The sequence below is a fragment of the Amycolatopsis lexingtonensis genome (assembly GCF_014873755.1).
Lineage (GTDB): Bacteria > Actinomycetota > Actinomycetes > Mycobacteriales > Pseudonocardiaceae > Amycolatopsis > Amycolatopsis lexingtonensis.
Map to the genome: position 1 here is coordinate 7282062 of NZ_JADBEG010000001.1, position 55005 is coordinate 7337066.

Sequence of the window (55005 nt, forward strand, 5' to 3'; positions counted from 1 at the left end):
TCCAGATGCCGTCGCTGATCGGCATGACGCTCGAAGACGCGCAGGCGAAGCTGGAGAGCATGGGCTGGACCCAGACCCTCCGGCAGCAGTCCGACAAGACCAGCAAGCAGCCGGAAGGCACGATCACCAAGCAGAGCGTGCCGCCGGGTACGCAGATCAGCAAGGATCAGAACATCACCGTCGGCGTCGCGGAGAACGGCGGTTTCCCGTTCCCGACCGGGACGACGACCACCCCCGGCGGCGGCTGACGAATTGACGACGAAGGCCCGCACGGTTCGCCGTGCGGGCCTTTTTCGTCGTTCAGGCTTTGTCGAGGAATCCCCGGACGGCGCCGAGCACCTGTTCGGCGTCGCTCGCCGGGCCGCAGTCGAGTTCGAGTTCCTCGGCCGCGCCCGAGCGTTTGACCTTCAGGGAAACGCGGGCTTCGCGGCAGCGCCGCAGCCACGCGAAGAGCGAGCTGCAGAAGACGCCGGCGGAGTTGCTCGTCACGCCGACCACGACGGCGTCGAAGAGCTGGACGCGGCCACGGAGTTCGTCTTCGCCGCGCAGCCAGGCGGCGAGCTCGGGGAGCTCGCCGTCGGAGTCTGGCACGGTGATCGCGACGATCCCAGCCGTCACCCGTTCTCCCTTCACCCGGAACCGGAGAGGCCCCGAACCTTAGTCGGCCACCTGGTCCGGCCGGAAGTCCGGGCCGGGAATTGAATTCTGCAATTTGCCATCAAGAGCGGCGGCGGACGAGAGCCGAGACGGCGAAGAAGCTGACGGCCAGCAGCGCCACCGACGTCCCGAGCGCGAGCGCCAGCGGGCCGGCGACCGGTTCTTCGTCGGTCAGCGCGTGCAGCAGCGGGTGGACCAGCGGGATCTTCGCCAGCAGCACGACGGTCAGCGTGATGACGGCGGCGAGCACCGTCCAGCCGATCCGGGACACCAGCAGCCGCGAGCACGGGAGGGCGATCGCGATGCCCAGCAGCGCGCACGCGAGGTGGGCGAGCAGCCCGATGCCCAGCGCCGACGGCTGGACCTTGAACGACTTGAGCGCCGACCACACCTCGGTGATCACCATGAGGACCAGCGAACAGGCCAGCACCGCGAAGATCGCGCCGGTGATCAGCCGCCGCCACCGGCGGGCGTGGCTGAGGGTCACCAGGCGCTGGACCGGGTCCTCGATGTCGAGCAGGGCGATCGTCAGCCAGCACGACACGACCAGCAGGCCGCCGGCGCTCACGCCGAACAGCGGCAGCGGCGGCGAGTTCGGGTCGGCGTAGAGGATCACGCAGAGCGCGAGGTAGGCCAGCAGCGCGGGCAGGTACCGCTGCGAATGGCCGAGCAGCACGAAGTAGTAGCGGGTCATGGCGAGCACGGCGCCACCTCCCGCACCGACCAGCCGTCCTTCAGGGCCCGCAGCAGCACCGCGTCCACCGAGGCGATTTCGACCGTGAGCACCACCTGGGCGCCTTCGACGACCGCGTGCCGCACGCCGGGTTCATCGGCCCAGCCGGTGCCGCCGCCGCGCAGGACGATGCGGGTGGTCGGCTCCGCGCTTTCCGCCGTGAGCCTGCCGTCGTCGATGAGGTGGACGACGTCGGCGTGGTCGTGCACGACCTGCGGGCGGTGGTCGGTGAACACGACGCTCGCCCCGCGCGCCCGCGTCTCGGCGACGAGCTCGCCGAGGATCGCGTGCGTGCCGACGTCGAGCCCGGACCACGGCTCGTCGAGGATCAGCAGGTCAGGGCGCACCATGACGGCCTGCGCGAGCCCGACCTTCTGCGCGTTGCCCTTGGACAGCGTGCGCAGCGGCGCGGCCGGGCCGCCGACCAGCGCCAGCCGCTCCAGCAGCGGGTCGATCATCGAGAGGTCGGTGAGCCCGTGGATGCGCGCCATGTGCCGCAGGTACGCCCGCGCGCCCATGCGCTGGCCGGCCGGGAAGCGGTCCGGCAGGTAGCCGATCCGCGGGGTGCCGGTGAGCGACCCGGTGGTCGGCTGCGAGACGCCGGCCATGATCCGCAGCAGCGTCGACTTGCCGGAGCCGTTGCTGCCGAGGACGCCGACGACGTGCCCGGGCTCGACGGTCAGGTCGACGTCGCGGAGGACGAAGTCACCACGCCCGTACCGCTTGCCGACCCCCGCGAGCCGGATCACGCAACAGCGGCCTTCTGGAGCGCCTTGGTCGCGCGCTCGAGCTCGTCCACCCGGGCCGGGTCGACGGGGTGACCGGCGGCGGCCAGCCAGTTCGCCAGCATCCGGTGGCCGCCCTCGGTGAGCACGGACTCCGGGTGGAACTGGACGCCTTCCAGCGGCAGCTCGCGGTGGCGCATGCCCATCACGATGCCGGACTCGGTGCGCCCGGTGACCTCGAAGACGTCTTCGGCGATCGTCTCGGGCAGCACGGTCAGGGAGTGGTACCGGGTGGCGGTGAACTCCTCAGGGAGGTCCTTGAGGATGCCGGCCCCGGCGTGCCGCACCTGGCTCGTCTTGCCGTGGAGCAGCTCCGGCGCGCGGTCGACGGTGGCGCCGTAGACGACGCCGAGCGCCTGGTGGCCGAGGCAGACGCCGAGCATCGGCGTGCGCGTCTCGGCGCACTTGCGGATGACGTCCATGCTCTGACCAGCGCGTTCGGGCGTCCCGGGGCCGGGCGACACCAACACGGCGTCGAACTCGGGCACGCGGTCGAGGTCCACGACGTCGTTGCGCCAGACCGTGCAGTCGGCGCCGAGCTGGGCCAGGTACTGGACCAGGTTGTAGACGAAGCTGTCGTAGTTGTCGACGACGAGGACGCGCATGGCGCCGAGCTTACCGGCTCCCGGGGACCGCCCTCCACGCGTTAGATTCCGCCGAGGGAAAAGGCCTGGAACCCGAGATTGGGGTTCTCGGTCTGCGGATTCACGATCTTGCTGATCCCGGTGCAATTGCCGTTCGACCAGAACCGGGCCGGGTAGTCGCTGCCGTTCCCGGCGGACTCGCCGACTCCCGCGCCCTTCTCCGCGAAGGACAGGCAGTCGCCGGACGCGATCGGCGTCCAGGCATCGGCACCACGGGTGAAGTTGATGCCGTGGTACCAGCAAACGATGTTCGACCCGCAGTGCGGCGTCGTCCGCGTGGCCGCGCCGGCGACCCCGGGAACCACCACCCCGGCGGCCACGGCGAAAACGAAGAAGACACGACTGATACGTCGGAAAAGCATTGCCACCACACCACTTTCGACTCGTCGAAAGGAGGCGTTCCTCCCCTGTTTCGAAGCTAACAAAAAGTCGATCATGACCTCAACACCCGATCGGGCACTGCTCCGGCCCGCGTCCTCCCACCAGGTGGACCGTACGCCAGATCACATTTCTACTTAGGTGACCCTAACTTACGGTGGAGGTGTGAGCCGAACTCTTCGCGTAGCCGTGGTGGGCGCCGGTCCCGCCGGGATCTACGCCGCCGACATCCTGGACAAGTCCGACGCCGAGGTGCAGATCGACCTGTTCGAGCGCATGCCGGCGCCGTTCGGGCTGATCCGGTACGGCGTCGCGCCCGACCACCCGCGCATCAAGGGCATCGTGACCGCGCTGGAGAAGGTGCTGTCGAAGCCGAACATCCGACTGCTGGGCAACATCGACTACGGCACCGACATCAAGCTCGACGAGCTGCGCGAGTTCTACGACGCGGTGATCTTCTCGACCGGCGCGTCCGCCGACCGCGCGCTCGACATCCCGGGCGCCGGCCTCGACGGCAGCTACGGCGCCGCCGACTTCGTGTCCTGGTACGACGGCCACCCGGACGTGCCGCGCAGCTGGCCGCTGACCGCGTCTTCGGTCGCCGTGCTCGGGGTCGGGAACGTCGCTCTCGACGTCGCGCGCGTCCTGGCGAAGACGGCGGACGAGCTGCTCGGCACGGACATCCCGGACAACGTCTACCAGGGGCTAAAGGCCAGCCCGGTGACCGACGTGCACGTGTTCGGCCGCCGCGGGCCGGCGCAGGCGAAGTTCACGCCGCTGGAGCTGCGGGAGCTCGACCACTCGCCGAACGTCGAGGTCATCGTCTACCCCGAGGACATCGAGTTCGACGAGGGCAGCATCGCGGCGCTGCGGACGTCGAAGCAGATCGACATGGTCGTGAAGACGCTGCAGGAGTGGGCGATCCGCGAGCCCGGCACCCGGCCGCGGCGGCTCCACCTGCACTTCTTCCACTCCCCCGCGGAGATCGTCGGGACCGACGGCCGCGTCACCGGGCTGCGCACGGAACGCACCGAGCTGACCGGCGACGGGAACGTGCGCGGTACCGGCGAGTTCCACGACTGGGACGTCCAGGCGGTCTACCGCGCGGTCGGCTACCTGTCCTCGCACCTGCCGGAGATCCCGTTCGACCACGCGGCCGGGGTCGTCCCGAACCAGGCCGGCCGGGTGCTGGACCTCGACGAGAACCAGCTGCCGGGCGTGTACGTGACGGGCTGGATCAAGCGCGGCCCGGTCGGCCTGATCGGCCACACGAAGGGCGACGCGGCGGAGACCGTCGCGAGCCTGCTGGCGGACGCGGACACGTTGACGGCGCCGAAGTTCTCCTCGCCGGACGCGATCCTGGACTTCCTGGCCACGCGCGGCATCCCGTTCACGACGTGGGAGGGCTGGGGCCGCCTGGACGCGCACGAGAAGTCGCTCGGTTCGGCCGCGGGCCGGGAGCGGATCAAGGTGGTCGAACGCGAAGAGATGACGCGGGTTTCGCGCGGCTAAGCGTCCGCGCCGAGGTAGGCGAGCACGGCCAGCACGCGGCGATTCGTGTCGTCCGAAGCCGAAATCCCGAGCTTCGCGAAGATGTTCGCCGTGTGCTTGCCGACCGCCCCTTCGCTGAAGTGCAGCTTTGAGGCGATCGCCGCGTTCGAACAGCCTTCCGCCATCAGGCCCAGCACCTCGCGCTCGCGGGGCGTCAACGCGGCCAGCGGGTCGGAAGCGTTGCCCGCCACCAGTTTCGCGATCACCTCGGGGTCCATCACCGTGCCGCCGCCGGCGACCCGGCGCACCGCGTCGATGAACTGGTCCGCGTTGAACACGCGGTCCTTCAACAGGTAGCCGATCGCGCCCGTGCCGTCGGCCAGCAGCTCGCGCGCGTACAGCTGCTCGACGTGCTGGGACAGCACGAGGATCGGCAGCCCCGGCACCTCCCGGCGGGCGGCCAATGCGGCCTGCAGGCCCTCGTCGGTGTTCGTCGGCGGCATCCGGACGTCCACAATGGACACGTCCGGGCGGTGTTCCCGCAACGCGGCCGCCAGTTCCGGGCCGCTGCCGACCGCCGCGACGACGTCGAAGCCGTGCGCCGCCAGCAAGTGCGTCAGACCGTCTCGGAGGAGGTACTGGTCTTCGGCGACAACGGTTCTGGGTCGATCTGACACGGGAGCTCCACGGTCGCCCTGGTCGGCCCGCCGATCGGGCTGGTCAGCGTCAACCTACCGTCGAAGGCGCCCAGCCTGCGCTCGATTCCGCGGAGTCCCGACCCGAGGGCCGGGTTGGCGCCGCCCGGGCCTTCGTCGGTCACCACCAGCGTCAGCAGGTCGTCGGCGGCGGAAACCTCGATCGCCGCCCGCTTCGCGCCGTGCTTGGCCGCGTTGCCGAGCAGCTCCGACACGGTGAAGTACGCGCACGCCTCCACCGGTTCTTCGAGCCGGCCCGGCAGCGAGCCGGTGACCTGGACCTTGAGCGGGCTGTCCAGGGCCAGCGCGCGCACGGCGTCCAGCAGCCCGCGCTCGGACAGCACCGGCGGGTGGATGCCGCGGATCAGCACCCGCAGCTCGGTCAGCGCCTCCGACGACGCCGCGCGCAGCTCCGCCGCGAGCCGTTTCGCCGCGGCCGGGTCGGTGTCCACCAGTGCTTCGACCGCGCCGAGCTTCATGCCCATCGCGACCAGCCGGGACTGGATGCCGTCGTGCAGGTCGCGCTCGATGCGCCGCAGCTCCGCCGCCTGCGCGACCGTGACGTCGGTGCGCGTCTGCTTGAGCCGCTCGACGCGCCGGGCGAGCCGGGACGACTCGGTCGGCCCGAGCCACACCTTGGCGAAGCGGGCCTGCTGCCGGGCGAGCCACGGGGTCGGGACCAGGCCGGCGACGATCATCCCCAGCGCCAAGGGGGTTTGCGCGAGCGCGCCCAGGTGCGTCGACACCTCGGGCAGGACCAGCCAGCGGACCGGCGAGAACACGAACGGCCGCCAGATCCACAGCGTCCCGAGGCCGACCAGGCCCCAGCCGAGCAACGCGACCGTCGGCAACGTCAGCGCCAGCGACACGAGCGGGATCAGGCCGCCGCCGGCGAGGTCGCGCCAGGTGGCGCGGTCGCCCAGGATCCACCGCCGCCGGGCGTGCTGCACCGGCCAGAACGGCTCCTCGTACAGCTGCTTGCCGACCTGGTAGAGCCCGTCCGGCCGGGGTACCGGCAGCCCGGGCGGCGGCAGGTACGGGCGGGCGATCCGCACGCCGGTCCAGTTCCCGGCCTCGCGGCGCAGCGTGTCGGGGATGGTCCGGCACCACAGCACGACCGGCGCCGCCACCGGCTGCGCGACGGCGATGACGACCAGCTGCCACGCCGAGAACACCAACTGCACCAGGGAAAGCACGAGGATGCCGATCTGGTGCCCGAGCGATTCCAGGTGCCGTTGCAGCCAGTTCCCCCGGCGCTCGACGACCGGGCGGGGGCCGAGCCACCAGCGCGTCCAGTGGCCGTAGCCGCGCAGCACGGACGGCCCGCCGAACAGCACCGCGACCGGAAGCAGCAGCGTGACGAGCGGGTTCACCAGCTGCCACGCGAACTCGCGCTCGGCCGCCGGGTCCTCCAGCGCCCAGGTGAGCCGGTGCTGCCAGCGGATCCAGAACGCCCGCTTGTAGAGCGTGTTGCCGTCGCGGTACCAGCCGTCGCGCTCGCGCACCGGCTCCGGCGGTTCGGGCTGGTACGGCGCTTCGACCTCGACGCCGCACCAGCGCGCGGCGAGGGCACGGGCCGTCGTCGAGCGGCCGCGAGCCCATTCGACCGCGGGGCCGAGGAAGAACACCAGCCCGACGCACAGCAGCGCGAACGCGATCAGCTCGACCAGCACGTCGAACCAGCTCAGCAGTGACCGCGCCGCCAGCGCCAGCGCCCGGCCGAGTGCCCGCGAGTACGTCATCCCGGCACCTCCTTGCCCCGGAATCTTCGCCGGACCACCGGCGCGGGCGCACTGCCCGGAGCCCCACGAAAGGGGTGGGCCCAGCCCCACCCCCGCTTCAGCAAAACGCTACCTGAGCTGGGGTTTCAGCGTCATTCCGCGCGCGGCCGCCGGTTCGTAGTTTCAGTGCCATGCCACTCATCGAAGTCACCGACCTCCGCAAGCGCTACGGCTCCCGGGTCGCGGTCGACGGCGTTTCGTTCACCGTCGAGCGCGGCGAAATCTTCGGCATCCTCGGCACGAACGGCGCCGGGAAGACCACCACCGTCGAATGCATCCAGGGCCTGCGCCGGGCCGACGGCGGCACGCTGTCCGTGCTCGGCCTCGACCCGGCGGCCGACCGGGCGGCGCTGACCCGCCGCATCGGCGTCCAGCTGCAGGAAAGCCGGCTGCCCGCGAAACTGCGGGTGCGCGAGGCGCTGGAGCTGTTCGCCTCCTTCTACCCGGACCCGGCGGACATCGACGTCCTGCTCGACCAGCTCGACCTCCGCGACCAGGCCCGCCACCCGTTCGGGAAGCTCTCCGGCGGCCAGAAGCAGCGCGTGTCGATCGCGCTGGCCCTGGTGGGGCGCCCCGAACTGGCGATCCTCGACGAGCTGACGACCGGGCTCGACCCGCACGCCCGCCGCGAAACCTGGCGGCTCGTCGAAGGCGTGCGCGCCGGCGGTGTCACGGTCCTGCTCGTCACCCACTTCATGGACGAAGCCGAGCGGCTCTGCGACCGCGTCGCGATCTTCGACGCCGGGCGCGTGGTCGCCACCGGCACGCCGGCCGAACTCCGCCGATCCGTCAACGCGTCCACTTTGGACGACGCCTTCGTCTCGCTGACCGGGAGCGCACTGTGAACACCTTCGCCAAGATCACCGCCACCGAAACGAAACTCTTCCTCCGCTCGCCCTTCATGGCGATCGCCGGCGTCCTGCTGCCGGCCGCGATCCTGCTCGCCGTCGGGGCCATCCCCGGCATGACGGAACCCAGCCCGGCCGCCGGCGGGTTCCGGTTCATCGACGCCTGGGTGCCGTCGGTGGTCGTCATCAGCCTGGCGATGCTGGCGCTGCAGTCGATCCCGGGCGCCGTCGCGGCCTACCGCGAGCAGGGCGTGCTGCGGCGGCTGGCCACCACCCCGGTGCACCCGGTGAACCTGCTGGGCGCGCAGCTGGCGATCCACGTCGTCGTGGCGCTGGCGGGCATCGGCCTGACCCTGGGCGTGGCCCACGCGGCCTACGACGTCCCGCTGCCGAAGCACCCGCTGTCGTTCCTGCTGACGCTGCTGCTCGGCACGGTCTCGATGTTCGCGTTCGGCCTGCTGGCGGCCGCGGTCGCCCGGACGGCCAAGAGCGCGGGCGGGTTCGCGCTGATCGCGTTCCTGCCGACGATGTTCTTCGGCGGGGTCTACCTGCCGAGGCCGCTGCTGCCGGAGGTCCTGCGGCGGATCGGCGACTACGTCCCGCCGGGCACGCAGCCGCTGCAGGACGCGTGGGTCGGCGCCGGCGTGCAGCCGCTGCAGCTGGTCGTGCTCGCCGCCTTCGCGGCGATCGGGACGGCACTGGCGGCGAAGCTCTTTCGCTGGGAGTGACCGGGGCTTCCGCCATATTGGTGATGATCATCGTTTTCTCTTGTGGCGGGGCCACCCGGCCGGTAGCCAAGAGGGTGGCCCTGCTCAAACTGGAGGTTCGATGTCCCTGGACGTGTCACCCGCGCTGCTGGAGAAGGCCGAGCGCGGGGAGGTCACCGACGCCGAGTTCGTCACCTGCGTCAAGGAATCCCTGCCGTACGCCTGGGAGGTCATCACCGGCGTCATCGCCGACGCCGAGGGCGCCGCGGACGGCTTCGCCGACAACGAGACGCCGCCGCCGAGCGAGGCCGCCCGCGGGCAGCTGCTGCGGGCACTGGCCTCGGACGCGATCCGCGGCGGCCTCGAGCGGCACTTCGGCGTCAAGCTCGCGTTCCAGAACTGCCACCGGGTCGCCGTCTTCAAGACGTCCGAAGTGGACGGTGACCGCTACCGCGCGTTCGTCTCGCCGCGCGGCCAGCTGCTCAACCAGAGCCCGGAACTGCGGGACTGCTAGCCCGCAGCGCGGGCAGCACCTCGGTGCCGATCCGCGCGATGTTCGCGTACGTGCCCTCCGGCGTACCCGACGCTTCCACGAGCATCAGCACGTGGGAGACGCCGGTGCGCCGGAGGCTCGTTTCCAGGGTCCGGACGCAGTGGTCCGCGTCGCCGACCGGGTGGATCGCGCAAAGCCGTTCGGTGTACTCCCCCGGATCGCGCGCCGGCCCCGGCCGCCCGTCCACCGTGACGTGCGCGCCGAGCCCGTCCTTCAGCCACGCGGGCAGCGCTTTTCGGACGACGCCGGCGTCCCCCACCTGGCAGAGCACGGTCGAGACGTGGGCCGCCGGCTTCCCGTAGGCCGCGACGGTGGCCGCCTTCTCCTCGTCGTCCGCGTGCAGGCCGAGCAGCAGCGGCAGGTCCCGCTCCGCGGCCTGGCGCACCGCGTCCGACTTCGGCCCGCCGCACGCGACGACGACGTCCGGCCGCCGTTCCGGCGCCGGGACCAGCGGCACCTCCCGGAAGGCGAAGTGCCTCCCGTCGGCGTGCGCCCGGCCGGTGGTGGCCCGCAGGAAGACGTCGAGGGTCTCCTCGAAGCCGGTTTCGTAGCGATCCAGCCCGGTGCCGAAGACCTCCAGGTCCTGCCAGGGGCCACCGCGCCCGACGCCGAGCCGCAGCCGTCCGTCGGACACGGCGTCGAGCATCGCCCACTGCTCGGCGAGCGCGACCGGGTGCGTGGTCGAGAGGACGCTGACGGCGGTCCCGACGCCGATCCGCGACGTCCGCCCGAGCACGTGCGCGGCGAGCGTGATGGCCGAGGGGCAGACGCCGTAGGGCAGGAAGTGGTGTTCGGCGAACCAGACGTCGTCGAAGCCGGCTTCTTCGGCCAGCTCGGCGGCGCGGACCGACCGGCGGAGGACGTCGCCGTCCGACTGGCCGGGGAAGCGGCCGCTGACCAGGAAGACCCCGAACCTCAAGAGCCGAGCGCCTTCAGTTGACCGCGACCTCGTTGAACCACAGCCGCGGCTCCAGCCACGGGAACACCACGAACATCAGCAGCGCGACCACCCCGAGCACGAGGACCACCGCGATCGTCAGCTTCACCGCGAACGGGCCGGGGAACTTCCGCCACAGCCAGGCGTACATCAGGCCTCCCCGATCTTCGAAAGCAGGTCGCCGTAGTCCTTGACCTGGTTCTTCGGCACCTGCTGGGTCAGCACCGAGGTGATGATGAGCCGCTCGCGGGCGGAGAACTGCGGGTGGCAGGTCGTGAGCGTGAGCAGCGCCGCCTGCTGGGCCTTCGGGAGCGTGTCGGCGTCCTTGTACGGGACCGGGTTCACCGCCGTGCCCTGGCTGGGCAGGACGACCTTGCGGCCGAACGTCTCGCTGTACGCGCCGCCGTCTTCGGCGTTCGGGTCGCGCAGGGTCGAGACGCCCTTGCACTTCGGGTCGGCGCCCTTGGTGCCCGCCCAGTTCTCGACCTCGTCGTCGTAGGGCAGCACCTTGTAGATGTAGAAGTCGGTCGAGGTTTCGATCACGATCTGGTCACAAGAGGAGAGGTTGTCCAGGTCGTTGAACGGGGCACCCTTGCCGACGCGGTGGCCGGCCACGGCGAAGTTGCCGGGCTCGCCGGGCAGCGACGTGCCCTTGTAGTGGCCCGGGCCGACTTCCAGGGCGGCCTCGTCGGTGCCCTCCTGGATGGTGAAGTTGTAGTCGACGCCGAACGTCGGGATGTGGATGCGGGCGAACGCCTTGCCGTCGATCAGCTCGGGGTGCAGCGTCCGGTCGTGCGCCCACTCGCCGTCGAGCTGGTCGCTCGCCTCGGACTGCTTGCCCGCCGAGAACAGGTCGGTCACGTAGAGCTCGTAGACCATGAACAGCAGCACGACCAGGCCCAGCGTGATCAGGATTTCGCCGGCGGTCCGGATCGCGACGCCGCCCTTGCCCAGCGGGGCCGGGGCGGGCTTCTCCTTGGTCGCGGCGCCGCCCTTCCCGACCGGGGCGAACACGACGGTCTCCTCGTTCGCGCCCGGCGGCGGCGGACTGGCGTAGCGGCGGGGCGCCGGCGAGCGCCGGGGCGGCTGGCCCTGTGCGCCGCGCTGGGGCGGCCGGGGCGGCACCTGGCCGCGAGGGGGCGTGGCGGGGCGGCGCGGCGGTACCGGCCGCTGCCCTGGGTGTCTGCGCCGGTCGTCATCCGGTCCTTCGCGCATCTCCACGCAAGCTCCTCTCAAGCCGCGCCGAACCCTGGGTGACGCCGTTGTCACGGTGCGGGAAAATCCGACCACTCCGGCCGCTGCTTTCCTGCGGTCGTTTACGTTAACGTGTGCACGTGGCGCTGGTTGCGCACCCTCAGCGGGACATCGCCACCAGACGAGCCCGAAGAGCACCGCGAGGAACACACGATGCCCAAGTCCAAGGTCCGCAAGAAGACCGCTTACACCCCGCCCGCCGACCGGCGCACACCGGTGAAGGTGCGGGCGGCCGGCCCCACCGGCCTCGCCTGGAAGATCCCCATGTTCGGGCTGATGCTCGTGGGCCTGGTCTGGCTGCTGGTGAACTACATCGCCGGGGACAAGATCTCCTGGATGGCCGATCTGGGCAACTGGAACTTCGCCGGCGGATTCGCCCTGATGATCGCGGGTCTGCTCATGACCATGCGCTGGCGCTGATTATTACTCCGATTGGCGGCTTGACGCCGAATTACACCGGTGTGACTCATCCCCAGTGTGGATAACCCCTGTGGATAACTACCCCACCTCTTGGGCGCCACGCCGGGCCGTTGTGGTATCGGCCTGGGCGGTCACGGCGTTGCTGCTGGTCGCCGTGGTGACCGACGCGCTGCTCGGCGACCGCGGCGGCCTGGTGCTGTTCGCGCTGGCGGCGGTGGCCGTCGGCGCGTTCGCCGGCCACGCCACGCTCGTCCGGCCGCGGCTGGCCGCCGACGCCGAGGGCCTGGTGGCCCGCACGCTGGGCGGCACGCACCGGCTGCCGTGGGCGCAGACCCGCACGCGGCTGCGCACCACCCGCCGGATGGGCCGCGACGGCGTCACCCTCGAGGTCGAGCACGACGAGCAGCTGTACGTCTTCGGGTGGCTGGACCTCGGCGAGGACCCGCGGGACGTCCTGGACGTCCTCAGCACGCTGCGGGCGCGCGGCTAGCCGCAGCTGTAGAGCTGGACCCCGCGGTACTGGACGAACCCGCAGGTCTCGGGCCCGTACTGGCCGCCTTGGAAGGCCAGCAGGCCGACGATGGCCAGCACGATGATCGCCAGCCCGATCGCCTGCCAGCGCAGCTGGTTCGCCTCCGGGGCGTAGAGCAGGGCGACCGTGACCAGTGCCCCGGTCACCAGGCCGCCGACGTGCGCGTAGATCGAGATGCCCGGGATGCCGAAGGTGATGAAGGCGTTGAGGGCGAGGGTGATGATCAGCCCGGTCGGGTTCAGCCGGAGCTTGAGCACGATCACCGCGTAGGCGCCCATCAGGCCGAACAGCGCGCCGGATGCGCCGGCGGTCGACTTCTGCGGGTCGTCGAACAGCAGCACGGCCGCGGACGCGCCGAGCATGGAGATGAAGTAGAGCGCCAGGTAGCGGCCCCGGCCGCAGACCTGCTCCAGCGACCGGCCCATCATCCACAGCGAGAACATGTTCACCGCGACGTGGATCGGGCCGTAGTGGAGGAAACCGCTGCTGAAGACCCGCCACCACTCGCCGTTGCCGAGGGTCGCGTCGCCGTAGAGCTTGCCGTACTGGAACAGCGACGAGAAGTCGTTGTCGTTGAGGCTCTGCGCCTGGAAGGCCGTGAAGAGGAAGACCAGGACGTTCACCGCGAGGATGACCTGGGTGACGAGCACGGACTGCGAGAGGCGCGCGCCGAAGACCGTCCGCTGGCCGAAGCCGGCTTCCTGGTAGTCGCGGTGCTGACGGCGCTGCTGCCGGCCCCCGCTGTGCACGCAGTCGGTGCACTGGAAGCCGACGGGGGCTTCGCGGAGGCAATCCGGACATGCCGGACGCCCGCACCGGGAACAGCTCAGTCCGGTCGGGCGGTTCGGGTGCCACCAGCACCCGGGGAGCGCGGCTTGTTCGGCGGCGGGGTTCGGCGGTTGGTTCACGATGGAACCAACCTACCGAAACCTCGCTGCACGGGCCGTCAGTGCTCGATGGTGACCTTTTCGATCACGACGTCGGTCAGCGGGCGGTCCGCCGGGCCGGTGGCGGTGCGCGCGATCGCGTCGACGACGTTGCGCGACTCCTGGTCGGCCACCTCGCCGAAGATCGTGTGGCGGAAGTTCAGGTGGGCCGTCGGCGCGACGGTGATGAAGAACTGCGAGCCGTTGGTGCCGGGCCCGGCGTTCGCCATGGCCAGCAGGTACGGCTTGCTGAACTGCAGCTCCGGGTGGAACTCGTCGCCGAACTTGTAGCCGGGGCCGCCGCGGCCGGTGCCGGTCGGGTCGCCGCCCTGCAGCATGAAGCCGTCGATGACCCGGTGGAAGATCGAACCGTCGTAGAAGGGGCCGGAGTTCGTGCCCGCCGCGTTGGGCTGGGTGTACTCCTTGGTGCCTTCCGCGAGCCCGACGAAGTTCGCGACCGTCTTCGGCGCGTGGTCGGGGAGCAGGTTCAGGTGGATGTCACCCTGGTTGGTGTGCAGCGTAGCTTTCACGAGGTTCATCGTGCCATCTGCGGCGGGCGGCGGGAAAAAGGGGCACGATAGGTTACGGGTAACAGAGCAGTGTCAAAACGAATGATGAGGTGAAGCCCATGTCCCGGGCGACAGCCCAGGCCGTCGAGACCGCCGACAAACTCGTCACCGAGGGTGTCAAGCAGGGGCGGCGCGCGCAGAAGAAGCTCGCGAAGAAGACGGAACTGACCCGCAAGGAGCTCAAGAAGAGCTCGAAGGCCGCTCGCGAGGAGGCGCTCGCGCGCCTGTCCGAGCTGCGCAAGCCGGGTCGCAAGGCGAAGAAGGCCGCCATCAAGGCCGCGAAGGCGGCCGGCGAGTCGAAGCGCCGCGGCAAGAAGGACTTCAAGGCGGCGAAGAAGGACTTCTACGCCGCTCTGACCGAGGCCAAGTCGGCCGCGAAGGGCACCCGCAGCCGTCGCAAGTGGCCGTGGCTGCTCGGCCTGGTCGTGGTCGGTGCCGGCGCCGCCTACGCCCTCCGCTCGAAGCAGGAGCCGCCGGTCGCGCCCGCGCCGCCGAAGGCCACCCCGCCCGCGCCGAAGCCCGCCGAAGCGGCGAAGCCGACCCCGCAGGCGAACGGCAAGGCGCCCTCGCCGGCGCCCGCCGAAAAGAAGAACTGAACGAGACGCGAAGAGGCCCCCGGGGGTGCACCGGGGGCCTCTTCAGTCTTGCGCGGAACCAGCTCAGACGGCAGCGGCGTGCTTGTCGATCAGCTGGCCGAGACGCGGCAGCGCCTCCTCGACGTTCTTCTTGCCGTTCGGGCGCAGCTTGCCGTAGACCTTCTTGATGCTGTCGCGGCTGCTCTTCTCCGCGCGCGAGTCGGTGACGCTCAGCAGCGCGTCGGAGGCCTCGTCCGAGCGGCTGGACAGGTAGGCACCGAAGTCGTTGCCACCCTTGGCGCGGTAGTCGCCGTAGAACGGCTCGAGCGCGGAGGCGAAGTCCGGCAGCAGCGTGTCGACGGCCGAGGGGATGATGCCCGGCTTGATCTTCTTGACCGCGGCGAAGCCGGTCTTCACGACGGCACCCGAAACGCCGCCCTTGTCCGAGACCTCGGCGTCCACGAGGGTCTCGAAGTCGGAGACGACAGCCGGGCGACGGCTGGAGTCGAGCAGGATTTCCTTGAGGGTGTCAGCCACGAATCTTGTCCTTTGTCGTTGCAGAGTTGGTGCCCCGCCCCGGGGTGGGGATCCCCGGTGGCTGCGGTGCGCGAGTCCACGAAGCCTGCGCGTGACGCACAGGGTAATACAAGATCAACATCACTCACCCGTGTGGAGCCCGCTACCTAGAGCTTCAGCGCAGCGATAGCCTTCTTGACCACTGTGCGTGCCTTCACGCTTTGCTTCTGGTTGGTGGTCGCGATGACCGCCGCGGAGCCCTTGGCGACAGCGTAGACAGCACCGTCGTCGGTGGACAAATAGCCGCCCTTCCAGCCGGAAGGGTCGCTCGCCGGGTTCGACGAGTCCACTGGCGCCGCCTGGTTGACCAGCGCCGTCGCCGTCTTCGCGTCCCCGACGTACACCCGGACGGTGAGCTGGACCTTCCCGTCCGGGCGATAGAAGAAGCACGCCGGGTGAGGCTGGTCGGCGGACACGCGCACCTTCGAGACGTGCTGGCCGTTCGACTCGGCCACGAATTCGCTGCCGAGGTACGGGCAGTCCTCGGTCGCGCCCGGCTGCGGTTCGGGCGGCAGGCCGGAGCCGGCCGCGGAGGCGGCGGACGGCGTGCTGGGCGCCGCGGTGCCGGACACGATGGTGGGGCCGCAGCCGGCCAGCAGGACCACGGCGGGCGCGAGAAGTACGAGTCGTCGCATAGCGCGCACAGTCAACCATGAGGCGTGTGTGAAACCCGCTGGCTGACGTCGCCGTGAGACGATGGCCGCGAGGTCGGTCCAGATCAGGGAGGTCCCGGCGTGCTCACCCCCGAGCAGTACCTCGGCGCGGTGGCCGAGCGCATCCAGCGCTCGGGCGGCCGGCTGAACTCCGTGCAGATCGGGCCCGCGACCGCCGTCGTCGGCCTGTTCACCGAATCGGTGATGCTCTCGACGATGAACTACTGCGTCATCGCCGCCGCCGTGCCCGAGGTCAGCGCCGCGGCGCTGTACGACTTCACCGGCCGCGCCACGCAGCACGCGCGCGCCAACCTGATCGGCACCATGGGCTGGACGGCGGCCTCGGTCGTCATCGCCGGGCTCGTCGGCCAGCGCGTCTACCCGGACGCCGCGCAGGCCGCGTCCGCGAAGTCGGGCAACCAGTTCGGTGGCGAGACGCGGATGGTCGCGGTCGACCTCTCGGCCGGGCAGATGTTCGCGTTCGTCGGCGGGAAGTTCTGGGGCGCCGCGGTGCAGGGCTCGGTCAACGCCAAGCTGACGTACTGCTTCCCACAACCCGCCGAGGTCTACCAGTACGTCCAGTGGCAGCAGGCGCAGCAACAGCAACCGCCCGCCCAACAGCCGCCGCCAGGCTGGCAGCAGCAGCCCCCGATGCCGCAGGTCCCGCCGCCACCGGCGGCCGGCCCGGCCGGTCCGCAGCCGCCCGTCTACCCGCCGCCGGGGCACCACCCCCAGCAGGGGCCGTACGGTTACTGACATGGTGCGGTTGCGCGGCTGGCCCTCGTTCCCCGAAGAACTCCCCGTGTTCACGCCGGAAACGGCGCCGGCGGACCCGCAGGCGCTGTTCCTGGAGTGGCTGACCGAAGCCGGGGAACACGTGCTCGCGCCGCACGCCGTCACACTGTCCACAGTGGACGCCGACGGTGCGCCCGACGCCCGCGTCGTGATCCTCAAGGACGTCGGGCCGGCCGGCTGGGCGGTCGCGACCAGCTCGGAAAGCCCGAAGGGCCTGCAGCTGCGCAAGGATCCCCGTGCCGCGCTGACGTTCTTCTGGCCCGGCCGCGGCCGTCAGGTCCGGCTGCGCGGACCGGTTTCCCCGGCGGCGCCCGAAGTGTCGGCGGAGGACTTCCTGGCCCGGCCGCCGGCTTCGCGCGTCGAAGCGTTCATCGGGCGCCAGTCGCAGGTGCTGGCGGACCCGGCCGACCTCGACGCGGCGGCCGCGGAAGCGGAACGCTGGGTGGCGGAAAACCCGGCCACCGCACCCGAAACGTGGACGCGGTACCTCGTGGACCCGGACGTCGTCGAGTTCTGGCAGGCCAGCCACGACCGGCGGCACGTGCGGCTGCGCTACCGCAAGACCGACGGCGCCTGGGTCCGCGAACGCCTCTGGCCCTGAGAAGCCCTGATCGGGGGTATCCCGCACGCGGGCGGCTGTGCGCATGATGCACCCATGCGCTCGAAGATCCTGACCGCCGGGCTGGTCCTGGCGCTGACCGCCGCACTCGGGGGTGTGGCCTCGGCCGACGCGCGTCCTGGGGGACGACCGAAGCTGACGGATCCGCACCCGTGCCCGGGCCAACCGGGCTTCACCTGCTCGACCTTGACCGTGCCGCTCGACCACACCGGACGGCTGCCGGGCACGCTCGACCTCGCCGTGGCGACCGCCGACAACGCCGACGCGCCCAAAGGCGTGCTGCTCTTCTTGACCGGCGGGCCCGGGCAGGGCGGCGTCGGCGCCATCAAGCGGATCGCGAAGCAACGGCTGCCGGAAGTCTCGAAGGACTACCGGTTCGTCATGCTCGACCAGCGCGGCACCGGCCCGTCGGGCGCGCTGAAGTGCCCGGGGCTGCAGGAGCAGATGGGCAGCTCGGACATCGCGACGCCGACGGCGGACGCGGTGCGGGAGTGCGCGCGGATCCTCGGCCCGACGGCCCCGCTGTATTCGACCGACCAGACGGTCGCGGACTTCGACCAGCTGCGCCGCGCGCTGGACGTGCCGAAGCTGGTCGTCGACGGCGTCTCGTACGGCTCGTTCACGGCGGCGCGGTACGCGCTCGCGCACCCGGCGAACGTCAGCAAGGTCGTCCTCGATTCGGTGCTGCCGCACCACGCGACCGCGTCGGCGTCGCTCTACCTGACGGGCCTGACGGCCGAAGCCCGGGTGCTGCGCGCGGCGTGCGCGGTGGCCCCGGCCTGCGGCTACGACCCGGCCGACGACCTGGCGTGGGTGGTCCGCCACCGCGGCACGGCCGACGGCGTGCGGATCTTCGACCTGATCGTCACCTATGAGTTCGTCGACCCGACCTACCGCAACGCGGAGGCGGGCGACCTCATCGGCGCCCTCCACGAAGCCCGCGGCGGCGCGTCGGCGCACCTGGACGGCTTGCTGGAGGCCTACAAGTCCGGCGGCGACGACCCGGCGTCCTTCAGCTCCGGCCTCCACGCGGCGACGCTGTGCGCGGACCAGCGCTTCCCGTGGGGCTCGGCGGCGACGCCGGAGCCGCTTCGGCAACCGCTGCTGTCGCTGGCCGCCCGGACGTTGCCGCCGAGCGCGACCTGGCCGTACACCACGGAGGTCGCCACGCGGCAGGGATTCATCCAGAGCTGCCTCCCGTGGCCGGCCGAACGCCCCGGCTCGAACCCGGCAGGCAAGCTGCCGAACATCCCGGTGCTGCTGCTCAACGGCGACCGCGACCTGTCGACGCCGCTGGAGTGGGCGAAGGAGGAAGCGACCCAGGCCCCGAGCGGCCGGCTGGTGATCGTGCCGGGCGAGTCCCACTCGATCCAGAACCGGGAGCGCGGGCACGCGGGCCGGGACGCGGTGATCAACTTTCTTCGCTGAGGGCAGCGAAAACGGCGTCTCGCACCTCGGCGTCCGATGGTGTCCCTCGTCCGCGTTCGGCCGCGAGCTCGGCGAGGGACACCATCGTGACGTCGGCGAGGCCGCAGGCGACGAAGTGCCGGAAGGCGCTCATGTCCGGGTCGACGTTGAGCGCGAAGCCGTGGCTGGTGACGCCCCGCCGGATCCGCATGCCGATCGAAGCGACCTTCCGGTGGTCCGGCGTCCACACCCCGGCGAGACTCGACTCCCCCTTCGGCGTTTCCCGCCGGACCGCGGGAAAGCCGAGGTTCGCCAGCGCGGCCACCAGACCGGTTTCCAGCCACCGCACGATGTCGACGGGCCCCCGCGCCTTGACGTCGACGACGAGGTAACCGACGAGCTGCCCGGGCCCGTGGTACGTGGCGAACCCCCCACGATCGACCTGGACGACGGGAAGATCGGCCGGCAGGTCTTCGGGCTTGGTGCGCGGCCCGTAGGTGACGATCGGCGGATGGCTGAGCAGGAAGAGCCGGTCTTCGGCCAGGCCTTGCTGGCGCTGCGCGACCCAGGTGCTCATGTCGGCGAGTGCCTGCTGGTAGCCGACCTCACCGAGGTCGACCCGCTTGATGGGCCATCCCACGAAATCCAGGCTACGCCCAGGTGACCGGCAGTTCGTGGACGCCGTAGATGTTCATGTCCGTCCGCAGCTTCACCTCCCCGGCCGGCACGGCGAGCTCGAGCGTCGGGAACCGCCGCAGCAGGGCCTCGAAGCCGGCGCGCATCTCGATGCGGGCCAGTTGCTGGCCGAGGCACTGGTGTACGCCGTGGCCGAACGACAGCAGGCCGCGGGCGTTGCGGTGGACGTCCAGGGTGTCCGGGTTTTCGAAGCGGCGGGGGTCGTGGTTGGCGGCCAGCAGCGAGACCACGACCGTCGAGCCCTTGGTGATCGTTTCGCCGCCCAGCTCCAGGTCTTCGGTGGCGTAGCGGAAGAAGATGTCGGCCACGGACAGGTAGCGCAGGAGTTCCTCGACCGCGCCCGGCAGCAGGTCCGGGTTCGCGCGCACTTCGGCGGCCTGCTCCGGGTGCTCCAGGAGCGCGAAGGTGCCCAGCGACAGCATGTTCGCGGTCGTCTCGTGGCCGGCGAGCAGCAGCAGGAACGCGGCGCCGGTCAGCTCTTCGACCGTCAGGTCCTCGTGGCGGGCCAGGTCGGACAGGATGTCGTCACCGGGCTCGGCGCGCTTGCTCGTGACGAGTTCCGTCAAGTACGTGTTCAGCGCGACGTACGCGCCCATCTTCGTCTCGAGCGGCTGGTCGCGGACCATGAACTGCGCCGAGTCGGCCTGGAAGCTCTCGCGGTCCGCGTACGGCACGCCGAGCAGTTCGCAGATGACCAGCGACGGCACCGGGAGCGCGAACTCCTTGACCAGGTCGATCGGCGGGGTCAGCCCGGCCAGGTGGTCCAGCTGCCGCTCGACGATCTCGACGATGTGGTCCTCCAGCGTCTTCATCCGCTTGACGGTGAAGGCGCCGGTCAGCTTGCGCCGCAGCCGGCCGTGGTCCGGCGGGTCCATGGCGATGAACATGCCCGGGAGCTGCGGCGACGGCTCGGTGGCGGCGGGCATGCCCGTCTCGTAGGGCACGTGGACGACGTCGAGGTCCAGCCGGGAGCTGAACCGGGTGTCGGCCATCATCTGCCGGACCTCTTCGTAGCCGGTGACCAGCCAGCCCTCGTGGCCGTCGGGGAACACGAGGGGGCTGACGGGGCGCGCGTCGCGCAGCCGGCTGATCTCGCTCGGCGGGTCGAAGGGGCCCGCGTCGCGCTCCATGGGCAGGCCGTGCGGGACGTCGACCAGGTTGCTCATCGGATTTCCTTTCGTGGTGGCTGCCGCCACGATGACCGGGCCGGCTGACACGGGCCTGACACCGCTCGGACACCGGCGGCCGTGGCAAGATCTGCCTGGTGCAGATCGGGATGCTGGGTCCATTCGAGGTCCGCGCGGACGACGGCGCGCCGGCCGACGTGCCGGGCGCCCGGTTGCGCGGCCTGCTGGCCGCCCTCGCGCTCGACCCGGGACACGTCGTCCCGAAAGCGACGCTGGTCGACTGGATCTGGGGTGAACAGCCGCCGGCCGACGCCGCGAACGCGTTGCAGCGCCTGGTTTCCCGGCTGCGGAAGGCGCTGCCGGACGGGTCCGTCGACGGGCAGCCGACCGGCTACCGGCTGCTGATCGGTCCCGACGACGTCGACGCCGTGCGGTTCGAACGCCTCGCCGCCGATCCGAACCGGCTCCGGGAAGCTCTCGAGCTGTGGCGCGGTCCGGCCCTGCAGGACGTCGACCTGCCGGAAAGCGCGGCGCTCGAAGCCGCGGCGACCCGCCTCGAAGCCCTGCGACTGACGGCCATGGAGGAGTACTTCGACGCGGAGCTCAACCTCGGGAACGGCGCGAAGGTGGTCGCCGAGCTGACCGATCTGGTCGCCGCGAACCCGATGCGCGAACGGCTGGTCGCCGCGTTGATGCGGGCCCTCGTCGCGAGCGGCCGCGACACCGAGGCACTGCTCGTGTACCAGCGCACGAAGGACGCGCTCGCCGATTCACTCGGCGTCGACCCCTCACCGGAACTCTCGGCCCTGCACGTCGCGCTGCTGCGGGGCGAGCTGGCGCGGCCGGAGGCGGACCGGAAGACCAACCTGCGGGCCGAGCTGACCAGCTACGTCGGCAAGGACGCCGACGTCACCGCGGTCGGCGAGCTCATTTCCGAGCACCGGCTCACCACCGTGATCGGCCCGGGCGGGTCCGGGAAGACCCGGCTGGCCACGGAAACCGCGCGGCAGCTGCTGAGCGACCTGCCGGACGGCGCCTGGGTGGTGGAGCTGGCGGCCATCGGCGCCGACGGCGACGTCGCGCAAGCCACGCTCGGCGCGCTCAAGCTGCGGGACGCGCTGCTCGGCGAGGCACCGGACGCGGAGCCGACGGACCGGGTCATCGCCGCGCTCCGCGAGCGGTCGATGCTGCTGGTGCTGGACAACTGCGAGCACGTCATCGAGTCCGCGGCGGCGTTCGCCCACCGCGTCCTCGGGGAGTGCCGGCGGCTGCGGATCCTCGCGACGAGCCGGGAGCCGCTCGGCATCACCGGCGAGGCGTTGTGGCAGCTCGCGCCGCTGATGCTGCCCGGCCCCGACGCCGACCCGGCGGAGATCGAGGCCGCCCCGGCCGTCCGGCTGCTGCGCGACCGGGCCGGCGCGGTGCGCAAGGAGCTCGCGACCGACGACGCCGCTTTGCCGACGCTGGCCCGCGTCTGCCGGGCGCTCGACGGGATGCCGCTGGCGATCGAACTCGCCGCCGCGCGGCTGCGCACCATGTCCCTCGACCAGCTCGCCCACCGGCTCGACGACCGCTTCCGCCTGCTGACCGGCGGCAGCCGCACCGCGCTGCCCCGGCACCGGACGCTGCGCGCGGTCATCGACTGGAGCTGGGAGCTGCTGACCGACGCCGAGCGCGTCGTGCTGCGGCGGCTCTCGGTGTTCGCCGGCGGGGCGAGCCTGGAAGCGGCCGAGCGAGTCTGCGGCGGCGACGTCGTCGAGGAGTGGGAAGTCCTCGAGCTGCTGACCGCGCTGACCGAGAAGTCCCTGGTGGTGGCCGGCGAGCGCGATGGCGTGCAGCGGTACCGGATGCTCGGCACGATCAAGGAGTACGCCGAGCAGCGGCTCGCGGAAGCGGGCGAGACGGAATCGGCGCGTCACGCGCACCTGGCCTACTTCACCGAACTCACCGAAACCGCCAAGCCGCACCTGCGCGAAGCCGACCAGCTGGCGTGGCTGGCGAAACTCGAGGCCGAGCACGAGAACATCGCCGCGGCGATGCGTGGTGCGCTCGCGGCGGCCGAAGCCGAAGCCGCGATGCGCCTGGCCGCCGGCGCCGCCTGGTACTGGTGGCTCGGCGGGCACCGCGCGGAGGGCAACGAGCTGGTCCTGGCGGCCACGGCCGTACCCGGCGAGGTGCCGGACGTCCTTCGCGGCGTCGTCTATTCGTTCGTCGTCCAGTTCGTGACGTCCGGGCAGCAGAGCGACGAATCCCAGGCGGTGGACTGGATCCGGAAGGCCTACGAAATCAGCCTGCGGCACCCGGACGGCGACATCGAGCTGCGGTTCGCTCCCGCGCTGGAACGCCTGCTGCACGGGCCGGACGCGGCGCTGACCGCGTTCGAACCGCTGCTCGCCGACGAAGACCCGTGGGCCCGCGCGGTGGCCCGGCTGCAGCTCGGCAAGATGCGGATCCAGCTCGGCCACGGTGATCGCGAGGCGGACGAGCACCTCGAGACGGCGCTCGCCGAGTTCCGCGCGATCGGCGAACGCTGGGGCATGTCGTTCGCGCTGACCGAGCTGGCTGATCGCATCGCCGCGCGCGGCGAGTTCGCCGGCGCGTGCGCGCACTACGAGGAAGCCGTCGTGGTGGTCACCGAGGTCGGGGCCACCGAGGACGTCGTGCGGATGCGGATGCGGCAGGCCCAGCTGTACTGGCTGCTCGGCGAGGCGGACGCGAGCGCGACCGCGCTGGCCGCCGCGCAACGCGCCGCGGAACGGGTCGCCTGGCCGAACGCGCTGGCCGAGCTGGCGCTGTCGAAGGCGGAGCTCGCGCGCTGGCGCGGTGACTTCGAGCAGGCCCGCCGCCAGCTCGAAGTCGCGACCACGATGCTGGGCGACGACGCCGGGCTGCCGACCGTCCGCGCGGTGACCGGGGACCTGCTCGGCTACCTGGCTTCGGACATCGGCGAGTCCCGCGAGCACCGGGCCGAGGCCTTCCGCGCGGCGTCCGAGACCGGGCACCCGCTGATGATCGCCCGGGTCATCGTGGGGATCGCGGACCTCGCGCTGCGCGGCGAAGAGCCCGCGCAGGCCGCCCGCCTGCTCGCGGCGAGCGCTGCCCTGCACGGGCTGCCGGACCGGTCCCACCCGGACGTGGCCCGGATCGAAGCGGAAACCCGGCGTCGCCTCGGTGACGAGGGGTTCACCGAGGCGACGCGGGAGGGGACGGCGGCGAGCTGGGACGAGCTGGCCGGCGTCACGCTCGCTTCGTGAACTTCGCCCGCGCCCAGACGTAACCGATCACGGCGATCCCGGCGCACCAGGCGATCGCGGCGATCGCGTAGCCGGTGGAGGGCGTGCCGGTCAGCAGCCCGCGCACGGTTTCGATGATCGGCGTGAACGGCTGGTATTCGGCGAATTCGCGGAGACCGGGACCCATTTTGTCGGCGGGCACGATCGCGCTGCTGAAGAACGGCAGCATCACCAGCGGGACGGCGGCCATTCCCGCCGTTTCCGGCGTTTTCGCGGCCAGTCCCAGCGCGACGGTGAACCAGCCGGCCGCGAAACCGAGCAGCACGATCATGCCGACCACGCCGAGCCAGTCGAGGAAACTCGCGGACGGGCTGAACCCGAGCAGGAAAGCCACGCCGACGAGAGCCGCGATGGCGATCAGGTTGGTGAGCACGCTCGCGACGACGTGGCCGGTGAGCACCGCGCCGCGCGAGACGTCCATGACCTTGAAGCGGTTGATGATTCCCTTCGTCATGTCGGAGTTCACCGACGTCGCCGTGGCGCCGAGGCCGTAGCAGATGGCCAGCAGCATCAGGCCCGGCGTGGCGTAGTCGACGTAATCGACGCCGACGTCGAAAGCGTCGCCGAGCATGTACACGAACATCAGCATGATCACGATCGGCATCAGGACGGCGTTGAAGACCGACGTCGGATTCCGGGCGATGTGCTTGAAATTGCGGCGAAGCATGACTGTGGCGTGGGTGCTCATCGGGAAACAACCTCCGTGGCGTGGCCGGTGAGGGCGAGGAAGACGTCGTCGAGATCGGGGGTGTGGACGGAAAACTCTTCGGCGGTGAGCGCGTATTCGTCGAGCCGGTCGAGCAGGGCGCGCAACGATTTCGAGCTCCCGTCGCCGGGAACGCGCAAAGTCAGTGCTTCGTCGTCGCGGGTGGCGTCGGTGAGGACGCGCGCGGCGGCGTCGAGCTCGGCGGCGGTGGCGAACCGGAGCCGGACGTGGGTACCGGGCAGCCGGCGCTTGAGCTCGTCGGCGGTCCCCTCCGCGACGAACCGGCCCTGGTCGAGCACCGCGATCCGGTCGGCGAGCTGATCGGCTTCCTCGAGGTACTGCGTGGTGAGGAAGATGGTGACGCCGTCGGCGACGAGGTCCCGGATGATCGCCCACATCGTCCGGCGGCTGCGCGGGTCCAGGCCCGTCGTCGGCTCGTCGAGGAAGATGATCCGCGGGTTGCCGACGAGCGTCATCGCCAGATCGAGCTTCCGGCGCATGCCCCCGGAGTACGTCGACGCCGGCTTGCCCGCCGATTCCGTGAGCTGGAAGCGGTCGAGCAGGTCGGCGACGACCCGCTTGCCGTCCTTGACGCCGCTGAGATCCACCATCAGCTGGAGGTTCTCTTCGCCGGTGAGCAGCTCGTCGACGGCCGCGAACTGGCCGGTGACCCCGATCGCGGACCGGACCTTCTTGGTCTCGGCCGCGATGTCGTGGCCGGCGACGCTGATCGTGCCGCCGTCGGCCTTGAGCAGCGTGGTCAGGACGTTGACCATCGTGGTCTTCCCGGCGCCGTTCGGGCCGAGGAGGGAGAAGATCGTCCCCGCGGGGACCTGCAGGTCGATGCCGTCGAGCACGACCTTGTCCTGGTAGGCCTTCCGTAGCCCGGAAGCCGTGATCGCCATTTCTGTCATGGGAGCACTGTGTTCGGCCGGCCTGACACCGACCTGACCTCACCCTGACACGGGCGCTGTCACGTCAGTCCTGTGGCGTGAGCAGCACGATCGGGATCACGCGGTCGGTCTTGCCCGCGTATTCGTCGTACAGCGGGAAGATGCCCGCCATCATCGGCCAGAGCGTCTCGCGTTCGGCTGCGGACGCGACCCGCGCGCGGGCGGTGAACCGGCGGGTGCCGGCCTGGACGCCGACATTTGGATTCGCCTGAAGGTTCTTGAACCACGCGGGATCGTCGTCGGAACCGGCCTTCGAAGCGACGACCACGAAGTCGTCCCCGGAGGTGCCGTAGATCAGACAACAACGTCGCGGGGTCCCGGTCCGGCGTCCGGTCGTGGCGAGGATCAGCGTGCGGAGACCGTTCGACTCGTGTCCCTCGGTTCCCCCGGAGTCCAGGTATGTGCGGGTTTGCTCGGCGACCCAATCCCAAGCCGAGTCGGTGGCGCGGTCGAGGTCATCGGCGACGGCCATGACAGTTCCCTTCAGCTGAGTTCTTCGACGAGCCCGACGATCACGCCCGCGGGACCACGGACGTAGGCGTACCGGCAGTAGTCCTGGTACCGCGCGACTTCGCCGACGAGTTCACCGCCGTGGCCGCGCAGGCGTTCGAGGACGTCGTCGACGTCGTCGATGACGAAGGTGATGCGCGGGATGCCCGGAACGTTCACGGGAGCCCACGGCGCGTTCTTCGTGGTGGTCGGCGTTCGGAAGGTCGAGAGCTCGACTCGGCCGTGCCCGTCCGGCGTCCGCAGGAAGGCGATGTCCGTTTTGACGCCGTCGAGCCCGATGAGCTTGTCGGCCCAGTCCCCCTCGACCGTGGTCTCGCCTTCGAGCTCCATGCCGAGTTCGACGAAGAACGCGACGGCGGCCGCGAGGTCCTCGACCACGTAACCGGTGTGGTCCAGCCGGTGGATCGCCATGATTGCCTCCCGTGTCACGCGGCCTCCGTGGCCGCTCGTACTCCTGGGACGGAGCCGGCTTCGGGTTCTCGACAATTTCCGGTACGACAAAGGCCAGGTCTTCGGACCTGGCCTTTGTCGTCGTGCTGTGGAGCTGAGGGGAATCGAACCCCTGACCCCCGCCTTGCAAAGGCGGTGCTCTACCAATTGAGCTACAGCCCCGGACGCGGACGGCGCACCGCCCGCGGAAAACCTCAGTTGTGGGAAGCGCCCGCCGGCTTGGCCGGGGTCGTGCCGTTGTTCGAGGGGACCGGCGCGGTCGCCTCACGCCAGAGGTCGGCTTCGGCCTTGGCCGCCTTGTTGCGCTTCACGACGAACAGGACGCCGCCCGCGATGACCGCGAGTGCCAGCAGCTTCTTCACCGAAGCCCCCTTCTCAGCTTGCTTCCCTTACCCCGCGATGTTACTGCACCGCCCGCGAAGTGATGTCGGGTGCCGGTGGTTCCACGTGGAACCACCGGTAATCGACGTCACACGTCCGGGGAAATACGGGGCCCGGGTGTCCTGTTGTACCCACTGGTCGGTGCGCCCACCGTGTCCCCCGGGCCTCAACCACTGCCTTCGCGGAGTTCCGTTCGGCTGGAGCCGCGATGCGCCTCATCGCCGAGAGGCGACCGTGGTGCGCATCGACCGTGATTGCTCAGCCCTGCCGGTCTTCTCTTCCCGGCAGGGCTGACCTGTATCCGGGACATCTCAGGGTCGAGCCCTGATGTCGTCACCTTCCGCCAAAGACACCCTCGGAAGGGAAAGTCGTCAACGGAAGGAGTTCCCGGATGCGTGCCGCCTTGATCGCCGGTGCCGCCGCCCTGCTCGTCGCGACCGCCGCGTGCAGTTCCCCGACCCCGCCGGCCGCCCCCGCACCACACTCGGTCGACCAGGCCCAGGCGGCCCGGATCGCCACCGGCAAGTACGGCGGGCGATCGCTGGGCGTGGAGCAGGACACCGCGCGGGGACAGCCGAGCTGGGAAGTCGAGATCGCGGACAGCGCCCAGGGCCGCATCGAGGTCGACGTCGCCCAGCGGACCGGCGCCGTGCTGACGATGGAGCGGGACTGATCACACACCCGGTTCAGGAGCAGCACCCCTCGGGCTGGGTCGCCTTGTCGACCTGGCCGGTCTCGGCGTCGGGCGTGCAACACGTGGCCGGGGCGGTGAGGGCGGCACTGTCGGAGCCGAAGGTCTGCGAGTCGGCCTTGACCGTGTAGACCTCCCACGGCTCCTGGCCGGGGCCGTGCACCCACACCTTGTCCTGCACGGCGTAGCAGCAGGTGGTGTTGTCCTCGGTCAGCGTTTCCAGACCCTCGCCGGTGAGGCGCTTGCCGGCCTCGCTGACCTGGTCGATCGACTCGACCTCGACGCCGAGGTGGTCCATGACGGTCGCCTGGCCGGGCTCGCCCTCCAGGAGCACGAGCTTGAGCGCGGGCTCGGCGATGGCGAAGTTCGCGTACCCCGGACGGAGCTTGGCCGGCTCGGTGCCGAAGAGCTTCGAGTAGAAGTCGATCGAGCCTTCGAGGTCCCCGACCCGCAGTGCGAGCTGTACCCGTGACATCCCGTCCTCCTTGAATAGACGTTCATCGAAACAGTGACGAGGCTCAGATTGCCCCCTGAATAGATGGATGTCAAGATAGACACATGCCGAAACAGCTGCCGATCGTCGCGCTGGACGCCTGCTGCTCCCCGCTCTCCCGCGAACCGCTGAACGAGGGCCAGGCCGTCGAACTGTCGAAGCTGTTCAAGGCGATGGCCGACCCGGTCCGCCTGCGGCTGCTGTCGCTGATCGCCTCCCACGGCGGCGGCGAGGCGTGCGTGTGCGACCTGACCGACGCGTTCGACCTGACCGGCCCGACCATCTCCCACCACCTGAAGGTGCTGCGCGAGTCCGGCCTGATCACCGGCGAACGGCGTGGGACCTGGGTCTACTACCGCGTCCACCCCGAGGTGCTGGCCCGCCTGTCGGCCGTGCTCGTCCCTGGTGACAGTCCCGTTCCGGGGTGATCCCTCGCGCCGGCTCTCTTTATCGTCTATCGTCGATTAACGATGAAGGGAAGTGCTGTGCTGGACCGTGCTACCGCTGAGACCTACGCCGGTTGGTTCCGGGCGCTGGCCGACCCGACCCGGGTGCAGATCCTCAACCTGCTGGCCCCGACCGGCGCCCCGATGACGGTCGGGCAGATCGTCGACCAGGTCGACGTCGGCCAGTCCACCGTGTCCGCCCACCTGAAGATCCTCACCGAAGCCCGGTTCGTGCTCGCCGAAGCACGCGGCACGTCCCGGCTCTACCAGGTCAACGAGCGCTGCGTGTCGTGCTTCCCGACCGCCGCCGACGTGGTGATGGGCCGCGGAGTCCTGCCGTTCACGGCCGTCACCTGCGAGACCACCCGATGAACCCCGACGCCGTTCGCGAGCGCTATGCCGCCGCTGCCCGCCGGGCGCTGGACGGCGAGGGAACCGGTCTTCTAGCCGGCGAAGGAGACGCCGAACGGCTCGGCGCCGTCCACTACACGGGCGAAGAAATCCCGGCCGAGGTGTCGGCGGCCAGCCTGGGATGCGGGAACCCCCTGGCCGTCGCCGACCTGCACCCCGGGGAAACGGTGCTCGACCTCGGTTCCGGCGGCGGCCTCGACGTCCTGCTCTCGGCCCGCCGCGTCGGCCCCACCGGCCGCGCCATCGGCCTGGACATGACCGACGAAATGCTCGCCCTCGCCCGCCGCCACGCCGAGCAGGCCGACGTGGGCAACGTCGAGTTCGTCAAAGGCACGATCGAGGACATCCCGCTGCCGGCCGCTTCGGTCGATGTGGTCATTTCCAACTGCGTCATCGCGTTATCGCCGGACAAGCCGGCCGTGTTCGCCGAAATCGCCCGCGTCCTGCGCCCCGGCGGCCGCCTCGGCATCACCGACATCCTCGCCGACGACACCCTCACCGACGCCGAACGCACGGACGCGGTCGAATGCCTCAGTGGCGCGCTCACGGCCTCGCGCTACCGGGCTCTCCTCCGCGACGCCGGGCTGGCCGGAATCGACATCCGCGTCACCCACGAAGTCGGCGACAAACTGCACTCGGCGATCATCCGCGCCGACCGCCCGGCGCCGGTCCGCATCGACACGATGACGTCCGACCACGGTGGAGAGGTGTTGACGATCTACCAAGCCGGGCTCGACGGCGGGCACGCCAGCTTCGAAACCACGGCGCCCGACTGGGCCACCTGGGACGCCACCCATCTCCCCGACCACCGCCTGGTGGCCCTGGATCCCGCCGGACGCGTACTCGGCTGGACCGCGGTCTCCGCCGTTTCTTCTCGGTGCGTGTATGCCGGTGTCGTCGAGCACAGCGTTTACGTCCACCCGAACGCTCAGGGCCGGGGTATCGGCCGCGCATTGCTGAGGGCGCTTGTCGCCTCGACCGAGGCGGCCGGGATCTGGACGATTCAGAGCGGCATCTTCCCCGAGAACACCGCGAGCAGGGCACTTCACCGTGGCGCCGGCTTCCGCGAAGTAGGTACCCGCGAACGAATCGGCCGGCATCACGGCCAGTGGCGCGACGTCGTGATGATCGAACGGCGAACGCAGCGCCTGCGATCTTGAAGGCCAAGTCGTCACCGGCGTTCGTCAGTCCCAGTAGTTGAAAAGTGCTTCGCCGAGGTTGCCAGGCCGCCAGTACTTCATGTCGTCCGACCGGACGTCAGGCCAGTCCGCGGGATCGAATGGGCCGTTCAGCTCGGACGGGGGGAGCACCTCAAACCCAGGCAGCTCCGCCAGGACAGCCATCAGCGCAGGAACGTCTACAAACGTCAGCGGGCCTGAATCGCGAACGTCGTCGACGAACTGGATGGTTCGGGGCTCTGCGACGGCCAGTATCGCCGAGTCGCGGGTGCAGACTACGGCGACCGTTCGATCGCGATAAGTGATGAGCGCCTGGTGGAAGTTGGGTGTCACGTCATCGGCGAGGCGGAACTCGACCACCTCACCGCCGACACGGCGGGCAGCTGTGTGACAGGCAAGCCGGAAGTTGCGGATGTCCGTCATCCAGCGAAGATATCCGCTTCCCCCACGCAGGCAGCAAAAAGCCCGGCTCACGAGACGCGAACCGGGCTTGACCTGCGTGGGCCTACCAGGACTTGAACCTGGGACCTCTTCGTTATCAGCGAAGCGCTCTAACCGCCTGAGCTATAGGCCCTTGAACGAGGAGAACTTTACAGGACCCCCGGAGGGGTCCTGCAACCGGGTCACTCCCGTTCCGACAGCGTGACTTCGAGGCCACCCGCCAGGTCCGCGGACACGTTGTAGATGAACGCGCTGACCGTCGCCAGCGCGGACACCAAGACGATGTTGATCGCGCCGAGGATGGCCGCGATGCCGAAGACGCGGCCCGCGCTGATCAGGGGTTCCGACGACGCGTTCGCGCCTTCGCCGCCGACCAGGGACGAGTACGTGCCGTTCAGCTTGTCCCAGACGCCCATGCCGTCGAGGACCGTGTACAGGACGCCGACCGCGACCAGCCAGACGAAGAACATCGCCACGCCCAGGACCAGGGACAGCTTCAGGACCGACCACGGGTCGAACCGCTTGACCTGCAGCGATGCCCTACGCGGGCCGCGACCTGGTCGCCTCAGTGCGCTGGGGCGGGCTCGCTGGGTCGACGCCGAGGGCACCGCCTGCTCGCCGCCCGGTGGGGTGTCGCCGCTGCCGCCGAAGAGGCGGGGGGCGGCGCTTCCGGTCACCACCGGGCGCTGGTCCGGGGAGACCGGCTGGGTCTCTCCGGCCGGCGGCTCCGTGGCCAGCTTGACCGTCGCTTCGGCGTCGCCTTCCTTGTCGACCCGCTGCCAGGGCGGGCTGGCCGGCGTTCCGTTCGAACCCGCTGCCTCGGGATTCTCGGATGGTGTCACGAAGAGTCAGTCCTTACCCGTGCCGTGGGGCCGCCGTCGGAGAGCAAACTTACTGCTCCGGCGTGGCCGTCGTTTCCTCACCCGCGTCAGGTGCTTCCGGAGCCGGCGCGTCCTCGGGGGTGTCACCGTTGGCGACGTCCGAGGGCTCGTCCGCGTTGCGTGCGACGGCGAGAAGAGTGGTTCCTTCGCCGAGATTCATCAGCCGGACCCCCTTCGTCTGCCGTCCTGCCTTGCGCACGTCGCCCGCCGGTGTGCGGATCACGCCGCCGCTCGAGGTGATCGCGTAGAGCTCGTCCTCGGCGTCGACGATGAGCGCTCCCACCAGCCTGCCACGTTTGCGGTCGTGCTGAATGGTGAGCACGCCCTTGCCGCCGCGGCCCTGGACCGGGTAGTCCTCGATCGGCGTGCGCTTGGAGTACCCGCCGTCGGTCGCGACCAGCAGGAACTTGCCTTCCTTGACGACGCTGATGCCGAGCAGCTCGTCGCCGTCGTTGAAGCGCATCCCCATCACGCCGGACGTCGGGCGGCCCATCGGGCGCAGCGCCTCGTCGGTCGCGTGGAAGCGGATCGACTGGCCCTCGGCCGACACCAGCAGCAGGTCGTCCTCGGCCGCCGCGAGCACCGCGCCGACCAGCTCGTCGCCTTCGCGCAGGTTGATGGCGATGAGGCCGCCGGAGCGGTTGGAGTCGAAGTCGGTGAGCTTGGTCTTCTTGACCAGGCCGCGCTTGGTCGCGAGCACCAGGTAGGGCGCGACTTCGTAGTTCTTGATCTGGATGACCTGGGCGATCTGCTCGTCCGGCTGGAACGCCATGAGGTTCGCCACGTGCTGGCCGCGCGCGTTGCGGTTGGCCTCGGGCAGCTCGTAGGTCTTGGTCCGGTAGACGCGGCCCTTGTTCGTGAAGAACAGGATCCAGTCGTGCGTCGAGCAGACGAAGAAGTGCTGGACGATGTCGTCCTGCTTCAGCGTCGCGCCCTGCACGCCCTTGCCGCCGCGCTTCTGCGAGCGGTACAGATCGGTTTTCGTCCGCTTGGCGTACCCCGTGCGGGTGATGGTGACGACGACGTCCTCGACCGCGATGAGCTCTTCGTCGGTGACGTCGCCGCCGAAGCCGACGATCTGGGTGCGCCGGTCGTCGCCGTACTTCTCGACGATCGCCATCAGCTCGTCGCGGATCAGCGCGCGCTGCCGCTCCGGCTTCTCGAGGATGTCCTTGAGGTCGGCGATCTCGAGCTCGATCTCGGCCAGCTGGTCGATGATCCGCTGGCGCTCCAGGGCGGCGAGGCGCCGCAGCTGCATGTCGAGGATCGCGGTGGCCTGGATCTCGTCGACGTCCAGCAGCTCCATCAGGGCCGGCCGGGCTTCGTCCGCCGAGGGCGACCGCCGGATGAGGGCGATGACCTCGTCGAGCATGTCCAGCGCCTTGACGTACCCACGCAGGATGTGGGCCCGCTCCTCGGCCTTCTTCAGGCGGAACTTGGTCCGCCGGACGATGACCTCGACCTGGTGCTTCACGTAGTGCCGGATGATCTGGTCGAGCCGCAGCGTGCGCGGCACGCCGTCGACCAGCGCCAGCATGTTGACGCCGAAGTTCTGCTGCAGCTGGGTGTGCTTGAACAGGTTGTTCAGCACGACCTTCGCGACCGCGTCCCGCTTGATCGTGACGACGATCCGCATGCCGGAGCGGCTGTTGGACTCGTCGGCGATGTCGGCGATGCCGGTGAGCTTGCCGTCGCGGACCAGGTTCGCGATGTTCTCGACCAGGTTGTCCGGGTTGACCTGGTACGGCAGCTCCGACACGACCAGGATCGTGCGGCCCTTCGCGTCTTCCTCGACCTCGACGACCGCGCGCATCCGGATCGAGCCGCGGCCCGTGCGGTAGGCGTCTTCGATGCCGGACGTGCCGAGGATCATCGCCTTGGTCGGGAAGTCCGGGCCCTTGATGCGGACCAGCAGCGCGGCCAGCAGCTCGTCGTCGGTCGCCTCGGGGTTCTCCAGCGCCCAGACGACGCCCTCGGAGACCTCGCGCAGGTTGTGCGGCGGGATGTTGGTCGCCATCCCGACCGCGATCCCGGAACCGCCGTTGACCAGCAGGTTCGGGAACCGCGACGGCAGGACGTCGGGCTCCTGCGTGCGGCCGTCGTAGTTGTCGGAGAAGTCGACGGTGTCTTCTTCGATGTCGGCCAGCATCTGCATGGCCAGCGGCGCGAGCCGGGACTCCGTGTACCGCATGGCGGCCGCGGGGTCGTTGCCCGACGAGCCGAAGTTGCCCTGGCCGTCGATCAGCGGGTAGCGCAGCGACCACGGCTGGGCGAGCCGCACCAGCGCGTCGTAGATCGCCGAGTCGCCGTGCGGGTGGTAGTTGCCCATGACGTCGCCGACGACGCGGGAGCACTTGTTGTACCCGCGGTCCGGCCGGAAGCCGGAGTCGAACATCGAGTACAGGATCCGGCGGGCGACCGGCTTGAGGCCGTCGCGGACGTCGGGCAGCGCGCGCGACACGATCACGCTCATCGCGTAGTCGATGTAGGAGCGCTGCATCTCCTGCTGGATGTCGACCGGTTCGATCCGGTCGTTTTCCGGAGCCGGCGGCAGGGTTTCCGTCATGGGGTCCTTCTCGGGTGCGGGTGGTCCAGGCGGGACAAGAGCGGGGGACGCCTACACGTCCAGGAAGCGCACGTCCTTCGCGTTGCGCGTGATGAACGAGCGGCGGGCCTCGACGTCCTCGCCCATCAGGACCGAGAAGAGGTCGTCGGCCTGGGCGGCGTCGTCCATCGTGACCCGGCCCAGCAGGCGGTTCGCCGGGTCCATCGTGGTCTCCCACAGCTCTTCGGCGTTCATCTCGCCGAGACCCTTGTAGCGCTGGATCGCGTCGTCCTTCGGCAGCTTCTTGCCGGCCTCGACACCCGCCTTGATGACGGCGTCGCGCTCGCGGTCGGAGTAGGCGTACTCCGGCTCCGTCCGCGGCCACTTGATCTTGTACAGCGGCGGCCGCGACAGGAAGACGTGGCCGTGCTCGATCAGCGGGGTCATGAACCGGAACAGCAGGGTGAGCAGCAGCGTGGTGATGTGCTGGCCGTCGACGTCGGCGTCGGCCATCAGCACGATCTTGTGGTAGCGCAGCTTCGAGAGGTCGAACTCGTCGTGGATGCCGGTGCCCAGCGCGGTGATCAGCGACTGGACCTCGGTGTTCTTGAGGACGCGGTCGATGCGGGCCTTCTCGACGTTGATGATCTTGCCGCGGATCGGCAGGATCGCCTGGTACATCGAGTCCCGGCCCTCCTTGGCCGAGCCGCCGGCCGAGTCACCCTCGACGATGTAGAGCTCGCACTCCTCCGGCTTGGTGGAGCGGCAGTCCTTCAGCTTTCCCGGCAGGCCGCCGATGTCGAGCGCGCCCTTGCGGCGGACCAGGTCGCGCGCCTTGCGGGCGGCCATCCGGGCCTGCGCCGAGGAGATCGACTTGTTGATGATCGTCTTCGCCTCGGTGGGGTTGCGCTCGAACCAGTCGGCCAGCCACTCGTTCGACTGCTGCTGCACGAACGTCTTGGCCTCGCTGTTGCCCAGCTTGGTCTTGGTCTGGCCTTCGAACTGCGGCTCGCCCAGCTTGATGGAGACGATGGCGGCGAGACCCTCGCGCACGTCGTCACCGGTCAGGTTGGCGTCCTTCTCCTTGAGCAGCTTCTTGTCGCGCGCGTACGCGTTGACGACGCGGGTCAGCGCGGCGCGGAAGCCCTCTTCGTGGGTGCCGCCCTCGTGCGTGTTGATGGTGTTGGCGAACGTGTAGACCGACGGCGTGAACCCGGTGTTCCACTGCATCGCGACCTCGACCTCGAGGCCGGTGCCCTTCGCGTCGAAGGAGATCACGCTGGGGTGGATCGGGTCCTTGCTGCCGTTGATGTGCTTGACGAAGTCCTCGAGCCCGCCCGGGTAGCAGTAGACCTTCTCCTTGACGCGGGCGACCTTGCCCTCCGCGTCTTCCTCGGTCTCCTCGTCGGCGACGCGCTCGTCGCGCAGGGACAGCGTCAGCCCCTTGTTGAGGAACGCCATCTCCTGGAGCCGGCGCGAGATCGTCTCGAAGTTGTACGTCGTGGTCTCGAAGATGTCGCCGTCGGCCCAGAACGTCATCGTCGTGCCGGTCTCGGTCGCCGGGCCGAGGTCCTCGAGCGGCCCCGGGATCTGGTCGGTGTACAGCTGGCGCCAGCTGCGGCCGCCGTACTTGACCTCGGCGAGCAGCTTCGTCGAGAGCGCGTTCACCACGGAGATGCCGACGCCGTGCAGACCGCCGGACACCGCGTAGGAGTCGCTGTCGAACTTGCCGCCCGCGTGCAGCTGGGTGAGCACGACCTCGATGGTCGGCTTGTTCTCCTTGGGGTGCATGTCGACCGGGATGCCGCGGCCGTCGTCGACGACGCGCACCCCGCCGTCGGCGAGGAGAGTAACCTCGACCTTGGTGGCGTACCCGGCCATCGCCTCGTCCACGGAGTTGTCGACGACCTCCTGGACGAGGTGGTGCAGGCCGCGTTCACCGGTGGAACCGATGTACATGCCGGGGCGCTTGCGGACCGCTTCGAGGCCTTCGAGCACCGTGATCGACGACGCGTTGTACTCGTGCTTGTTCTCGGTCACCGGCGTTGTTTCTCCTCGTCTCGCCCGAGCGGACGCTCGCTCCCTCTCAGTGTACTTGGCCGCGTCCGCTGACATGCGGCAAGGACACCCCTGAACGCGTCACAGACGAACGAAATCGGTTCGAGCCGAGTCTTGACGTATCTCGGGAGGTCTGGATGCGTTCTCGGGGCATTCAACCGAGCAACGCGCAACCCGGGTCAGCCGTACGTGTCACGCGGGCCGCGCCCCGGCACGTGCCGGGGCCCTTTCCGCCAGCTCGGGGCGGTCGGACCCTGGATCCGCATCCGCTTGACGACGCCGTTGCCGACGCCCGCGGCGATCTTGTGCAGCAGTTTTCCCTGCAGCAGCCGGAGCTGGGTGGCCCACGCCGTGGAGCTCGCGCGCACGGTGAGTTCGCCGTCCTTCAGCGCGACCGGCTGGGCGTGTTCGGCGACGTCTTCGCCGACCAGGCGCCCCCACTGGGCGAAGACGCGGGCGGTCGTGACACTCTCGTTCCAGCCCCGGTCGGTGACCAGCCGGGAGACGAGCCGGCCGAGCGGCTGCGGGTCGCGCGGGTCCGCTCCCGGCCCTGACCAGCGGCGACGCCGGGGGTTCTGCCCGCTACCGCCACCGACGGTGCGCCGCCGGTAGCCCGGTGAGGTGCCCCGCTCCTTGGCCTTCGCCTTGGCCGCTTCGAGCGCGGCGTGGGCGAGGTCGCGTCCGGTCGGGGGTGCCTCGTTCGGCCCAGCACCGCCGTCACGCTCAGTGCCAGCCGGCGGCTTGGTGCCGCTTTCGGGCGTTTTACGCCACCTATCTGGCCGTACGGTCACGGGCAGCGATAACTCATTCACCGTGTTATCCACACTGTCCACAGGTTTGTCCCCAGATCGGGTGCGGTTTGTGCGGCCCGTCACACCGGGTGGTCTCTCGTCGTGCTCAGCCACGCGTGATCTCGCCATCCGCCACCACGAACCGGCCGCCGGCCAGCTCGCTGGGCACGTCTTCGTCGACCGCGGCGGTCACCAGCACCTGCTCGGCGCTCGCCGCCACTTCGGCCAGCCGGGCCCGGCGCTTGCGGTCCAGCTCGGCGAACACGTCGTCGAGCAGCAGCACCGGTTCGCCCGCCTCCCCGCGCAGCAGCTCGTAACTGCCGAGCCGGAGAGCCAGCGCGAACGACCACGACTCGCCGTGGCTCGCGTAGCCCTTGGCCGGCGCCTCGCCCAGGATCAGCTCCAGCTCGTCCCGGTGCGGGCCGACCAAGCTGATCCCGCGCTCGAGTTCGGCCTTCCGGGCTTCACCGAGCGCCTTGAGTAAGACGTCCTTGAGGACGTCGGGTTGCGCGCGTTCCCCGTCCGGTACGCCGTACGTCTCCGGCAGGGCGGCACCCAGCGACGACCGGTACGCGATCTTCGCCGGCCGGGAGTCGGGCGCCACCCCCATGTACGCCGCGGCCGCGTGCGGCCCGAGGTCCGCGACGAGGTTCAGGCGCGCGGCCAGCAGCTCCGCGCCCGCCACCGAAAGGTGGTCGTCCCAGACTTCCAGCGTCGACAGCGCGTACGGGTCTTCGCGGCCCGTACGTCGTTTACCCGCCGTCTTCAGCAAGGCGTTGCGCTGCTTCAACACCTTCTCGTAGTCCGCGCGGACCCCGGCGTACCGCGGCGCCCGCAGCACGAGCAGCTCGTCGAGGAACCGGCGTCGCTCGCCCGGGTCGCCCCGCACGAGCGCCAAGTCCTCCGGCGAGAACAGCACCGTGCGCAGGATCCCGAGCACGTCTCGCGGCCGGCCGACCGCGCCGCGGTTGACCCGGGCGCGGTTCGCGCGGCCCGCCGTGATCTCGAGCTCGACGGTCAGCTCGCGGTCGTCGTTGACCACCGCGACCCGCACCAGCGCGCGCTCGCAGCCGTGCCGGATCAGCGGCGCGTCCGTCGCGACGCGGTGCGAGCCCAGCGTCGCGACGTACCCGATCGCCTCGAGCAGGTTGGTCTTGCCGCGACCGTTCTGGCCGACCAGCACGGTCGGCCCCGGGTCGAGCGCGAGATCGGCCTGCGGCCAGGAGCGGAAGTCGGTGACCTGCAGGTGACGCAGATGCACCCGGAACTCCTTATCCGCCGACCTTCTTCACGGCGTGCCCGCCGAACTGGTTGCGCAGCGCGGCGACCGCGCGCATCGCGGCCGAGTGCTCCTGGCGCGAAGCGAACCGCGCGAAGAGCGCGGCCGAGATGACCGGCGCCGGCACCGCGTTGTTGATCGCCTCTTCGAGCGTCCACCGGCCTTCGCCGGAATCCTCGACGTAGCCTTCGAGGTCGTCCAGCTCCGGGTCCTCGTCGAGCGCGCGCACGAGCAGGTCGAGCAGCCAGGACCGGACGACCGTGCCGCGCTGCCAGCCCTTGATCACCGCGGGCACGTCGTTGACGACCTTCGCGGCCTCGAGCAGCTCGAAACCTTCGGCGAAGGCCTGCATCATGCCGTACTCGATGCCGTTGTGGATCATCTTCGCGTAGTGGCCCGCGCCGACGTCGCCGGCGTGCGAGAAGCCTTCTTCGCGCGGGCCTTCCGGTCGCAGCGCGTCGAAGATCGGCATCGCGCGCTCGACGTCGGCGGCCGTGCCGCCGACCATCAGGCCGTAGCCGTTGTCCTTGCCCCACACGCCACCGGACACGCCGCAGTCGACGTAGCCGATTTCCTTCGCAGCCAGGAGATCGGCGTTCAGCTTGTCGTCGGTGTACTTCGAGTTGCCGCCGTCGATCACCATGTCGCCGGCGGACAGCAGGTTGCCGAGCTCGGTGACGGTCTGCCGGGTCGGCTCGCCGGCCGGCACCATGATCCACACGATCCGCGGGCCGTCCAGTTTGGACACCAGGTCCTCGAGCGACGTCGTGTCGGAGACGTCCGGGTTGCGGTCGTAGCCGACCACCTCGTGACCGGCCGCGCGCAGCCGCTCACGCATGTTGAAGCCCATCTTGCCCAGGCCGATCAGACCGAGCTGAACCATGAGATCCCCTTACGTGCTAACGAAAAGTGCGGGTCAGCCCGGCAGGCGGACCGGCATCAGGAGGTAGAGGTAGCCGGGGACGACGTTGCCCTCGGCGTCGGCGGGCTTGATCAGCGCGGGGCGGTTCGGCGTGGTGAACGTCAGCTCCGCCCGGTCGCTGTGGAGCGCGCCGAGGCCGTCGACGAGGTAACCCGGGTTGAACGCGATGGTCACCGGCTCACCTTCGTACTCGACCTGGAGCTCCTCTTCGGCGCTTCCTTCGTCGTCGCCGCCCGCGGACAACCGCAGCGAGTTGTCCCCGAACTCCAGTCGTACCTGAGTCCCCCGCTCCGCCACCAGCGAAACGCGCTTGATGGACTCGGTGAGAGCGGACACGTCGATGACCGCGCGTGAAGTGTGCGACGCGGGCAGCAACTGGCGGTACGGCGGGAATTCCGCGTCGAGCAGGCGGGTCGTCGTGTAGCGCCCGGAACCGGACAGGCCGAGCAGGCCTTCGCCGCTGGCGAGGGCGAGGCGGATGGTGGCGCCGCTAGCGCCGAGCGTCTTGGCCGCTTCGGCGAGGGTGCGAGCCGGGACGAGCACCGCGGCGTCGGCCAGGCCTTCGGCGGGCTGCCAGGTGAACTCGCGCATGGCGAGCCGGAAGCGGTCGGTCGCGACGAGGGTCAGCGAGCTGCCGGAGATCTCGAGCCGCATGCCGGTCAGCATCGGCAGGGTGTCGTCCTTGCCCGCGGCGACGACGACCTGGGTGACGGCCTGGCCGAACGCGTCGCCGGCGAGCTCGCCCGCGAAGGCGGGCTGGGACGGCAGCTGCGGGTAGTCCTCGACCGGCATGGTCGGCAAGGAGAAGCGCGCGCTGCCGCACGTGATGGTGGCGCGGGCGCCGTCGACGGAGATCTCGACCGGCTGCGCGGGCAGCGCCTTGGTGATGTCGGCGAGGAGGCGGCCGGAGACCAGCAGGCGGCCGCCGTCGGCGATGGTCGCCGGGACACCCACCGTCGCGGAAACCTCGTAGTCGAAGCCCGAGACGGTCAGCGCGTCGGTGTCGCCGTCCGGACCGGCGTCGAGGAGGACACCGCCGAGAACCGGCACGGGAGGCCGGGAGGGGAGGCTTCTGGCCACCCACGCGACGGCGTCGGCGAGCCCGTCACGCTCGACGCGGATCTTCATGCGCGCATCCTTTCGACGACCGAGCCGCGGTGGCTCGGGCCAGGCCTCTTCTCGCGGGACAGTGACCGGCTGCCCCCTCCGGCCGGTCCGCCCTCCGCGTGAGCGGCCGGAGCGCGGACCAGGTGCAGGCGTCCACGTTAGGCCGTCGCGGCGGCCGACGTCACCTCGGCCTCCCCTTGACTTTGTCGACTTGACGACACGTTCTCGCGGCTGTCCCCAACTTCGTCCATCGCCTGTTTTTGTTTTGTTCTCTCTTAGAAAAGATCTAAGGGCAGTAGCAGTAGTAGGCGTTGTGGATTGTGTGGATCGAGCTCGTTCGCGCAGGTCGGACGGCTCGCGGGCATGTGGGTAACCGTGGTGGCAGTCCTGTGGGTAGATCGGGGCGTCGGTGGATGGTTTCGGGCGGGCGCCGATTCGTCCACAGCCATCCCCAGTTGTCCCCACGGTTGTCCCCAGGTGTGGGGCGATCCGTCCCCAGGTTCTGAGGACGCCCGGAGAGGTCCGGTTCGCCCTTCCGGGTGATCGGCTCCTCCTGTGCACAGAATGTGGGCAACCTGTGGAATCAGCGTGGACAAAGGTGTGGATGCGCTGTGGATCACCTGTGGGCGGGGTGTGGACGAAATCCGCGTCGTCGCTGATGGGAGATCCGTTGGCACTGTGGGCAAACTGCCCACACCATGGGGAAACCCGCTTGTGTACAAAGAAGTTTCACGAATTTCGCGCGGGCACGCCGAAGACGACTTCGGGGCGTCCACTGTGTGCGGACGCCCCGAAGTCGTTGCGGAGTAAGGGAGAAGTGCTACTGGCGGGCGCGCTGCTTGATGCGCGACGTCAGCTCCTGCACCTGGTCGTAGATGCGCCGGCGCTCGGCCATCTCCTTGCGGATCTTCTTGTCCGCGTGCATGACGGTCGTGTGGTCGCGGCCGCCGAACGTCTGCCCGATCTTCGGCAGCGACATGTCGGTCAGCTCGCGGCAGAGGTACATCGCGATCTGGCGGGCCGTGGCGAGCGCCTTCGTCTTGCCGGGGCCGCACAGGTCGTCGAGCGTCACGTCGAAGAACTCGGCCGTGACGCCCATGATGGTCGGCGCGGTGATCTCCGGCGCGTGCGAGTCCGGGATCAGGTCCCGCAGCACGATCTCCGCGAGCCCGACGTCGACCGGCTGCTGGTTCAGCGACGCGAACGCCGTGACGCGGATGAGCGCGCCTTCGAGCTCCCGGATGTTCGCCTCGACGCGCGAAGCGATGAACTCCAGGACCTCGCCGGGCACCGCCAGCCTGTCCTGCGCCGCCTTCTTCCGGAGGATCGCGATGCGCGTCTCGAGCTCGGGCGGCTGGATGTCGGTGATGAGGCCCCACTCGAACCGCGTCCGCAGCCGGTCCTCCAGCGTCTCGAGGCGCTTCGGCGGGCGGTCGGAGCTGACGACGATCTGCTTGTTCGCGTTGTGGAGGGTGTTGAAGGTGTGGAAGAACTCTTCCTGCGTACCTTCTTTGCCTTCCAGGAACTGGATGTCGTCGACGAGCAGGATGTCTATGTCGCGGTAGCGCCGCTGGAAGGCGACCTTGCGGTCGTCGCGCAGCGAGTTGATGAAGTCGTTCGTGAACTCTTCGGTCGAGACGTACCGGACGCGCATGCCGGGGAAGAGCCGCTGCGCGTAGTGGCCGACCGCGTGCAGCAGGTGCGTCTTGCCGAGCCCGGACTCGCCCCAGATGAAGAGCGGGTTGTACGCGCGGGCGGGCGCTTCGGCGACGGCGACCGCGGCCGCGTGCGCGAAGCGGTTGGACGCGCCGATGACGAAGGTGTCGAAGGTGTACTTCTCGTTCAGCTTCGTCTTCGACGTCTGCGGCTGCGCCGGCGCGGTGTAGGGCTGGCCGGCGATCGGCTGCCCGGAGAACGTGGGCCAGATCTCGTGGACGGCGGCGAGCGCGTCGCCTTCTTCGTCCACCTCTTCGTCGGTGTCGTCCCCGTCGTCCGGCTTCGCGGCGCCGGCCTGGTGCGGCGGCAGCGGCGGAACCGGTTCGGGACGCGGCGGGGGCATCATCGGCGCGCCGTTGGCCGGCAGCGACGGGACCGGCTCGGGGGCCGCGCCGTTTTCCACCCGGCCGGGTGACGGCGCGTAGCGGGGGGCGGGGGCCGGGGCCACCGCTTCGGCGCTGTCGACCTTCACTGCGAGCGAGATGGCGCGGCCGAGCCGCCGGGAAAGCGCGTCCGTGATCGCGCCGCGCAGGCCGCGTTCGATCGCTTCCTTCGCGAAGTCGCTGGGGGCCGCCAGCAGGGCGGTGCCGTCGAGCAGGCCGATCGGGCGGGTGACGCGCATCCACGCGCGCTGCTGCGGGGACAGGGTCCCGTCCGACAGTTCGCGTACCACCTGTTCCCAGATGACACCCAGATTGTGCTGGTGCTCCGACACCTGACTGGCTCCCCTCCCCTCGTCGGCGTGGACGGCCGAACGCCCCTGGTCACGCGGCCCTAGCGCATCAGCGGACCCGCGTGTGCACCGGCACAGCGAATATCCACATAGTTGTCCACAGCTGTGCACTAATGTACGGCGACCCGCGGCGACGCCACCTGCGGGCTCGTCGTACGCCGGTGGGCACTCCACCACCCGGATACTCGTGCACCTCGACCGGTGACCCGAGAGGGGCACGCTAACAAGCCCCGCCCGCTGCCACAAGGCATCCTCGGCGGCCAGCATTTCACGGTGCACGGCGTGTTGCCATTCGGTGCCGCGGCGTCGATGATCTCGCCTCCGCGAGCCGGTCGCGTACCGTGGCCGAGGGGGTGCTTACCGGCCGCCCGACGGGGGTGCGTACCCTCGTAAGGTCTCCCGTATGCGACGGGTGCTATTCGCGTGCCCACGTTGTCGTCGCTCGTCGTGACGAGGCCACACGTTGGTAGGAGACACCAGAGACTGCCGTGCGCCCGCACGACACGCCAGGTGGGGGGAAGAGATTCTTCCCGCCCGACGCGACACACAGGAGAAGCAGTGAGCAAGGGTAAGCGCACCTTCCAGCCGAACAACCGCCGTCGCGCCAAGACGCACGGCTTCCGCCTGCGCATGCGGACGCGTGCCGGCCGGGCCATCCTGGCTGGCCGTCGTCGCAAGGGCCGCGCCGCGCTGTCCGCCTGATCCGGCACGTCGGGGCGCGCCGTGCTGCCGGCTGCCGCACGTCTGCGGCGGAGCGAGGATTTCCGCGTGGTTCTCCGTCGCGGGTCCCGGGCAGGCAGGCGTCGCCTCGTCGTCCACGCACTGACCACGGACCCGTCCGGGGCCGCCGACCAACCGTCGGCGGCCAGGGCGGGTTTTGTGGTGAGCAAGGCCGTCGGCAACTCGGTGGTGCGCCACCGCGTCTCCCGCCGATTGCGTCATCTCGTTTCCGCCAAGCTCGGAACACTGCCCGCCGGCACTTCGTTGGTCGTACGGGCATTACCGCCGTCGTCGACCGCGTCCAGCGCCGAGCTCGGGTCCGATCTCGACGCCGCGCTGCGTCGGCTGGGGCTTCTGTCGTCGCGCCGTCCGGCCGGGGATGTCCCCCGCCCGACGCGTCCCGCGGACGCGACCCCCGACCACGGATCAGCGGTGTGACCGGCATGCGAGCCACCCCCGAGCACGACCACTCCCACGACGTCGAACCCGCGCCCCCGCGCCCCGGTCCCGTCGCCTGGGTCCTGCTCCTCCCCATCAAGCTCTACCGCAAGGCGATCTCGCCCTTCCTCCCGCCGGCTTGCCGGTTCTACCCGAGCTGCAGCGCGTACGCAGTCGAAGCCCTCACCCGGCACGGTGCCGGCCGCGGCTCCTACCTCGCGCTGCGCCGGCTGCTGCGCTGCGGCCCCTGGACGCCACCCGGCCGCGACCCCGTGCCCGAGGAGTTCTCGTGGCGCCACCGACGACCTGAAACACCGATCGAGGAGTAGCAGCAGTGCTCGATTTCATCTACTACCCCGTGTCCTTCATCCTCTGGTGTTGGCACAAGGTCTTCGGGTTCATCTTCGGGGAGTCGACGGCGGTTGCCTGGATCCTCGGCATCATCTTCCTGACGTTCACCGTCCGCGGCATCATGTTCAAGCCGTTCGTGAACCAGGTCCGGTCGATGAAGAAGATGCAGGACTTCGCGCCGGAGATGAAGAAGATCCAGAAGAAGTACGCGAGCGACCGGCAGCGCCAAGCGCAGGAGATGCAGAAGCTCCAGCGCGAGCACGGCGTCAACCCGCTCGGCAGCTGCCTGCCGATGCTGCTCCAGATCCCGGTCTTCATCGGCCTGAACCACGTCCTGCGCGCGTTCACCATGCCGCCGCCCGGTGGCGGGCCGAAGACCGAGAACTACTTCTTCAGCCAGCACGACGTCGAGTCCTACGTCAACGCGAAGCTCTTCGGCGTCAACCTCGGTGAGGCCGTCTACAACGGTGTCGGTGTCGTCAGCGGCGGGGCCACGAACGTCGGCTTCCACTGGAGCGTGCTCCCGGTCGCGCTGCCCCTGATGATCGTCGCGTCGATCGCCACGCACCTCACCGCGCGGCACTCGGTGGCCCGCCAGAACGCCGCGTCGGCCACCCCGCAGACCGCGATCATGAACAAGCTGACGATGTACATCTTCCCGCTCGGTGTGCTCGTCTTCGGTGCGCTGTTCCCGCTCGGCCTCCTCTTCTACTGGCTGGCGAACAACGGCTGGACCCTGATGCAGCAGCGGCTCGTCTACACGAAGATCGACAAGGAAGAGGCGGCCCGCAAGGCGGAGGCCGCGGAGAAGCGCGCGTCGCTCGGCCCGAAGCCGGGCCAGAAGCCGACCGCGCCGAAGGTCGGTCAGAAGCCGGTCCAGCAGAAGAAGAACCAGCCGGCTCAGGGCGGCGCCCCGAAGAAGGTCGCGAAGGCGGGTTCGGCCCACGGCTTCGCCCAGACGACTTCCGCGAGCGATTCCGCGAAGGCGGACACGACGCCCACCGAGACCAACGGCCAGAACGGCTCGAAGGACAACGGCACCGACGTGCCGGGCCTTCTCAAAGACTCGACCAGGAAGTCGGGCCGGAAGCGCCGCTGAGGCGCGACCGGTTCGGAGAGGAGACGAATGATGTCGGAGACGATCGAGACGATCGACGCCGATAAGGACGACGTGACCCCGGCCGACGGAGAAGCGGGCGAGCAGAAGGCGGGCGGTGGTGACGACGTCCTCGTGCAGGAGGGCGACATCGCCGGCGACTACCTCGAGCGGCTGCTCGATCTGCTCGACTACGACGGCGACATCGACTTGGACGTCGAAGCGGGCCGCGCGATCGTCAGCATCGACGGCGGCGAAGACCTGGAGAAGCTCGTCGGCCCGCGCGGCACCGTGCTCGAGGCGCTGCAGGAGCTGACCCGCCTGGCGGTCCAGCAGGAGACCGGCTCGCGCAGCCGGCTGATGCTGGACATCGCGGGCTGGCGCGCGGACCGTCGCGAGGAGCTCCGCGAGCTCGGCCGCTCGACGGCGGAGTCGGTCCTCCAGAGCGGCGAGCGGGTGCGGCTCCAGCCGATGAGCCCGTTCGAGCGCAAGGTGGTCCACGACGCGGTGGCGACGGTCGCCGGTGTCACCAGCGAGAGCGAGGGCGAAGACCCGAAGCGCCGCGTGGTGATCTTCCCGGAGTCCTGAGACCCGGTTTCGCGAAGCGGCCCCACCTCCGGGTGGGGCCGCTTCTTTTTGTGCTAGGTGTGGTCGATGCGTCCGGCCCCCGGCGAAGTACTCCACTTTTCGGAAGACCCGGCGATCACCCGCTTCGAGCCGCACGTGGCCGCGACGGCCCGGCAGCCGGAGGCGTACGTGTGGGCGGTCGACGCGGCGCGGGCGCCGGACTACTGGTTTCCGCGACAGTGCCCCCGCGTGCTGGCTTGGCCGGTCGAGACGACCACGGCGGCGGACCGCGCGTGGCTTGGCAGCGCCCGGGTGCACGCGATCGAGTACGGCTGGCTCCCGGCGCTGCGGTCGGTCCGGCTGTACGCGTACCGGTTCGCGGCGGCGTCGTTCCGGCCGTTCGGTGCGGAGGCGCACGCGGTCGTGTCGACCGAGCCGGTCTCCCCGTTCGGACCGCCGGAGCCGGTCGGCGATCTGCTGGCGCTCCACGACGAGGCGGGGATCGAGCTGCGCGTGCTGACCAACCTGTGGCCGTTCGTCGATGCGGTGTCGACGAGCTCGCTCGGCTTCAGCGGGATCCGGTTGCGGAACGCCCGGCCGCGGCCGGGCGAATTACAGCGGTGATGTTTCACGTGGAACGCGCTCGCGTTCGACGGTGCGGGCGGCCGTGTTTCACGTGGAACCACCCACAGGCGGCCGCCGGGTGAGTGGAGTTGTCCACATCTGCGGTCTGTCGGCTCGTTTTCGCTCCGACATCAGGGACAATCGAACGAGCGCGGTTTCACGTGAAACGCGCGGACGAGGAGTAGACGGAGTGAGCTTGGATCAGGCCGCGGTGGCGGTACGGGCCGCGGCGGAGCGGGTGTTCGGTGAGCACGTCGACCAAGCCGCCGGGTACGTCGAACTCCTGGAGCGTCACGGCGTCGAGCGCGGGCTGATCGGGCCGCGTGAGGTCGAGCGGCTGTGGGAACGGCACGTCCTCAACTCGGCCGTCATCGGCGAGCAGATGCCCGAAGGGGCTCGTGTCGTCGACGTCGGCTCGGGAGCGGGGCTTCCGGGAGTACCGCTCGCGATCGCGCGACCGGACCTCGATATCGTCTTGCTTGAACCGATGGCTCGCCGGGTGGACTGGCTGGCCGAGGTGGCCGAGAAGCTGGAACTCCCGATCACCATCGTCCGTGGACGCGCGGAGGAGCGGCCTGTGCGTGAGCGGCTCGGTGGCGCCGACATCGTCACCGCTCGCGCGGTCGCCCCGCTCGCCCGGCTCGCGGACTGGTGTCTGCCGCTCGTTCGTTCCGACGGTTTCCTGGTGGCCCTCAAGGGCGCCAGCGCGGCGGACGAGATCGACCGGGACGGCGCCGCCATCCGCAAGGCCGGCGGGGCCGACCCACTGATCGTCGAATGCGGTGCCGCAGTACTAGAGGTCCCCAGCACGGTCGTGAAGATCCGTCGCCTCCCAGCAGCAAGCAAGCCGAAGGCGCGGAGCAGGAAGCGTTAACGGGTCGCCATGTTCCACGTGAAACGACGCGACTCGACCACCGACCAGACGTCAACATGGAGGAGGTGTCGAGACCGGTGAATCCCCCGCCGTCCGACTCCACAGAGACCACCCCCGACGTGGGCTGGACCCCGATCGCCGAAGAAGCCGCCCGCGCCGCGCGTCTGCTGCACCCGGAGGAAGGGACGCTGCCGCGGCCCGGCCGCCGTCGGGTGCTGACCGTCGCCAACCAGAAGGGCGGCGTCGGCAAGACCACGAGCACGGTCAACCTCGCCGCCGCGCTCGCCGTCCACGGGCTCAAGACGCTCGTGGTCGACCTCGACCCGCAGGGCAACGCGAGCACCGCGCTCGACGTCGACCACCGGTCCGGGACGCCGTCCATCTACGAGGTGCTGATCGGTGAGGTGACGCTCGCGGAGGCCGCCCAGGCGACCGAGCAGTCGCCGAACCTCTTCTGCGTTCCCGCGACGATCGACCTCGCCGGCGCCGAGATCGAGCTCGTCTCGATGGCGTCCCGCGAGTCCCGGCTCAAGGAAGCGATCTCCTCGGAGATCCTCAACGAGATCGGCGTCGACTACGTCTTCATCGACTGCCCGCCGTCGCTCGGCCTCCTCACGGTCAACGCGATGGTCGCCGCGCAGGAGGTGCTCATCCCGATCCAGTGCGAGTACTACGCGCTCGAAGGTCTCGGGCAGCTGCTGAGCAACATCGAGCTCGTGCAGCAGCACCTCAACCGCGAGCTCCACGTCTCGACGATCCTCCTCACCATGTACGACGGCCGGACCAAGCTGGCCGACCAGGTGACGAACGAGGTCCGCAGCCACTTCGGCGACACCGTGCTGAAGACCGTCATCCCCCGCAGCGTGAAGGTGTCGGAGGCGCCTGGCTACGGCCAGACCGTCCTCGCTTACGATCCCGGTTCGCGCGGTGCGATGAGCTACGTCGACGCGGCCAAGGAGATCGCCGAGCGCGGCGCAAAGTTGGAGAGGGGTAGTTCGACATGACCGAGCGCCGAGGAGGGCTGGGGCGCGGCCTCGCCGCCCTGATCCCGACCGGACCCGCCACCGGCGGTCCTCTGGCCGCCGCCGGTGACACGGCGGCGGACAAGAAGGCGGCCGAAGACAAGGGCTGGTTCGCGGCCAACGGTCAGGCGAAGCAGCACAGCGGCGAGGTCGCCGGCGCCGTCTACCGCGAGATCCCGGTCGGCTCGGTCAAGCCCAACCCGAAGCAGCCGCGGCAGGTTTTCGACGAGGACGCGCTCGCCGAACTCGAGCACTCGATCCGCGAGTTCGGGCTCATGCAGCCCATCGTGGTCCGCGAGCTCGGGAACGACGAGTACGAGCTCGTCATGGGCGAGCGGCGGCTCCGGGCATCGCAACAAGCGGAGCTCGAGGCGATCCCGGCGATCGTCCGGCAGACCGCCGACGAGTCGATGCTGCGCGACGCGCTCCTGGAGAACATCCACCGCGTCCAGCTGAATCCGCTCGAAGAGGCGGCGGCGTACCAGCAGCTGCTCGACGAGTTCGCGGTGACGCACGAGGAGCTGGCGAGCCGGATCGGCCGCAGCCGCCCGGTCATCACCAACACGATCCGGCTCCTCAAGCTCCCCCTGCCGGTCCAGCGCCGGGTCGCCGCGGGCGTCCTGTCCGCCGGGCACGCGCGTGCGCTCCTGTCGCTGGAGGACGCGGACAGCCAGGAAGAGCTCGCCGCGCGGATCATCGCGGAAGGCATGTCGGTCCGGGCGACCGAGGAAGCCGTCACGCTCAAGAAGAGCGAGAAGCCGGCCAAGCCGAAGCCCGCCGCGCGCAAACCGATCCAGGCGCCGGGACTGCAGGAGCTCGCCAACCGCCTCTCGGACCGGTTCGACACCCGCGTGAAGGTCGACCTCGGCCGGCGCAAGGGCCGGATCACCCTCGAGTTCGGGTCGGTCGACGACCTCGAGCGGATCGTCGCGATCATCGATGCGAATGGGATGAATCAGACACCGAAAACCGATTAGGGATCACCCCGGGGTGTTTCGTCACGGTGATGATTGCGGAGCGATCATTCCGTCGCGACGCTGAGCAATGGGGGGAACGGTGTGGGATCCGACCGGTTCGATCGGCCGCGCGCTCTGGATCGGCGGTGCGCAGTGGGCGGGCAAGTCGACCGTCGCCCGGCTGCTCGCCGTCCGGCACGGGCTGACGGCGTACCACTACGACTACCACGATGCGCGCGGCCACAACGACCGCTTGATCGCCGCCGGCGCACCCGCGCGTGATCCGGAACGGATGTGGGTGCGCTCGACGCCGGAGGAGATGGCGGCCGCGTCGCGCGAGATTTTCGCGTTGCGGTTCGAGTGGGCGCTCGACGACTTGCGCGCGCTCGTCTCCGGTCGGCCATTGCTCGCCGAGGGGTGGGGGCTGCGCCCGGAGTTCGTGGCGCCGCTGCTCGACTCGCCCCGCCGGATGGTGGTGATGGTGCCGACCGAGGAGTTCCGGCAGCACCAGCTGAAGGCCCTGCCGCGGGCCGGGACCTTCTCGCCGGCCGTCAGCGATCCCGTACTCGCACAGCGGAACCGGATCGCCCGGGACCGGCTGCTCGCCGAAGACGCCGTCCGCAGCGCGCGCGATCACGGCATCCGGGTCTTGGCGGTGGACGGCTCCCGGAACACAGAAGAAGTGGCCGACCAGGTGGCCGACCACTTCAGTCCGTACCTCTGAGTCAGCGGGAAATCGCGCGTCCGATGAGTTCGCCGAACACCGTGCCGAGCGACTTGCCCGCGGCTTCGATCGCCATCGGTACCGTCGACGTCTCGGTGAGCCCCGGCGACGGGTTCACTTCGAGGAAGTGCACCGTGCCGTCCGCGGTGACGACCGCGTCGGTGCGGGAGATGTCCCGCAGTCCGAGCACGCGGTGCGCGGCGACGGCCAGCTCGGCCACCGCCTTGGCCGCGGCGTCGTCGAGACGCGCCGGGGTGAAGAAGTCCGTCAGGCCGGCGGTGTAGCGGGCCGTGTAGTCGTACACGCCGCTCTCCGGGACGATCTCGACCGCGGGGAGGGCCTCGGGCCCGTCCTCCCCCTCGATGACCGTCACGGCCACCTCGACGCCGTCCACGAACCGCTCGGCGAGCACCGTGTCGCCGTAGGCGAAGCAGCCGACCATCGCCGCCGGGAGTTCCGTGGCTTCGCGGACCACCTGGGTGCCGAGCGCCGAGCCGCCCTGGTCGGGCTTGAGGATCAGCGGCAGGCCGAGGCGCTCCACCATCGCGTCGAGCACCGCCTGGGCGCCCAGCTCGCGGAACGTGCTGTGCGGCAGCACCACCCAGTCCGGCGTCGTGAACCCGGCGTTCTCGATGAGCGCCTTCGCGGTCGGCTTGTCCCACGCGCGGCGGCAGCCCTGGGAGCCGGTGCCGACGAACGGCACCTCCAGCATCTCCAGCACCGTCTGCACCGAGCCGTTCTCGCCCTCACCGCCGTGCAGCGCGACGACCACCGCGTCCGGCCGCTGGGTGCGCAGGCGCTCCAGCAGGCCCGCGTCGGTGTCCCACTCCTCGATGCCGAGGCCTTCGGACTTGAGCGCCGCGGAGAGCCGTCGCCCGGACCTCAGCGAGACGTCGCGTTCGTGCGAGAGGCCGCCGGCGAGCACGGCAACGGTACGGTCGACCACCGTGGAAACTCCTTAGCCCTAAAAAGAATCAGACCGTGTCCGGAGACGGCGTCTGCGGTCCCTGGATCTGGCGCGCGCTCACGTTACCGAAGGTACGGGCCAGGTCCATTTCGGACTCCAGCACGGCGGCCAGCCGCCGCACGCCCTCGCGGATCCGCTCCGGTGTCGGGTAGCAGTACGACAGCCGCATCTGGCGGCTGCCGAAGCCGTCGGCGTAGAAGCCGGTGCCGGACGCGTACGCCACCCGGGCGGTCACCGCGCGCGGCAGCATCGCCTTGGTGTCGACGCCCTCCGGCACCGTCACCCAGACGTAGAACCCGCCGTCCGGTTTCGTCCAAGAGCAGCCCGGGGGCAGGTACTGCTCCAGCGCGGACAGCATCGCGTCGCGCCGGTCGCGGTAGTTCTCCCGGAACTTCTTGATCTGGCCCTTCCAATCGTGCGTCGCCAGGTAGCGCGACACGATCATCTGGTTGAACGTCGGCGGGCACAGCGTCGCCGACTCCGCGGCCAGCACGAGCTTCTCGCGCACGGCGTGCGGCGCGAGCACCCAGCCGACGCGCAGGCCGGAGGCGAACGTCTTGGAGAACGACCCGAGGTACACGACGTTGTCGGGGTCGGTCGAGCGCAGCGCCGGGTACGTCTGGCCGTCGAAGCCGAGCAACCCGTACGGGTTGTCTTCGACGACCAGGACGCCGTGCTCGCGGCAGATCTCCAGGATCTCCGCGCGTCGCTCGACGGCCAGCGTGACGCCGGCGGGGTTGTGGAAGTTCGGGATCGTGTACAGGAACTTGACGCGGCGGCCGGCCTTCTCCGCCTGGGCGAGCGCCTCGCGCAGGAGCTCCGGCACCAGGCCGTTGTCGTCCATGGCCACGTGCACGACCTGCGCCTGGTAAGCGGCGAAGGAGCCCAGCGCGCCGACGTAGGACGGGCCTTCGGCGATCACGACGTCACCGGGGTCGCAGAACAGCCGCGTGACCATGTCCAGGCCCATCTGGGAGCCGACGGTCACGACGACGTCGTCCGGGTGCGCCTTGATGCCTTCGAGCGCCATGATTTCGCAGATCTGCTCGCGCAGCGCGGGGACGCCGTGCGCGGAGCCGTACTGCAGCGCCACCAGGCCGTCCTCGGCGATGATCTCCGCCACCTGCGCCGAGAGCGTGTCGAGCGGGAGCGCCGCCAGGTTCGGCATGCCGCCGGCCAGCGAAACCACCTCGGGCCGGCTGGCGACCGCGAAGAGCGCTCGGATCTCCGAAGCGGTCATCCCCGCGGTGCGAGCGGCGTACCGCTCGAGGTGCGGGTCGAGGTTCTGGCGGCCGCTGTGCGGCTTGCTGGGGCGGTTCTCGGTCATCGACGATTCACCCGGGGCTCGGTTAACAGATCCTGTCGAGTGTAACCGTGCACCCATCCGGGACCCCTGGCCTTTCGGCGCTCGTCACATCGGCCTATCCTCGACCATGGCTCCCGTGTTCGTGCTGTGGTTCCGCGCGGCTTGACGACCGGGCAGCCGGTCGGGAGCGCAGGTCAGGGAGGTCGCGGGTGTCGCGTCGCGTCGTGGGCGTCACACTGGACAACCTCGAGCACTTGCCGAAGAGCTGTCGCCGGTGCGTCTACTGGGAGCTCGCCCCGCACCTGAAGAACCAGGCGGAGGAGTTCGGCGCCACCGAGGTCGAGAAGGAAGCCTGGGTGTCGAGCGTGCTGCTCGAGTGGGGCTCGTGCGGCCGCATCGTCTACAGCGACACGCTGCCGGTCGGGTTCGTGCTGTACGCCCCGCCGAACGCCGTCCCGCGCGCGCTGGCCTTCCCGACGTCCCCGCCGAGCGCGGACGCGGTGTTGCTGACGGCGTTCCAGGTGCTCCCCGAGTTCCGCGGTGGCGGTCTCGGCCGGATGCTGGTCCAGGCGGTCGCCAAGGACCTCACCAAACGCGGCGTACGCGCGATCGAGGCGTTCGGCGACGCGCGCCCCGACGAGACCGACCCGGACGGCGGCCACAGCTGCGTGCTGCCCGCGGCCTTCCTGCAGAGCGTCGGCTTCAAGACGGTCCGCCCCCACCAGAAGTGGCCGCGCCTGCGCCTGGAGCTGCGCTCGGCGATCACCTGGAAGGAAGACGTCGAGGCCGCGCTGGAGCGCCTCCTCGGCCAGGTGACGATCACCACCGCCGAGCCGAGCCTCGGCCGCGCCTGACCGAACCGCAAACGTTTGCGCCAGCGTTTCGGGCTACCCGAAACGCTCTTTCGGGTACGTGTGCACAACTGTGGAAGAAGTGCCGAGTTATCCACAGACCGCTGATAGGAGCGGTGGACAAGCTGTGGAGAACTGCCCGCCACCCTGGGGACGGCGAGCGCGCGTCCCCAGGTGTGGTGGAGCAGGTGAAGGTGAGCCGCTAGGGGTTGTGGTCGGGCCTACTCGGCCTTCGCGAGCTCGTGCGCCAGGACGTCGGCGAACGTGAACGTTCCCGTCGGCTGGTCGCCTTCGCCGAGCAAGTACAACCGCTTGACGGCGATGAGGATGCCCTCGGCGACGATGTCGCGGAACGCCGGATCGGCCAGCTTGCGGCTGTCGTCCGGGTTCGTCAGGTAGCCGATCTCCACGCGGACCGCCGGGCAGCGGGTGCGGGTGAAGATCTCCCACGTCTTGTAGTGCGTGCGGCAGTCCAGCATGCCCGTGCGGGCCGCGACCTCGCGCTGGATGAAGCCGGCCAGCAGCTCGCCCACCGTCGACGTCGTGCCGTTGCCGGTGCCGAAGTGGAAGCTCGCGATGCCCTGGGCGCGCGGCGAGGGGTTGCCGTCGCTGTGCAGGGACAGGAACAGGTCGGCACCCGCGTCGTTCGCGAAGCGGGCGCGCTCCAGCTCGGTGGGGCTGTGGTTCGGGCCGCGGGAGATCAGCGCCTCCATGCCGGTGGCCTTCATCCGGCCTTCGAGGCGGCGCGCGAGGTCCCACGCGATGTCGGCCTCACGCAGGCTCCCGGCGACCACACCGAGGTCGTCGCCGCCGTGCCCGGGGTCGATCACGATGCGCTTGCCGCGCAGCCGGGGGCCGGCCTGGCGCACCTGCTCCTGCTCGCGCAGGAACACGGGGCGGCCGCCGCGGGCGCGCGGCGAGGACAGGCGGTGCAGCTCGCGGATGGTCGCCGGGCCGCACATGCCGTCCGGCGTCAGGCGCATGTCGCGCTGGAACGTCTTGAGCGCGCGCTCGGTAGCCGGGCCGAAGTAGCCGTCGGGGCGGCCGGCGTCGAAGCCCAGCTCGGTCAGCCGCTCCTGGAGCGTGAAGACGTCGTCGCCGTGGACCGGGGACGCGATCATGTAGGACAGCGGACGGCTGCCCAGGTGGTAGCTGGCGCCCTTGAGCGCCTGGAACGTCGCCGGACCCACGACGCCGTCGGTGATGAGCCCACGGCGCTGCTGGAAGGCACGGACGGCGTGCTCGACGGCGACGTCGAACGTGCCGTAGTCGCCGGTACCGGTGACCGGCGGGAGCAGGTCCATCCCGGCCAGGATGGACCTGATCTCGGCGACGTCCGGACCGGCGTCACCGCGGCGGAGTACCCGCATGCACTCCTCGCTCTTCCTAAGGCACCGATTCGGGGGCTCGGTGCGTGGCAGAAAACCTTCGCTGGGACAAGCCCAGGTCCTCTATTGTGCCTTGCGAACTCTCGGTGACAGCGCAGGCCCGGTAGGTGCGTCAAGAACCCGTTCGTGGCGAACCTTAAGTGGCCCTCGTCACGCTGGATTCACCCACATCGGTGTGATTCCCCCGAACGACGAAGACCCGGGGCTCACGGGAGCGTTCCCGCAGGCCCCGGGTCCGCCGGGTGTGTCAGGGATCAGAGAACGTCGGCGAGGTCCGACAGCAGCGCGGCCTTCGGCTTGGCGCCGACGATCTGCTTCACCGGCTTGCCGCCCTGGAACAGGATCAGCGTCGGGATCGACATCACCTGGTAGTCACGCGGCGTGTTCGGGTTCTCGTCGATGTCGATCTTGGCGATGGTCAGCTTCTCGCCGTTCTCGGCCGCGATCTCCTCGAGCACCGGGGCGACCATCTTGCACGGCCCGCACCAGGTGGCCCAGAAGTCGACGAGAACCGGCTTTTCGCTGGTCAGGACCTCGTCGACGAACGTCGCGTCGGTCACCTTCACGGTGTTGGACATGGTTGCTCCTTCAGGGGTGAGTGAACGCCGGAAAGTCAGTTGGTGCCCGCGCCGTAGCCGCCGCCGACGAGCTCGGCCGCTTCGTGCGCGTCCGATTCGCCGTGCTCCGCGAGCCATCGTTCCGCGTCGATCGCCGCGCTGCACCCGGAGCCCGAGGCGGTGATCGCCTGCCGGTAGGTGCGGTCCACCAGGTCGCCGGC

Annotated in this window: 63 protein-coding genes and 2 tRNA genes (2 of these 65 running past the window's edge); 27 read left to right on the forward strand and 38 right to left on the reverse strand. The window is 70.0% G+C overall.

Features of this window, described 5'->3' with window-relative positions; genetic code table 11:
- A protein-coding gene (gene pknB, locus H4696_RS33530) for a Stk1 family PASTA domain-containing Ser/Thr kinase (RefSeq protein ID WP_086856189.1) crosses the window boundary here: on the forward strand, positions 1-248 show its end. It extends 1726 nt beyond the left edge of the window; 248 of the gene's 1974 nt are visible here — the last part of the coding sequence; its start codon lies off the left edge, out of view; the stop codon is at positions 246-248.
- Positions 249-300: 52 nt separating this feature from the next.
- Here pknB and H4696_RS33535 read toward each other — a convergent pair whose 3' ends face one another.
- From H4696_RS33535 to H4696_RS33555, 5 genes are all read right to left on the reverse strand, one after another.
- The gene (locus H4696_RS33535) at positions 301-618 is read right to left on the reverse strand and encodes an effector-associated constant component EACC1 (RefSeq protein ID WP_086856190.1); all 318 of its coding nucleotides are present in this window, start codon (positions 616-618) and stop codon (positions 301-303) included.
- Positions 619-718: 100 nt separating this feature from the next.
- Positions 719-1360: a hypothetical protein gene (locus H4696_RS33540; RefSeq protein ID WP_086856191.1), complete on the reverse strand. Its 642-nt coding sequence runs from the start codon at positions 1358-1360 to the stop codon at positions 719-721.
- Positions 1348-2139, reverse strand: coding sequence for an ABC transporter ATP-binding protein (locus H4696_RS33545; protein ID WP_086856192.1), 792 nt, complete (start codon positions 2137-2139; stop codon positions 1348-1350). The genes H4696_RS33540 and H4696_RS33545 overlap by 13 nt, the downstream gene beginning before the upstream one ends.
- Positions 2136-2780 carry an aminodeoxychorismate/anthranilate synthase component II gene (locus H4696_RS33550; protein WP_086856193.1) on the reverse strand — a complete coding sequence of 215 codons (645 nt, stop codon included), beginning with the start codon at positions 2778-2780 and terminating at the stop codon, positions 2136-2138. Before H4696_RS33550 ends, H4696_RS33545 begins: the two co-directional genes overlap by 4 nt.
- 41 nt (positions 2781-2821) lie before the next feature.
- Positions 2822-3256, reverse strand: a complete 435-nt coding sequence (locus H4696_RS33555) for a hypothetical protein (protein ID WP_143264912.1) — start codon at positions 3254-3256, stop codon at positions 2822-2824.
- Between the two features lie 133 nt (positions 3257-3389).
- Here H4696_RS33555 and H4696_RS33560 point away from each other — a divergent pair, with 133 nt between their 5' ends.
- Positions 3390-4709, forward strand: coding sequence for an FAD-dependent oxidoreductase (locus tag H4696_RS33560; protein WP_086856206.1), 1320 nt, complete (start codon positions 3390-3392; stop codon positions 4707-4709).
- Here H4696_RS33560 and H4696_RS33565 read toward each other — a convergent pair.
- Both H4696_RS33565 and H4696_RS33570 read right to left on the reverse strand, forming a co-directional pair.
- Entirely contained in the window at positions 4706-5365 is a 660-nt protein-coding gene (locus H4696_RS33565) for a response regulator (RefSeq protein ID WP_086856195.1), read from the reverse strand. The genes H4696_RS33560 and H4696_RS33565 overlap by 4 nt on opposite strands.
- On the reverse strand, positions 5305-7125 hold the full coding sequence (locus H4696_RS33570; RefSeq protein WP_086856196.1) for a sensor histidine kinase: 1821 nt from the start codon (positions 7123-7125) through the stop codon (positions 5305-5307). The genes H4696_RS33565 and H4696_RS33570 overlap by 61 nt, the downstream gene beginning before the upstream one ends.
- Before the next feature lie 170 nt (positions 7126-7295).
- On the opposite strand from H4696_RS33570, the gene H4696_RS33575 reads away from it, so the two are divergent.
- The 3 genes from H4696_RS33575 (at position 7296) to H4696_RS33585 (ending at position 9233) form a co-directional block, all read left to right on the forward strand.
- Complete coding sequence (locus H4696_RS33575; protein WP_086856197.1) at positions 7296-8009, forward strand: ABC transporter ATP-binding protein; 714 nt, start codon at positions 7296-7298, stop codon at positions 8007-8009.
- Positions 8006-8740 (forward strand): ABC transporter permease, encoded by a 735-nt coding sequence (locus H4696_RS33580; RefSeq protein ID WP_086856198.1) that lies wholly within the window; start codon positions 8006-8008, stop codon positions 8738-8740. Before H4696_RS33575 ends, H4696_RS33580 begins: the two co-directional genes overlap by 4 nt.
- Before the next feature lie 100 nt (positions 8741-8840).
- A complete protein-coding gene (locus H4696_RS33585) occupies positions 8841-9233 on the forward strand; it encodes an SCO5389 family protein (protein WP_086856199.1) in 393 nt (130 codons plus the stop codon).
- On the opposite strand, the gene H4696_RS33590 is transcribed toward H4696_RS33585, so the two are convergent.
- Genes H4696_RS33590 through H4696_RS33600 form a run of 3 tightly spaced genes read right to left on the reverse strand, consistent with a single transcriptional unit; the run spans position 9202 to position 11424 of the window.
- Positions 9202-10191 carry an LLM class flavin-dependent oxidoreductase gene (locus H4696_RS33590; protein ID WP_192782675.1) on the reverse strand — a complete coding sequence of 330 codons (990 nt, stop codon included), beginning with the start codon at positions 10189-10191 and terminating at the stop codon, positions 9202-9204. The genes H4696_RS33585 and H4696_RS33590 overlap by 32 nt on opposite strands.
- A 13-nt stretch (positions 10192-10204) precedes the next feature.
- The gene (locus tag H4696_RS33595; RefSeq protein WP_086865498.1) at positions 10205-10360 is read right to left on the reverse strand and encodes a hypothetical protein; all 156 of its coding nucleotides are present in this window, start codon (positions 10358-10360) and stop codon (positions 10205-10207) included.
- Positions 10360-11424 carry a class E sortase gene (locus H4696_RS33600; RefSeq protein WP_192783096.1) on the reverse strand — a complete coding sequence of 355 codons (1065 nt, stop codon included), beginning with the start codon at positions 11422-11424 and terminating at the stop codon, positions 10360-10362. The genes H4696_RS33595 and H4696_RS33600 overlap by 1 nt, the downstream gene beginning before the upstream one ends.
- 192 nt (positions 11425-11616) lie before the next feature.
- On the opposite strand from H4696_RS33600, the gene crgA reads away from it, so the two are divergent.
- Both crgA and H4696_RS33610 read left to right on the forward strand, forming a co-directional pair.
- Positions 11617-11883: a cell division protein CrgA gene (gene crgA / locus H4696_RS33605; RefSeq protein WP_033261030.1), complete on the forward strand. Its 267-nt coding sequence runs from the start codon at positions 11617-11619 to the stop codon at positions 11881-11883.
- A gap of 112 nt (positions 11884-11995) precedes the next feature.
- Entirely contained in the window at positions 11996-12373 is a 378-nt protein-coding gene (locus H4696_RS33610; protein WP_086865034.1) for a PH domain-containing protein, read from the forward strand.
- Here the strand turns inward: H4696_RS33610 and H4696_RS33615 are convergent.
- Both H4696_RS33615 and H4696_RS33620 read right to left on the reverse strand, forming a co-directional pair.
- Positions 12370-13164 carry a rhomboid family intramembrane serine protease gene (locus H4696_RS33615; RefSeq protein WP_086865035.1) on the reverse strand — a complete coding sequence of 265 codons (795 nt, stop codon included), beginning with the start codon at positions 13162-13164 and terminating at the stop codon, positions 12370-12372. The two genes, H4696_RS33610 and H4696_RS33615, sit on opposite strands and share 4 nt — an antisense overlap.
- Before the next feature lie 197 nt (positions 13165-13361).
- Entirely contained in the window at positions 13362-13880 is a 519-nt protein-coding gene (locus tag H4696_RS33620; protein ID WP_163046861.1) for a peptidylprolyl isomerase, read from the reverse strand.
- 89 nt (positions 13881-13969) lie between these two features.
- On the opposite strand from H4696_RS33620, the gene H4696_RS33625 reads away from it, so the two are divergent.
- Positions 13970-14506, forward strand: coding sequence for a hypothetical protein (locus tag H4696_RS33625; RefSeq protein ID WP_086865036.1), 537 nt, complete (start codon positions 13970-13972; stop codon positions 14504-14506).
- Positions 14507-14569: 63 nt separating this feature from the next.
- On the opposite strand, the gene H4696_RS33630 is transcribed toward H4696_RS33625, so the two are convergent.
- Positions 14570-15022 carry a DUF6918 family protein gene (locus tag H4696_RS33630; protein ID WP_086857134.1) on the reverse strand — a complete coding sequence of 151 codons (453 nt, stop codon included), beginning with the start codon at positions 15020-15022 and terminating at the stop codon, positions 14570-14572.
- 146 nt (positions 15023-15168) lie between these two features.
- The gene (locus tag H4696_RS33635) at positions 15169-15696 is read right to left on the reverse strand and encodes a DUF2020 domain-containing protein (protein WP_192782677.1); all 528 of its coding nucleotides are present in this window, start codon (positions 15694-15696) and stop codon (positions 15169-15171) included.
- Positions 15697-15795: 99 nt separating this feature from the next.
- On the opposite strand from H4696_RS33635, the gene H4696_RS33640 reads away from it, so the two are divergent.
- From H4696_RS33640 to H4696_RS33650, 3 genes are read left to right on the forward strand one after another with little or no spacing between them, the layout of a single operon-like run.
- Entirely contained in the window at positions 15796-16470 is a 675-nt protein-coding gene (locus H4696_RS33640; RefSeq protein WP_086857133.1) for a hypothetical protein, read from the forward strand.
- Between the two features lies 1 nt (position 16471).
- Positions 16472-17110, forward strand: a complete 639-nt coding sequence (locus H4696_RS33645; RefSeq protein WP_086857132.1) for a pyridoxine/pyridoxamine 5'-phosphate oxidase — start codon at positions 16472-16474, stop codon at positions 17108-17110.
- Positions 17111-17164: 54 nt separating this feature from the next.
- Positions 17165-18556: an alpha/beta fold hydrolase gene (locus H4696_RS33650; RefSeq protein ID WP_086857131.1), complete on the forward strand. Its 1392-nt coding sequence runs from the start codon at positions 17165-17167 to the stop codon at positions 18554-18556.
- Here H4696_RS33650 and lipB read toward each other — a convergent pair.
- On the reverse strand, positions 18540-19175 hold the full coding sequence (lipB, locus tag H4696_RS33655) for a lipoyl(octanoyl) transferase LipB (protein ID WP_086857130.1): 636 nt from the start codon (positions 19173-19175) through the stop codon (positions 18540-18542). The genes H4696_RS33650 and lipB overlap by 17 nt on opposite strands.
- Before the next feature lie 10 nt (positions 19176-19185).
- Positions 19186-20397 carry a cytochrome P450 gene (locus tag H4696_RS33660; RefSeq protein WP_086857129.1) on the reverse strand — a complete coding sequence of 404 codons (1212 nt, stop codon included), beginning with the start codon at positions 20395-20397 and terminating at the stop codon, positions 19186-19188.
- A gap of 98 nt (positions 20398-20495) precedes the next feature.
- Between H4696_RS33660 and H4696_RS33665 the strand changes: the two genes are divergently transcribed.
- Positions 20496-23612, forward strand: coding sequence for an AfsR/SARP family transcriptional regulator (locus H4696_RS33665; RefSeq protein WP_086857128.1), 3117 nt, complete (start codon positions 20496-20498; stop codon positions 23610-23612).
- Here the strand turns inward: H4696_RS33665 and H4696_RS33670 are convergent.
- The 6 genes from H4696_RS33670 to H4696_RS33695 form a co-directional block, all read right to left on the reverse strand.
- Positions 23596-24339, reverse strand: coding sequence for an ABC transporter permease (locus H4696_RS33670; RefSeq protein ID WP_086857127.1), 744 nt, complete (start codon positions 24337-24339; stop codon positions 23596-23598). The two genes, H4696_RS33665 and H4696_RS33670, sit on opposite strands and share 17 nt — an antisense overlap.
- The gene (locus H4696_RS33675; protein ID WP_086857126.1) at positions 24336-25271 is read right to left on the reverse strand and encodes an ATP-binding cassette domain-containing protein; all 936 of its coding nucleotides are present in this window, start codon (positions 25269-25271) and stop codon (positions 24336-24338) included. The genes H4696_RS33670 and H4696_RS33675 overlap by 4 nt, the downstream gene beginning before the upstream one ends.
- Before the next feature lie 64 nt (positions 25272-25335).
- Positions 25336-25782, reverse strand: a complete 447-nt coding sequence (locus tag H4696_RS33680; RefSeq protein WP_086857125.1) for a nitroreductase family deazaflavin-dependent oxidoreductase — start codon at positions 25780-25782, stop codon at positions 25336-25338.
- A gap of 11 nt (positions 25783-25793) precedes the next feature.
- A complete protein-coding gene (locus H4696_RS33685) occupies positions 25794-26249 on the reverse strand; it encodes a VOC family protein (protein WP_143264961.1) in 456 nt (151 codons plus the stop codon).
- Positions 26250-26359: 110 nt separating this feature from the next.
- Positions 26360-26432: transfer RNA gene (locus H4696_RS33690), tRNA-Ala, on the reverse strand.
- Positions 26433-26464: 32 nt separating this feature from the next.
- Positions 26465-26632: a DLW-39 family protein gene (locus H4696_RS33695; RefSeq protein ID WP_086679331.1), complete on the reverse strand. Its 168-nt coding sequence runs from the start codon at positions 26630-26632 to the stop codon at positions 26465-26467.
- Between the two features lie 410 nt (positions 26633-27042).
- On the opposite strand from H4696_RS33695, the gene H4696_RS33700 reads away from it, so the two are divergent.
- Positions 27043-27324 (forward strand): PepSY domain-containing protein, encoded by a 282-nt coding sequence (locus H4696_RS33700; protein WP_086857123.1) that lies wholly within the window; start codon positions 27043-27045, stop codon positions 27322-27324.
- A 13-nt stretch (positions 27325-27337) separates the two neighbouring features.
- On the opposite strand, the gene H4696_RS33705 is transcribed toward H4696_RS33700, so the two are convergent.
- The gene (locus H4696_RS33705) at positions 27338-27817 is read right to left on the reverse strand and encodes an ArsI/CadI family heavy metal resistance metalloenzyme (RefSeq protein ID WP_086857122.1); all 480 of its coding nucleotides are present in this window, start codon (positions 27815-27817) and stop codon (positions 27338-27340) included.
- An 83-nt stretch (positions 27818-27900) separates the two neighbouring features.
- Between H4696_RS33705 and H4696_RS33710 the strand changes: the two genes are divergently transcribed.
- From H4696_RS33710 to H4696_RS51325, 3 genes are read left to right on the forward strand one after another with little or no spacing between them, the layout of a single operon-like run.
- The gene (locus H4696_RS33710) at positions 27901-28263 is read left to right on the forward strand and encodes an ArsR/SmtB family transcription factor (protein ID WP_086857121.1); all 363 of its coding nucleotides are present in this window, start codon (positions 27901-27903) and stop codon (positions 28261-28263) included.
- A 57-nt stretch (positions 28264-28320) separates the two neighbouring features.
- Positions 28321-28653 (forward strand): ArsR/SmtB family transcription factor, encoded by a 333-nt coding sequence (locus H4696_RS33715; protein ID WP_086857120.1) that lies wholly within the window; start codon positions 28321-28323, stop codon positions 28651-28653.
- Positions 28650-29852 carry a GNAT family N-acetyltransferase gene (locus H4696_RS51325; protein WP_086857119.1) on the forward strand — a complete coding sequence of 401 codons (1203 nt, stop codon included), beginning with the start codon at positions 28650-28652 and terminating at the stop codon, positions 29850-29852. Before H4696_RS33715 ends, H4696_RS51325 begins: the two co-directional genes overlap by 4 nt.
- A gap of 24 nt (positions 29853-29876) precedes the next feature.
- Here the strand turns inward: H4696_RS51325 and H4696_RS33730 are convergent, their stop codons facing one another.
- From H4696_RS33730 to dnaA, 10 genes are all read right to left on the reverse strand, one after another.
- Positions 29877-30293, reverse strand: a complete 417-nt coding sequence (locus tag H4696_RS33730) for a hypothetical protein (protein WP_086857118.1) — start codon at positions 30291-30293, stop codon at positions 29877-29879.
- Between the two features lie 77 nt (positions 30294-30370).
- A tRNA-Ile gene (locus tag H4696_RS33735) sits at positions 30371-30444 on the reverse strand.
- Positions 30445-30493: 49 nt separating this feature from the next.
- Positions 30494-31153, reverse strand: a complete 660-nt coding sequence (locus tag H4696_RS33740; protein WP_086857117.1) for a DUF3566 domain-containing protein — start codon at positions 31151-31153, stop codon at positions 30494-30496.
- 49 nt (positions 31154-31202) lie between these two features.
- Positions 31203-33758: a DNA gyrase subunit A gene (gyrA, locus tag H4696_RS33745; protein WP_086857116.1), complete on the reverse strand. Its 2556-nt coding sequence runs from the start codon at positions 33756-33758 to the stop codon at positions 31203-31205.
- A 51-nt stretch (positions 33759-33809) separates the two neighbouring features.
- A complete protein-coding gene (gene gyrB, locus H4696_RS33750) occupies positions 33810-35777 on the reverse strand; it encodes a DNA topoisomerase (ATP-hydrolyzing) subunit B (protein ID WP_086857115.1) in 1968 nt (655 codons plus the stop codon).
- A gap of 197 nt (positions 35778-35974) precedes the next feature.
- On the reverse strand, positions 35975-36586 hold the full coding sequence (locus H4696_RS33755; RefSeq protein WP_086857114.1) for a DciA family protein: 612 nt from the start codon (positions 36584-36586) through the stop codon (positions 35975-35977).
- A gap of 106 nt (positions 36587-36692) precedes the next feature.
- Positions 36693-37847, reverse strand: coding sequence for a DNA replication/repair protein RecF (gene recF / locus H4696_RS33760; protein ID WP_086857113.1), 1155 nt, complete (start codon positions 37845-37847; stop codon positions 36693-36695).
- 10 nt (positions 37848-37857) lie between these two features.
- On the reverse strand, positions 37858-38748 hold the full coding sequence (gene gnd / locus H4696_RS33765; protein WP_086857112.1) for a phosphogluconate dehydrogenase (NAD(+)-dependent, decarboxylating): 891 nt from the start codon (positions 38746-38748) through the stop codon (positions 37858-37860).
- Positions 38749-38781: 33 nt separating this feature from the next.
- The gene (gene dnaN / locus H4696_RS33770; RefSeq protein WP_086857111.1) at positions 38782-39915 is read right to left on the reverse strand and encodes a DNA polymerase III subunit beta; all 1134 of its coding nucleotides are present in this window, start codon (positions 39913-39915) and stop codon (positions 38782-38784) included.
- 799 nt (positions 39916-40714) lie between these two features.
- On the reverse strand, positions 40715-42325 hold the full coding sequence (dnaA, locus tag H4696_RS33775) for a chromosomal replication initiator protein DnaA (RefSeq protein ID WP_086857110.1): 1611 nt from the start codon (positions 42323-42325) through the stop codon (positions 40715-40717).
- Positions 42326-42901: 576 nt separating this feature from the next.
- Here dnaA and rpmH point away from each other — a divergent pair.
- From rpmH to H4696_RS33825, 10 genes are all read left to right on the forward strand, one after another.
- Entirely contained in the window at positions 42902-43045 is a 144-nt protein-coding gene (gene rpmH / locus H4696_RS33780) for a 50S ribosomal protein L34 (RefSeq protein ID WP_003082934.1), read from the forward strand.
- Between the two features lie 21 nt (positions 43046-43066).
- Positions 43067-43501: a ribonuclease P protein component gene (gene rnpA / locus H4696_RS33785; protein ID WP_086857109.1), complete on the forward strand. Its 435-nt coding sequence runs from the start codon at positions 43067-43069 to the stop codon at positions 43499-43501.
- 5 nt (positions 43502-43506) lie between these two features.
- Positions 43507-43830: a membrane protein insertion efficiency factor YidD gene (gene yidD / locus H4696_RS33790; protein WP_143264960.1), complete on the forward strand. Its 324-nt coding sequence runs from the start codon at positions 43507-43509 to the stop codon at positions 43828-43830.
- A gap of 5 nt (positions 43831-43835) precedes the next feature.
- The gene (yidC, locus tag H4696_RS33795; RefSeq protein ID WP_086857107.1) at positions 43836-44951 is read left to right on the forward strand and encodes a membrane protein insertase YidC; all 1116 of its coding nucleotides are present in this window, start codon (positions 43836-43838) and stop codon (positions 44949-44951) included.
- Positions 44952-44981: 30 nt separating this feature from the next.
- Positions 44982-45536 (forward strand): Jag family protein, encoded by a 555-nt coding sequence (locus tag H4696_RS33800; RefSeq protein WP_169734851.1) that lies wholly within the window; start codon positions 44982-44984, stop codon positions 45534-45536.
- 66 nt (positions 45537-45602) lie between these two features.
- Positions 45603-46139, forward strand: coding sequence for a DUF6886 family protein (locus tag H4696_RS33805; protein ID WP_086857105.1), 537 nt, complete (start codon positions 45603-45605; stop codon positions 46137-46139).
- A 190-nt stretch (positions 46140-46329) separates the two neighbouring features.
- Positions 46330-47013, forward strand: a complete 684-nt coding sequence (gene rsmG / locus H4696_RS33810; RefSeq protein WP_086857104.1) for a 16S rRNA (guanine(527)-N(7))-methyltransferase RsmG — start codon at positions 46330-46332, stop codon at positions 47011-47013.
- A 77-nt stretch (positions 47014-47090) separates the two neighbouring features.
- Positions 47091-48017, forward strand: a complete 927-nt coding sequence (locus tag H4696_RS33815; RefSeq protein WP_086857103.1) for a ParA family protein — start codon at positions 47091-47093, stop codon at positions 48015-48017.
- Positions 48014-49012 carry a ParB/RepB/Spo0J family partition protein gene (locus H4696_RS33820; RefSeq protein ID WP_086857102.1) on the forward strand — a complete coding sequence of 333 codons (999 nt, stop codon included), beginning with the start codon at positions 48014-48016 and terminating at the stop codon, positions 49010-49012. The genes H4696_RS33815 and H4696_RS33820 overlap by 4 nt, the downstream gene beginning before the upstream one ends.
- Before the next feature lie 79 nt (positions 49013-49091).
- On the forward strand, positions 49092-49715 hold the full coding sequence (locus tag H4696_RS33825; protein ID WP_338064868.1) for a hypothetical protein: 624 nt from the start codon (positions 49092-49094) through the stop codon (positions 49713-49715).
- A 1-nt stretch (position 49716) separates the two neighbouring features.
- Here H4696_RS33825 and H4696_RS33830 read toward each other — a convergent pair whose 3' ends face one another.
- Both H4696_RS33830 and H4696_RS33835 read right to left on the reverse strand, forming a co-directional pair.
- Positions 49717-50661: a D-alanine--D-alanine ligase family protein gene (locus tag H4696_RS33830; RefSeq protein WP_086857100.1), complete on the reverse strand. Its 945-nt coding sequence runs from the start codon at positions 50659-50661 to the stop codon at positions 49717-49719.
- A gap of 28 nt (positions 50662-50689) precedes the next feature.
- Positions 50690-52009: an aminotransferase-like domain-containing protein gene (locus H4696_RS33835; RefSeq protein WP_086857099.1), complete on the reverse strand. Its 1320-nt coding sequence runs from the start codon at positions 52007-52009 to the stop codon at positions 50690-50692.
- 188 nt (positions 52010-52197) lie between these two features.
- On the opposite strand from H4696_RS33835, the gene H4696_RS33840 reads away from it, so the two are divergent.
- Positions 52198-52842 (forward strand): GNAT family N-acetyltransferase, encoded by a 645-nt coding sequence (locus H4696_RS33840; protein ID WP_086857098.1) that lies wholly within the window; start codon positions 52198-52200, stop codon positions 52840-52842.
- A 218-nt stretch (positions 52843-53060) separates the two neighbouring features.
- On the opposite strand, the gene H4696_RS33845 is transcribed toward H4696_RS33840, so the two are convergent.
- From H4696_RS33845 to trxB, 3 genes are all read right to left on the reverse strand, one after another.
- Positions 53061-54209 carry an N-acetylmuramoyl-L-alanine amidase gene (locus tag H4696_RS33845; protein ID WP_086857097.1) on the reverse strand — a complete coding sequence of 383 codons (1149 nt, stop codon included), beginning with the start codon at positions 54207-54209 and terminating at the stop codon, positions 53061-53063.
- Between the two features lie 272 nt (positions 54210-54481).
- Positions 54482-54805, reverse strand: coding sequence for a thioredoxin (gene trxA, locus H4696_RS33850; RefSeq protein WP_020642536.1), 324 nt, complete (start codon positions 54803-54805; stop codon positions 54482-54484).
- A gap of 35 nt (positions 54806-54840) precedes the next feature.
- Positions 54841-55005 carry the end of a thioredoxin-disulfide reductase gene (gene trxB / locus H4696_RS33855; protein ID WP_086857096.1) on the reverse strand. Its footprint extends 828 nt past the window's final position, so only the last 165 of its 993 coding nucleotides appear in the window; its start codon lies beyond the right edge, outside the window; the stop codon is at positions 54841-54843.

Bases quoted from the DNA above. Each gene is read 5' to 3' on its own strand.
- H4696_RS33650 (WP_086857131.1), top strand. From the start codon at position 17,165: ATGCGCTCGAAGATCCTGACCGCCGGGCTGGTCCTGGCGCTGACCGCC.
- H4696_RS33575 (WP_086856197.1), top strand. From the start codon at position 7,296: ATGCCACTCATCGAAGTCACCGACCTCCGCAAGCGCTACGGCTCCCGG.
- gyrA (WP_086857116.1), bottom strand. From the start codon at position 33,758: ATGACGGAAACCCTGCCGCCGGCTCCGGAAAACGACCGGATCGAACCG.
- H4696_RS33600 (WP_192783096.1), bottom strand. From the start codon at position 11,424: ATGCGCGAAGGACCGGATGACGACCGGCGCAGACACCCAGGGCAGCGG.
- H4696_RS51325 (WP_086857119.1), top strand. From the start codon at position 28,650: ATGAACCCCGACGCCGTTCGCGAGCGCTATGCCGCCGCTGCCCGCCGG.
- trxA (WP_020642536.1), bottom strand. From the start codon at position 54,805: ATGTCCAACACCGTGAAGGTGACCGACGCGACGTTCGTCGACGAGGTC.
- dnaN (WP_086857111.1), bottom strand. From the start codon at position 39,915: ATGAAGATCCGCGTCGAGCGTGACGGGCTCGCCGACGCCGTCGCGTGG.
- H4696_RS33675 (WP_086857126.1), bottom strand. From the start codon at position 25,271: ATGACAGAAATGGCGATCACGGCTTCCGGGCTACGGAAGGCCTACCAG.
- H4696_RS33700 (WP_086857123.1), top strand. From the start codon at position 27,043: ATGCGTGCCGCCTTGATCGCCGGTGCCGCCGCCCTGCTCGTCGCGACC.
- H4696_RS33680 (WP_086857125.1), bottom strand. From the start codon at position 25,782: ATGGCCGTCGCCGATGACCTCGACCGCGCCACCGACTCGGCTTGGGAT.
- crgA (WP_033261030.1), top strand. From the start codon at position 11,617: ATGCCCAAGTCCAAGGTCCGCAAGAAGACCGCTTACACCCCGCCCGCC.
- H4696_RS33805 (WP_086857105.1), top strand. From the start codon at position 45,603: ATGCGTCCGGCCCCCGGCGAAGTACTCCACTTTTCGGAAGACCCGGCG.
- H4696_RS33705 (WP_086857122.1), bottom strand. From the start codon at position 27,817: ATGTCACGGGTACAGCTCGCACTGCGGGTCGGGGACCTCGAAGGCTCG.
- H4696_RS33800 (WP_169734851.1), top strand. From the start codon at position 44,982: ATGTCGGAGACGATCGAGACGATCGACGCCGATAAGGACGACGTGACC.
- H4696_RS33550 (WP_086856193.1), bottom strand. From the start codon at position 2,780: ATGCGCGTCCTCGTCGTCGACAACTACGACAGCTTCGTCTACAACCTG.
- H4696_RS33710 (WP_086857121.1), top strand. From the start codon at position 27,901: ATGCCGAAACAGCTGCCGATCGTCGCGCTGGACGCCTGCTGCTCCCCG.
- H4696_RS33670 (WP_086857127.1), bottom strand. From the start codon at position 24,339: ATGAGCACCCACGCCACAGTCATGCTTCGCCGCAATTTCAAGCACATC.
- H4696_RS33570 (WP_086856196.1), bottom strand. From the start codon at position 7,125: ATGACGTACTCGCGGGCACTCGGCCGGGCGCTGGCGCTGGCGGCGCGG.
- H4696_RS33835 (WP_086857099.1), bottom strand. From the start codon at position 52,009: ATGACCGAGAACCGCCCCAGCAAGCCGCACAGCGGCCGCCAGAACCTC.
- H4696_RS33620 (WP_163046861.1), bottom strand. From the start codon at position 13,880: ATGAACCTCGTGAAAGCTACGCTGCACACCAACCAGGGTGACATCCAC.
- yidD (WP_143264960.1), top strand. From the start codon at position 43,507: ATGCGAGCCACCCCCGAGCACGACCACTCCCACGACGTCGAACCCGCG.
- H4696_RS33730 (WP_086857118.1), bottom strand. From the start codon at position 30,293: ATGACGGACATCCGCAACTTCCGGCTTGCCTGTCACACAGCTGCCCGC.
- H4696_RS33820 (WP_086857102.1), top strand. From the start codon at position 48,014: ATGACCGAGCGCCGAGGAGGGCTGGGGCGCGGCCTCGCCGCCCTGATC.
- H4696_RS33555 (WP_143264912.1), bottom strand. From the start codon at position 3,256: ATGATCGACTTTTTGTTAGCTTCGAAACAGGGGAGGAACGCCTCCTTT.
- H4696_RS33635 (WP_192782677.1), bottom strand. From the start codon at position 15,696: ATGCGACGACTCGTACTTCTCGCGCCCGCCGTGGTCCTGCTGGCCGGC.
- H4696_RS33660 (WP_086857129.1), bottom strand. From the start codon at position 20,397: ATGAGCAACCTGGTCGACGTCCCGCACGGCCTGCCCATGGAGCGCGAC.
- H4696_RS33845 (WP_086857097.1), bottom strand. From the start codon at position 54,209: ATGCGGGTACTCCGCCGCGGTGACGCCGGTCCGGACGTCGCCGAGATC.
- H4696_RS33625 (WP_086865036.1), top strand. From the start codon at position 13,970: ATGTCCCGGGCGACAGCCCAGGCCGTCGAGACCGCCGACAAACTCGTC.
- gnd (WP_086857112.1), bottom strand. From the start codon at position 38,748: ATGGTTCAGCTCGGTCTGATCGGCCTGGGCAAGATGGGCTTCAACATG.
- H4696_RS33645 (WP_086857132.1), top strand. From the start codon at position 16,472: ATGGTGCGGTTGCGCGGCTGGCCCTCGTTCCCCGAAGAACTCCCCGTG.
- H4696_RS33585 (WP_086856199.1), top strand. From the start codon at position 8,841: ATGTCCCTGGACGTGTCACCCGCGCTGCTGGAGAAGGCCGAGCGCGGG.
- H4696_RS33595 (WP_086865498.1), bottom strand. From the start codon at position 10,360: ATGTACGCCTGGCTGTGGCGGAAGTTCCCCGGCCCGTTCGCGGTGAAG.